The following is a 53965-nucleotide window of genomic DNA, read 5'->3' as shown; positions in this document are numbered from 1 at the left end:
TGGGCTACGCGCGTGCCACGGTGGAGCGCATCGCCGCTGCGGCCGGCATCGCGAAGACGACGATCTACCGTCGCTGGCCGACGAAGGGGGCGCTGATCGTGGACTGCCTGCTCGACGCGTTCGGCCCGGCGCCGCTGGAGGGCGGCAGCCGGGCCGAGATCATGTCCTCGGCCATCCGCTGGACCGCGGGCAAGATCGGCGAGCCGGGGGTGGGCGACGCGTTCGCGGGCGTGTTCAGTGACGGTGTCAGCGATCCGGAGCTGCGCGAGATCCTCTCCTCGCGGCTGCAGGACCCCTACCGGCTCGCGCTCCAGGCCGCGCTCGGCGAGCCGGAGCACCGGGTCCTGTTCTTCATCGACGTCGTCGTCGGGACCCTGCTCCACCGAATGGGCATGACCGGCGAGCCGATGGTCAACGATGACGTCGACGCGCTGGTGGAGATGGTCCTTCCGTTCTTCCGCTGAGGACGCGAGGCCGGCGGATGAAGACGCTCGCCAGGTACGGGGCGGGCAGCAAGGCGCCGCTACTGGCGCGGCTGCACGAGCCGAGGAAGACGTCGACGATGTTGGCGGTGACCCGGTCGTTGGAGGCCGAGGCGATCGACGACGCCCTTGATGGTCACGCCAGTTTGAGCGTCCACGCGGGGTCGCGACCGGCGAAGCCGAGTGCGCGGTCGAACGCCGGCGCGTCCTCGGGGACCTCGACCACCGGTCCGAAGAGTCCTTCCCGGCTGGCTGCCTGGTCCGGTTGCGCCGACGCGCTGGTGAACGCGAGGACGGCCGCCGTGTCGGCGGGGTTGCACGTGAACGGCTGGCCGGTGGCGCGGGCCAGGTCCCAGCCGTGCAGGACCAGTTCGTCCAGCGCGACCATGCCCATCTCTTCAGCGGGCATCGTCACACCGCCGGCCTCGGTCATCCCCTCCCAGGCGATCGGGTCACGCCAGGCCTCCACCAGCTCATCGAGCCGCTGCGGAAGCAGCGTGCGCCACTGCGGATCGAGACGCTCGGCACTCGCGCTCGGCCCCGGTCCGCCTTCCGGCGGGGTCGTCTTGCGGGCCGCCCAGGTGAATGCCAGCGACAAGCCCATGAGGTGGTCGAGCAGTGCGGCGACCGGGGTGCCGGCGCACGGCGTTGGATCGTCCAGTTGGTCCTCGGTCACGCCATCCAACAGGCGCACCACTTCGCGGGCAGCGGACTCCAGATCGATCATGGGCATCGCGGTTTCCTCTCCGTCGGACCTCATTCGCTGCACCCGTGCTGACTCCCCAGGATCGAAGAAGTCATCGGTTGGCGCCGACGATCTCCCGTCCGCGCGGCGGTATCCGTGGAGCGAGTGCGGTCGCGATCACCCACATGTGAGCTCGCTGCGGGCAGGCTCGCCTGGGCCTCGTGGGCGGGTGGGGGTGGCGAGGCGGATGACCTGGAGCCCGGCCGTCGTCCATGCCTGGAAGCCTCCGATCACATCAGTGGCGTTCGCCAGTCCGATCTGCCTGAGGGACGACGCGGCGAGGCTGGAGGAGTAGCCCTCGTCGCACAGGATGATCCACTGGATGTCCGCGGAGGTGGCCTCGGGGATCCGCGCGTCGCAGAGCGGATCAAGCCGCCACTCCAGATGGTTACGTTCGATCACGATGGCGCCGGGCACTTCGCCGCCGCGTCGACGCTGAAACTCCGGCCGCGTGTCCACGATGTAGGCATCGGCGCTGCGCACCGCGGCCCAGGCCTCGACAGGCAGCAGGCGACGTAGTCCGGCACGTGTCTGAGCCAGCAACTCATCGATGCTCACGGCGCTCCAGGGGGTGTGATCTGGCGGAGACGGACGGGAATCGAACCCGCCGCGCCGAGATACTCGGCGCCACCGGTTTTGAAGACCGGGAGAGGCCACCAGGCATCTGGACGCCTCCGGCCGTGATCTTAATCCTCCGGAACGCGAAGGTGGAGGGGTTTCGCCCATCTCAAGATCGTCAGACCGGGTGCCACCTGGCAGGCGGGCACAATGTGAACGCGCGGAGCGCCTGGTCCTTGGCGAAGAGCCGGTCAACCCCATGCCGGCTCATCCGGAAGGCCGCAGTTCGCTGTCCGTGTGGCGTTTCACCTGCCCGGACCGCCGCCGAAGCGCCCGGCCGGAGCTTCGCCGGCGGTCACGGTCGCGGTAAGTGCCGCCGATCCCAGCGTGCCGGAGGCCGCCAGCCCTCCGGTGCTGCTGCCCGAGCTCGTTCCCCCGGCATAGATTTTGTACTCCGCACCCTTCTCGAGACCGGACGAGGAGAAGACGAGGTTCTGGATCGACTTCGAGGTGACGAAGGTGGCCAGCACCTTGCCGCCGGAATCGACGACCTGCAGGGTGGTGCCCGCGGCCACGGCCGAGTCGAGCGTGGCCGACAGCCAGCCCTGAGCCGAGTCGGCGCCCGGCGCCACGGCCATGCCGGCGCTACCGGCGGCCACCAGCGTCCCGCCACTGATCGTGAAGTTCCCGTTGACGTCGAGTGCGCCGTTGCCGTTCTCCGTCGGTCCGTTGACCACGACCGTCCCGCCGGAGATCGTCGCGGTGCCGTTGGAGTCGAACCCGTCACCGCCGGCATCGATCACCAGGGTGCCCCCGGTGATGACAGCTGAGTAGTCGCCCACCTGCTGGCCGCCCCCGCGGCCCGAAGCTGCCCCGTCGGTGGTGCCGCCGGCCGCGTTGACCCCGTCGTCGCTGGACACGAGACTCACCTGGCCGCCGTTGACCGCGATGTCGGCGCCTTCGAGCCCTTCCACCGACGAAGTGATCTTCGTGGTGCCCTCGTCGATCACCAGAGCGCCTTCGGCGTGCACGGCGTCATCTCCGCTGGCCAGGGTCGAGGAGGCGCCGTTGAGGTGGACGGCGGCGTCGCTGTGGACAGCGTCGTCGGAGGAGTCCACCGAGATGGCGCCGCCCTCCAGCACGGTGATCATCCCTGACTTCAGGCCCTTGGCCGAGGTTTCCTCGTCCGGGGTGACGCCGCTCCCGCCGCCGGAGGCGACGGTGAGCTCGCCGCCGGTGACCAGCAGGTCGGTGGCCGCGTCGAGGCCGTCGCCCGCGGCGGTGACCGCGACCGTGCCACCGATGATCGAGATGTATCCGGCGTCGGCATCCTCGGTGTTGTCGGATTTGAGCCCGTCGCCGCCGGCTTGGGTGACGGTGATCGCGCCTCCGTCGACCACCAGGTAGTTCTTGCCACGGATGCCGTCGTCGGCGGCGTCCACGGTGACGGCGCCGGAGGCGATCACCAGACCGTCCGTACTGGCGATCGCGTCGTTGCCCCTGCCGTGTACGGTGAGCGCTCCCTCGCCCGTGATCGTCAGATCGGCGGCGCTGTAGAGGGCCGCGTTGACGTCGGCGTCGTCGGCATAGGAGCCGGCGTCGCGGAGCGTGTTCCGGCTGCCGTCGGCCAGGATGACGATGACCTTGTCCGCTTCGGTGGCGGCGATCGCCGCGCTGGACGAGCTGGAGACGTCGGCGCCGGCGAGGATCAACCGCACGGTGCCGTCCGGGGCATTGACGACAATCTGGCCGTCGGTCAGAGCGCCGGTGAGTCGGTACGTGCCACTGGCCGTGATCGTCACGGTGCCGCCGTCGATCGTGACCGCGTCGCCGGTCGCGGTGGCCGAATCGCCGGTGAGCTTGATGTCCACGACCTCGGACTCCTCCCAGGTCGCGTCGCCGTCCGCGGCGTGATCGGCCTGGTTTCCGGCCAGCACGGCCGCGGCGTCCTGCACGGCGCTCACGTCGGCCACCGCCGCCGCGGTGGCGGGGGTGGTGGTGTTCGGAGTGCTTTCGGTTGAGCATCCGGTCAGCGCCGCACCGGCGAACACCAGCGAGGCGAGCACGGTCGCCACCTTCTTGCGGATCTTCATGGTCATGTCCCGTCGGTCGTGGGGTGGAAGTGGCGCCGCAGCAGGAGGTGCCAGCGGTTCGCGGGCAGGTCAGGGCGTAGGGCGGCCAGCCCGGTGGCGTACTTCGACATCGGGCAGGGCCGGTGCCTCAGCGACCAGAGGAGCCGGTCGACCTCCGAGGCGGCCCGGTCCGACTTGGTTTCGACGATGGCGTGGCCGGCGATCTGGACGGCGGGCCCGCCCGACAGGGCCCAGGTAAGCCCGGTGTCGATGGTCACCCGGCTGCCGGTGGCGGGGACGAACAGCGTCGTACGCCGGTAACACGTGGTCAGCACGGGGATGAACCGGACCGGGCCAGGGTGGATCCGGGCGTCGGCCAGCACCGCGTGGACATAGGCACGGGCGGCGGGTCCGAGCCGTCCGCGGTCGCCGTCGTACGGCATGCGGTGTTTGATCGTGGCGCCACGCCGGCCACGCGTCTTGACCTCAAGGAAGTGCTGGTCGGAGTCGACGTATGTGCGGATCCTGAGCTTGAACCGACGGCGCCGGCGGCGGGCCGCGGCCAGGTAGCCGTCCAGATCCGGGGTGTCGAAGTAGACGGACCGGTAGCCGAACTCGCGGCGGTTGTCGATCTCGAGCACCTTGACGTCGTCCGGCAGACCGCCCAGCAGGATCGGCAGGTCAGCCATCGGCAGGACGTACTTGCGATCCAGCCGGGTCAGCAGCGCGGCCCGGTCCACCAGCTCGTCCAGCCCGATCGGGCTCAGCGTGTCGATCGCCGCGTCCATGACGATCACGCCCGCGTCTCCTGCCCAAGCCTGGGGACGAGCTCCTGCGGCGCCTGCGCCCGGCCGGCCACGTAGCGGACCTCGACCAGGGTGGTGTCGTTGACCAGATCGAGCTGCTTGATCGACAAGTTGGTGACCCGGCCGTTGAGCAGCACTTCGAGGTGTGAGCGCAGGGCCTCCTCGTCGGTGTGCGCGACGTCGAGCCGTACGGTCTGCTGCCGGTGACGGCGGAACATCCGGGGGTGGTCGCCGATGTAGAGCGCGGCAATGATCAGCAGCATCAGCCCAGCTGTGAGCATGCTCACCGATTCCGGCAGCCCGGCCAGCAGGCCGATGGCCAGGGCCGAGAAGTAGTAGGCGATCTCGTGCTGGGCGATCTCGTCCGAGCGCAGCCTGATGATGGACAGGACCCCGAAGAGGCCGAGCCCCAGGCCCAGTCCCACCGTCGAGGAGCTGAGCACCATCGACACCGCGAGCACGCCCACGTTCACACCCAGGAAGGCGACCACCAGATCGCGTCGATGGTGGCGAGGAAAGTAGACGCAGAAGGTCAACACGGCGATGGCGGCCAGGTCAGCGGCGATGATCATCAGCTGTTGCACGGGAGATCCTTTGGTCTGGGCATGGCCTCAACCATCGGCGGCGGGCATTGAAGAGCTCTTGAACTTTCGTAAGACGCGGCTGAGAAATGCGCTCAAGCGTCGCCGATGTCCGCCCGGCCACCCCGCCGTACGATCGAGCCGCCCTCGTGCCGGACCTCAATATTCAGTCGATGTCGCTGTCGGGAATCCGTTTGCGCAGGTCGGTGCACGCGCGCTCCCGGGGGTGGAACTCGGTTCGCCACCCTGCCGGTGATCATTGACATGGTGGTCGCGCCGGCCCTGACCAAGGTGCCGATCCTTTGGGGTCAGTCCGCGCTGTTCGCCGGGGAGCAGCGCTGGTGGGACTTCGCGCACGAGTCGCGTCCGGGCGAGCAGTCGAGATCGGGAAGATCACCGGCATCGTAGATGCGGATATTGTCCCGCGGGTGCCCCACAAGCAGCTCAGGCGTATGCGCCGACCTGCAGCCGCTGAAGGACGGCCTGCGGGAACTCGGCCGTACGTCTCCCAGGCGCAGCAGGCAGATGCCCGCGACGGCATGTCCGCGCACGAGCTGCGGGCGGAGCCCGTCGGGCAGCAGGCGGGTCACCTGCCGCAGTTACCCCACTCGTCGCGACCGCCCTTTCCCACCCAGGTTGAGGGCGGGCTCTGGATGGTGCCCGCGTACTTGACGCACAGGCCACGCGCGAACAGCTTCGCCGGCTTGGTGTGCCTGCTGTAGACACCCGAGGTCGTCTTGGAGGAGGTCAGCGGAGGAGTGGTGGTCTGGACGGTCAGCGTGGCGTCCATCCGGATCTTGGCGTAAGCAACGTCGAACAGGGTCCGGAACGTCACTACGCAGTTGTAGCCGGTCCTCCTGTTGTAGAGCAGAAAGACCTTGCCGAGCTGGCGGCCCTGCCTGTCCTTGATCGTCCGGACGCCGTCCTTCACCACACGGAAACCGTTGCCGCAAACGCTCTGCGGCGTCTCGGTGGCCGCCTGCGCGGGTGCGGCGGTGGCAAGCACTCCAGCGGTAAGGAGGGATGCGGCGACGATCGTCTTCGCGGACATGAACACGGGGGTTCCCTTCATAGATCGAACACCGGATTAGAGACCGTGTCCGATCAAGAAGTTCACTGGTTCCCGTTCAGGCTCTCCACGGCTCGCGCCGAGCGTGCTGGTGTGGGACAGGGTGCCCTCCGCATTCTCCCTGGAGGCCACCCGGTCTGGTCACAAGAGGTTCAGCCGCAGTGCACGTTGTTGAGCTTGACGCTCGTCCACGACGGTGAGATTCCTTCTACGTCAATACACTGGCCGGGCGCGGAGACGTACACCGGGCCGGCGTAGTACTTGTAGTTGTCCGCGTCGGCGTCTTTCCCGCTGCCGTCGCCTCTGGATATCACCACGCCCTTCCAGCTCGTGGTGTTGGCGTAGGGGCCGTCGCCGTAGGTCAGAGCGCAGTTCTTGCGGGTGCTGGAGCTGTAGTACACCTCCAGAATGCCCGTACGGTACCCGTACTTTTCGATGCCGATGCTGTAGACACCGACCCGGGAGTAACTGCTGCCGCAGGGTCCAGCCGCGCCGGCCGGGGCGGCGCCCGCCACCAGCGTGGTAGAGGCAGCCAGGGCCGCGCCGGCCAGGAGGGTCGCCAGCTTTCGTGTGCGCACGAAAATCCTTTCGATCTTGCCATTGGTGTGATCATGACTACCACTGGCCCACGACCCCCACCCACGAGTCGTACACGATGTGAGGATTCGCACATAGTTCCGCCCCGCACCGCCCCCGGCTCCGGACTCGTCGACGGCACCCTGACCCGTATTGTCAACGAACGTGTTGGTCTTGCCGGCCTTGCCACCTGAAATTCTTGTGCAGGCATCCAGTAGCCCTGAGCGCATACCTGGGCACGCATCGCCACTCTTATCTGTCCCGTCGTCGGCCGGTTCGTCATCGCGTGGATGGCGCAGCCAAGCCCAGCCTCGGCATGGCATGGTGCTGACGGTTAGGCGGCCGAAGAATGTGAGCTCCGCGCTCATCTCCGGAAGACGTAGGCATGGACCTGCGCACCGGAGAGGAACTCCCCACGACTGCCCCGGATGCGGCCGGGCGCTCTGGCCACAGCCCGGCAAAGGAAAGGCGGCGTTCCACAAACGCCGCACCCCCCGTACTTCCCTGTGCGACCCGTGGCCACGCGTCAGATGCTGCGGCTGCGGCCGCGCTTGTGGCAGCTGAGGCGCACCCCACGGGGGAGATCGAACGTGAAATCGAGGTCGACGTGGATGCGGTCCCTCCGGTTGACGGCGAAGCCGATGCTGCGGCCTCCGGAGCCCTTGCGGGTTTTGATGGACCAGCTCTTGAGGGTTTGGTCCCGGTTCCCGCCCCGGTGCTTGCGGATCCTGATACGAACCGTGTTGTCGGCCTGCAAGCCCGGGCCAGAGCTGTACCAGTTGAGCCGGTTGAAAATATCGTGCGTAGAGGTGCTGTTGTAGTACGCCCGCAGGCTCGCGACGTAATTGCCGGTGGAGGCGAAATGGTTGCAGCGTGCCTCCAGGTAAGCGGCGGCTGCCTGCGCTGGCGCGGGAATGGCCAGCGACCCCAACGGTACGAACGTAGCGGCGGCGAGCGCCGCACCGATCTTTTGAATGCGTTTCATGCCGAGACCCCGTCCTATCTTCCCGTTCCCCGGCAGCAAAGCGGTCCCCTTGACCGCTTGTCCCGAGGCCTGTGCCACCAGGATCGTGGCGCCCAAATTGTTCGGCACCCCTGATCAGGCAGGCAAACAATTGCGCTCCTGGGAGAACGGAGGAAATCAGAGACCGCCGGACTGGGTGTACGACGTCGCCACCATCACTATCTGAGCGCGGAGATCTCCAACACGGCGCATTGCTTCGCCGGGTACATCGACGGCCAGCCGGTCGCGTTCCTCGCGTACCGGCACTTCCAGCACCCACGCGTGCGGAACATGAAGATGGAGCACAGGCTCGTCGTCTTGCCGGACCTTCAGGGGCTGTCGATCGGGGCTCGCATGTCGGAGGTAAGCATTCAACAGGGCTCAAGATCGAGTAGGTCGTGAGGATTGCCTTCGTCCCGTCCCGGGCGGTGCTGCAGTCCGGCTGGGTGCGCCCGTCCACGGTGCGTGTGCTGTGCACGGATCCAGCGCGGGCTCAGGGGTCCGCGGGTTCGGCCCTGAGCCGATGGATGCCGAGCAGGGCGTAGCCGAGCACCACGAAGGCGGCCAGCGCTGCGAGCGACGCCGACGCGACGACCGGCCAGCCCAGTCGTTCCACGTTCAGGAACGGGTAGACGTAGCGGCGGGGCAGATTGGGGCTGGCAAGAAGCACGAAGGCGCCGTACAGAAGCGGGTAGCCCAGCCAGGCGAACGGCGCCGCCCATCGGACTCGGCGCGGCCGGTCGAAAGCGGCCCAGTCGACCAGCGCCATGACGGGCGTCACGTAATGCAGCAGGAAGTTGCCCAGCCCGCGTATCCCGCCGCCGGCCAGCAGTGCCAGCGGGTTGGCCAGGTCCCGCGAGACGTAGTTGACCAGGCATGTGACCAGCAGGTACAGGGTCACCGCGCCTTTGACGTCGGCGGAGGCTGGTTTCCTGCGGTCGTTGACCAGCCGCCAACCGTAGTAGAGCGCGAGCATGACGTTGCTCTGCACCGTGAAGTATGCCCACGGGCGGCCGATCGACGTCGCCAGGCACACCAGGCCTGCGACGGCCGCCGTGACCAGCAGGATCCGCCACGCCGTCATCCGACTCTCCGTAACCAGCGCGGGTGCTCGGCCCGGGCCGCCGCGTACCAGAAGGGGTGAGGCGGGTTGAACGTGCGGCCCGGCAACGACCGCAGCGCGGCCGGGATCTCCCCGAGCTGGGCGAACCCGATCACCCAGCTCGGCTCGGCCGCTGGCACGCCGCCACACAGGAGCTCACCCTGGCGAGGACCCGTGCCGTGAGCGTGCAGATCAGCCGGGTGCGGAGGATGTCGCTCGCATACTTCGACACGGGGCCGTCGAACAACGTGTGCACGCTCAACATCGACGCGGCCCGCAACAGTCAGGACGGCTGCGCAGGGGGCGGGCAGGCGGAACATCGTGATCACGTTAGCGCCAGGGTAAAACATTCATCAACTCGGTGATGTTGTGTGATGCTCGCTGGTCAGTCGGTCAGGACGATTGGGGGCATCCAGAGGTGGCCGGTGAAGGCGCGGCGGATCGCGTCCAGGGCGTTCAGGCCGTGCTTGCGGGCCGAGTCGAGGTAGGAGCGGACCGTCAGCCAGGCGGCGGCACCGGTCTCGGATTGATGGCAGCCGGAGATCTTCACCTGGGTCTTGACCGGCCGCAGCGCGCGCTCGCCGGTGTTATGGGTGAAGGGCACCAGGCCCGGAAGGTCGGCGAAGCGCAGCACGTCAGCGCTGCGGTGGCGCAGGCGCTCCAGCAGGTTGCGGGTCGGGCTCTGTTTACGGCCCGGGGCACGCGGATGCAGCGACAACCCGACCGCCACCCCGTGGTGGAAGGACTCCAGGTAGACCAGCGCCCGTTCCGGCGCAATGTCAGCCAGCCCCTGCTCGGTGGCCTTCTTGGCCTGCTCAACTCCGCCAGCGCCCAGCGCACCTGGAGCGGCCAGCGCTCATCGGGATGGTCCTCGGCCGCGGCGGTCAACTCCCTGATCAAGTGCGCCCCGCACAACTGGTGCCGAGCATCGGGGTAGCCGTCGTACAAGGCGAGGGAGTCGTGGACCACCACACCGCGAAACTCCGGCAGCACGCCCAGCGCGTTGGCGCCCTCACGCGAACGCGGCCCCAGCCCGAGCAGGGTCAGCCGCTCGGTGCAGGCCACATGCAGCCACCGCCGCCCGCTGCCGATCCGGGTGGTGGTTTCATCGGCGTGCAGCACATGCCCGAGAGTTAACAGGGCACGGATCAGTTTCAGGCTGTCGGCCACCGCCTCGGCGGCCTGGCCGAGCACTCCTGACACCCAGCCGGTTGAGACATTCGCGCCGGTCAAGTCCGTGATCAGTTGGGCGGTCCGCTCGACCGGGATGTGTTGGAAGACCAGAAGGTAGGCCGCCAGCGCGCGCAGATTCGGCCCATAGGAGGTCGGCGAGCCGGCCACGGTGGCGGGCATCGCCGCCCGAGTCGTCGTCCCGCACGCGCAGCGGCACCGGTGTGCCCGATGCTCGGTCACCGTCACGGTGACCAGGGGAATGTCCCACACCTGGCGGCGCTCGTATCCGGTGCTGTCGGCCAGCCCCGGTCCGGCCCCGCATCCCGTACACGACTCGGGCAAGTGATCGTCGACCGTGTCGGGCCGATCGACCATGGCCAGCCCGCCGCCCGCCGAACCCGGCTGGCCACCCCGACGCCGACGGCTCTGTCCCCCCGGCTTCTTCTCTGGCCGGGTGAAGGTGTCGGCCGACGGCGGCAGCGAGGAGTTCCCCGAGTTGCGGCCCAGTCGCCGCTCCAGTTCGGCCACCCGTCCCGAAAGCCGCTCATTCTCCACACGCAGCCGGTCGTTCTCGGCCCGCAACTCACCGATAACCCGCGCCTGCTCCACAACGAGGGCGGCAAGCTCGTCATACGACGGACGCCCATCCCCGGCCTGCACACGAAGATCATCCCATGGGGGACCAACCACCTACGCCTTACGTGATCTTGAACCCTGATGAATGTTTACTGTCGGAGTGGGTAGCGCAGCACCTGCACGAGCAGGGATACCGCTACCGCTCCGTGAGCAGTCACCTTACGCTGATTTCGTACCGTGACTGGTCGCCGCGGTGGCAGCGGCAGGCGCGCGCCACCAGGCTGCACACCAGCTCGACGCGGCGGAACCAGCACAAGGACACGCTCGACCCGCGCCGGCTCGGGCTGGTCAGCTTCGAGTACATCCAGCCAGCGCGCGGCGGGCAGTGAGCTCGGCTCAGCTCCGGAACGGATTGGGGATGTCGCCGCATAGCACGCCGCGCACCAACTCGGCCACGTCGCGAGCGCCCTCCATGGTGACCGGGACGTAGATCGAGACCACCTGGGAGCCCACTTAGGTGACCGTCGGGTCCCGGGGGCGTTCTCCCTAACGCGGCCCCAGCCCCAAAGTACAGCGCTGCCGCAGCTCACAACAGGTGGCCGGGCCTCCAGCCGACAGGGTTGCGGATGCGGCCCGGGGCTTTCGTGTCCGCGCGGAGTGCCTCCTCGGCCCGCTGGCTGTGCGGGGGGCGCGATGACACCGGTGCCTCAGAGGGACCGGGTGCGGCTATTGCAGGTTCGGTAGCTGTTTCCGGGCAAGTCGAACGTGAATGCCAGGTCGAAGTGATACGGGTACTTGGACCATGTTTTGATCGGAACGTTGATGCTGCGTCCCCCGGACCCCTTGCGGGTCTTGAGTTTCCACTCCTTGATGGTCCAGTCCGGCCCCCAGGGCTTGTCCTCGCGGGCCCTGATGCGGACGGTGTTGTTGGTGCCCATGCTGGGCCCGGAGCTGTACCAGTTGAGCCGGTTGAATACCTCACGGTCGCCGGCGGCGTAGTAGTACGCCCGCAGGCTCGCCCGGTACTTGCCGGAGAAGCATTCGGTCTCTACATAGGCGGCGGCTGCCTGAGCGGGCGCCACAAACGTCCCTGACGTGACGAACGCGGCGGAGGCGATCGCCGCGCCGATCCTCTGCATGCGTTTCATGGTCGTTGACGCTAGGCGGGGCAGAATTGTTTGGCACCCCTGATCAGGCCGACAAACAATCCTCTCGGCGTCCCACCAACCCGGCGACAGCGGCTGGTCGCTGCCGTCGCTGGCGGTGTTCGCGGAGCAGATCGGCGCCCGCGGCGTGTGGGTGACCCCGGCGACGGTGAAGATCACGCGGTTATTGGGTCGGGCGGCGCGGTGCCGACCTTGCGCTCAGTCCGTTTCCCCTGGTCCACGCCTCAGCCGCCGAAGTCATGGGTGAGGTAGGTCCAGCCGGTTGTGGCGTTGTAGTAGACACCTACGCCGTGGTTGGCGAGGGCACAGTTGTTCAGGTTGGCGAGGTGGGTGGGGCTGGTGCTCCAGAACTGCCAGGCGGGGCCGATGGCATCGGCGGGTTTGCCCTGATACCAGTAAGCGTTCTCAGCCTGGGTGTTGAAGCCGAGCGCCTTCTTGATTCTGCCGTCCTGGCCCCATGGCAAGGTATCGTCCGAGCCGATGTGGCCTCGGCGGTTGTCGTTCTCGCCGTACTTGTCGATCAGCGCGGCGTGGTGCTCCGCCAGGTCCCTACTGTGCGCCCGTGCCAGGTCGCGAAGGCCGGTGTTCGCTTGCTGCGTCGAACAGTGCCGCCCCAAGCGGTGATTCAGGTAGTGAATCCCCACCGCCGTCTCCTGCGTTTCGTAGTACCCCGATGACGGCCCGGATGGTCCCGGCGCCGGATCGCAGCTCTCCGCCGAGCTACCGACAACTGCCAGCACCACCAGCGCCGCGGCCATTCGCCTGCCCATATCCGGTCCCCTCTGCCGATGCCTCCCACAGCCAGGGTTCATCGCCCGACGACAGACCGCATGAGTAGCCCCTACTCATACGCAGCGTTCGTGGGTTGTGACAGGCGTCGCTGACGTGGCTGGCCGGCTTCCTGCGGGGTCCATGCGTCCGCCAGAAGATCACTGAAGATCTTGTGTTCTGGCCTCGTTCTTCGCGCCCCGCCAGGCGGCTACGGATGCCCCGGCCATGCCTGACGGGACGTGCCGCCTATCTCAGGCAGCTTGACGGAAGATCGTGAGAGGTCTGGTGGCAATAGCATGAGCGCCATGCATCCGCCCGCGCCGCACACCCCATGGAGCCGACCGCCGCAACCCGTTCCCGCCGGGGGGCAGGCGCATCTCGTCCTCGAGGTGAAGCGGCATTGGCTCGGCTTCATGCTGGGTATGATCACTCCCAAGATCATCCTTAATGGCCACCAGATGCTGGGCCGATGGGGCCTCAACACGATCCCGCTTCCTCCCGGCCAGTACCATCTTCACGTCCACCTGCCTTATTTCCTCCCCGCACGGATTGGTCCCGCGGACCTGACGGTCTGGCTCCAGCCCGGGATGGCACTCGAACTCGAATACCGCGCCCCCATGTGGGCTTACTCCCGAGGCGCTCTCGGCCCCGCCCCCCAGCCATGGAACGGCAAGGGCTGCATGATCGCGCTACTGGCGATCGCCTGCGGCTGGCTGGCGCTCCTGCTGATTTTGATCGTCGTTTTGGTGCTCTCCGGCCTGTAGGGCTGAAGCGCTCGTCCGCGGCCACGGCCGCGGGAGAGTGCTGTGCTGGTCATCCGCCTCCGCCTTCCAGCGCAGCGATTCGCCGGAGCTGCTCGACGGCAGCGCCCGCGTCGCGGCCTCATCGAAGTACGGCGACCCGCCGGCGCACACCTTCGTCCACTCGGTGACCTGATCGACGGGGTCGGAGGAACTGTGGGCGAACGCGGCGAACTCGGGTGACGGCGGCGGCAGGCCAGGCTAGGTAGCTTCGCCACACAAGTAGATCACCTACGGCCACATCAATATCTAATTTTCAGATACTCGCTTGGTCTGCCGGTGGTCACGCTGCCTTCTCCCCGGAGCAGGCGCCGGACGGCTTGAACGGCTCGGTCAGCTGGGCCAGGTAGGCGCTCGGATAGTCGGGCTTGGCCGCCATCCCGAGCACCTCGGAGGTGAAGAGGCGCTCCGGGTCGTAGGAGTAGGTGCCGAGCAGGTGGTCCCAGATCAGGGTGAACAGCCCGAAATTGACGTCGCCGATGCCCGCCCACTTCAGGTGGTGGAAGCGATGCCCCTCGTTGAGCGCGAGCACGCGCTTGAGCGGTCCGACCCGGTAGTCGGCGTTGGAGTGCTGCAGCAGGAGTTGTACGGCCACGGCCAGCGCGAGCGCGGAGGCGACCTGGACGGGCATGCCGATCAGCAGCAGCGGAGCGACACCGGCGGCCATCTCCAGCGTCTGGTGCAGCGGGTGCTTCATCAGCCCGTTGAGGCCGTAGAAGCGTTTGACGGAGTGATGGACGGCATGAAACCGCCACAGCATGCCGATCTTGTGGCTAGCGTAGTGGGTCAGCGTGATCCCGATGTCAGCCACCAGGACGGCCAGCACGACCTGGATGGCGAATGGCCAGCTGTGGGGCCATATCGAGGCCGCCGGGACGAACGCGGCCAGCAGCGGGATGATCGCCACGCTGACCAGGATCAAGCTCTCGTTGACGAAGCTGTGGATGGCGTCACGGCCGGCGTCCGCCTGGGATTCGTTCCAGGAGTCCTCGTACGGCAGGGCGCGCTCGGCGGCGAACGAGCACGCTATCGCCAGCAGCAGCAGGCCCAGCAGCCAGAGTTTGGACGCGCCCGCGGCGGCCAGCCAGATGGCGGTCCCGTTGACGCCGGCAAGCATGAACGGCGCATAGCCGTACCGGATCACAGTGCGATGCATGCCTCAAGCGTCGCGGGAGGCCTCCCCCGGCGACTTGGACAGATCCGCTGACCTCACGGCCTGGATCAGCCGGGAGGGCGCCAGCCCGAACATCTCGTGGCAGGCCCGGGTCAGGTGGGAGCTGTCGGAGAACCCGGCGCCGTGCGCGGCCTCGGTGAGGTTGGCGCCGTCGCGTGCGAGCTCCATGACCCGGCGCAGGCGCGCCCAGCGCAGGTACGTGGGGAAGGACAGGCCGAGTTCGGTGGTGAACAGATGTCCCAGCCTGCTGGGCGACAGCCCGACGGCCGCGGCCAGGTCGGTGAGCCGGACCGCGGCGTGGAGCATCCGCGGGAGCGCTTCCACCGCGGCCATCAAACCCGGGTTACGTCGGGCGGCGACTGGCTCCCAGCCCTCGACGAGGGCTGATGGTGCCCGCGTGTGCGCATCCGGGGGCAGCAGGTCTCGGGCTGCGGCGACCCAGGTGCCGAGCTCTTCACGCGCGAGGCCGGAGAGCCTGGCCGTCACGTGGCGGCCGGGCGCGCTGTCCGGGTCGAGGTAGAGCATGGTGGCGGTGGCGTCGGCGTCGCCGTACAGGGAGTGGACGGTGCGGGTGGGGATGATCGCGGCGTGGACCGGTCGGCGGGTGCCGTGGACGTCGGACAGCTCGATCCGTCCGGCAGTGACGAGAAGGACCTGCACCGCGGCGTGTGCGTGGGCCTCCGTCGCGCCCGCCGAGCCGGTGAAGGCGAGCCAGCCGGGTCGCAGCACGGTGCTGCCTCGCCAGGCGTCCGTGGGCAGGGTCACGGCTGCGGCTGCCCTTGCTGGTTGAGCAGCCGCCAGCGTACGAAACCCGGGGCCTCCATGGCAGCAGGATAGCCGTGCCGATCGATGCACGATCTTGACAGGATCTCCAGCCCACGTCGGCTCACAACTCCAGACGCATCGGTGCGGTCCGCTGGACCGCCATGTGGTTGGTGCCCTCGACCGGTCCGAGATCATGCTGGTCGAACCGCACGTCGAGAGCCCCACCGGCGTGAAGATCACCGACCGTGACATGCGCGCGTTCGAGAAGCCCCGGCTCCGTCGCCACGACTTCCACGGCGACTGGAACTACACGATTCGCCCGCATACCACCCTCAATGATCAACCCGAGCAAGATCGAGACGTTGATTCAAGATGAGCCCTAACGGGGCTTCGCACCAGCCCGACGAGCGAGCGGCAGGCCTGGATGCATGGTTGGTAGCGGACGCCAGTTGACGGGGACGTCGCGCATGACGAGCGCGCAGTCCAGCGTCGCACTCCCCTGCGGCAAGCTCTCGAAGAACGACGACTGCGCCGAGACGATTCGGCAGGCGTCCAGCCGCCAGGCGCGCGTGTGCAACTCCATGCCCTCGAGCGCCCCCGCGGCCGTGGGAGAGTAGCCCTTGGCTCCACGTTCGAAGAAGAGCGACGCCTGTCGCAGGTTGTCGAACAGCTCGCTACCCCGCAGTTCGGGGGTCATCTCCACGGTGACGTCCACTCGGGTGTCGCCACTGCGGGTGGCGTAAGCGATGCGCAGCTCGCCGGACGTCTCGCGGACCTCGAAGTCGGCCCGGCCGTGCTCGCCGGGGAAGAGCCGCCCGCCGGCCCAGGTGTTAAGCAGCGAGGCGGTGTCGCGGCGCGGGATGTAGACGCCGGTCTCGACACCGCGGGGACCGTCCCATTCGACGGCGATGCGGTGGGCGGCGTTCTCGCTGCGCAATCCCACGGCCTTCGGCGCCCAGCTCGGCCGTACGTCTCCCAGGCGCAGCAGACAGATGCCCGCGACGGCATGTCCGCGCACGAGCTGCGGGCGGAGCCCGTCGGGCAACAGGCGGGCGGCGACCTCCGGAGCGAGTCGGTAATTCACCAGGAGGCGGCGCTCAATGACACTGGACAGACGAGGTTGCCTCATGCCTCTTCACCTTCTGCAGTCCGACGCCACTTGGTGTGGCGGAGGATGATCTGCTCAGGACAGACGGCACTGAGGAAGCGGCCCACACAGGTGGCCAGCCGCTCCTCGGCGAGCGTGTAAAGAATGCGGTTGCCGTCGCGGCGCTCGGTGACTAGGCCCGCGCCCTTGAGGACGCCGAGGTGGCGGGAGATGGACGGCGCGCTGATGGGGAACCGGCTTGCGATCTCTCCTGCCGCGAGCTCGGACCAGGCTGTCGTACTCACCTCATGCACACGATCAGTACGCCGACATCAAGTAATCAACGCCGGTCAACACGCCTACCTGGTTGGTCATTGTGGCGCGGCATAGGCAGGTCGCACAGTCACGAACCGAGTAGGAGCGGATCATGAAACCCATCCCTGGCACTGTCCGCCGCAAGCGTCTGCTCGCGATCGCCGCTGCCGTCACCGTGATCGGCGGGGGCGGCTATCTGGCCGCTCAGCCCGCTCTGGCCGATCTCTGCGATCAGGAGGTGGAGGCTTTCTGCATCGGCGGCGACTTCGACAGCAGCCTCGCCGAGGACACCTTCGCCGGCACGACCGAGGCCGACGAGTCCGACATGGCGATGGAGGACGACACCGCCATCGAGGACAGTGCCGACCTCGACGATGAGGAGGAATCGGGCGACGAGGCTGACCCCGGCAATCTGAAAGACGAGCCCGGCGACGACGTGGACACGGACTCGGACGGGGTGGACCTTGGCACCGCTATCGGCAACGTCCTCGAGGACTACACCCCCGACCAGAACCCAACCGCTAAGGTCACGGCCAAGCCCGCACCCTGGGGACAGATGATCAAAACCATGATCACCCGTACGGAGACGGCGCTCAAGAGGAAGCCGCCCAAGGGCATGGAGAGTTGCGACGATCTCGCGAGCGGTCGCAAGGGCCGCGCCTCCGTGATCTTCGCGCAATTGGTCAAAGATCGCCTCATTCTCAACCTGACAACCACGGAAGATCCTAGAGCGCCGGAGAATCCGGCAGCCAACGCCGAGGTGGAGCTACAGAACGTGAAGACCGGCAAGGTGGAGAAAAGGGACGCGATCGCTCTCCTCAAGCCATGGATCAGCGCGAAGATGGCCAAGGAGCGGCATAGAGACAGTGGTGTCAAGCTCGACGACCACGGCTGGCGCTCGCTCATCGTGCTCCACGAACTGGGACACCTGACCGGCAAGATCCCCGACGACCACAAGGGGTTGTCTCTCTGGGAGCCCTACGTCCTGTCCAGGTGTCTAGCAAATCCCCCCTCGTAGACCGGCGCGGGCTGAGTCTGTCGCGAAGTGTTGATCAACGGCGTGTCGTAGCCGGACAAGCAGAGAGTGCCGGCCCTGGCGAGCAGGGCCCTGCAGATGGTTGTGAACGGACATAGGTTTCTCCAGGGAGATGGCCACGTCGTTCGTGCTGAGCGGCCAACTAACGTCCAGGTGGGCGGCCACCGCGTGTCCGGATGTGCGGCCATCCCGCGAGCACCCAGCGATCTTCGACGATCGCGGGGTTTGAACGACAATCGACGTCAGTGGCGCTAGCGCGCCGGGAGTTATCACCAGTGAGCGTTCCGATGGGGCGGGGCGCCGTTTGCCTGCAGAGGCTGTCGGATTGTTCCGGCGCGGTGGTGCGGTCATGCTTCGGGGATGAAGCGACTGACCATCTTGGTGACTTTGATCGTGGCCGTGGTTGGTGCTCTGGTGGTCGCGTGCGTGGTGTTCGCGCCCGCCTGGATCATTGGCCATGATCTTGGAGTCGGCGGCCGGTGGGCGTTATCGGCGGGCGATCGGCTCAAGGCGGTCAATGATGTCCGTTCGACGCTCATGCAGGGGCTGGCCGCCGTGGTCGCCCTGGGCGGGATCGCGCTAGGCGCCGTGATGACCCTGCGGCAGATCAGGGTGCATCGGGAAGGACAGTTCATCGATCGATTCACCAAAGCCATCGAGCAAGTGTCGAGTGATCATGTGGGAACGCGTATGGGGGGCGTCTATGCGTTGGAGCAGATCGCCGAGGTGGCCCCGCATTACCGCGGTCATATCGCAGCTCTGCTGGCCTCGTTCGTCAGGCAGCAGGCGCCGTGGCCGCCGTCTCGGCCGATGCAGGAGGTGGACGCCGAGCGGCAGCGTTACCACGGTGGGCTCCGTGATGACATCGGCGGTGCGATGGCGGCCCTCGGCCGACGTGCGATGATCCCGTCCGGCGTCGGCATCGAGCTGGAGAAGGTCGACCTGCGCGGTGCCGATCTGGCCGGTCTTGACCTGAGCAGGTTCTGCTTCGCCGACTCCAACCTTGACGACGTCATCCTGGCCGGATGCGATCTGTCGGAGACGACCTTCGCAGGGGCGAGCCTGCGAAACGCCGACCTGACCGGCGCGGTGCTCACCGGAGCCGACTTCGCCGACGCCGATCTGGAGGGCGTCGCGGGCATCGGCGTGACCCCCGCGGAGTCGGCCCGGGCTGGTGGTCACGACACAATCCGGACCGATGGCCAGACCGAGGCCCGTCCATAGCCAGGACTTCAAGATGACTAGCACCTGAGCACCCGCATGTCGGCAGACACGGGCCGGGTCCTGCGGGCTGCGAGCGGTGGGTACGGCGTCGACGTCGTGCTCGACTTCCGGGCACCGACTCGACGCCTGACCTGTCCGCCAGGAGCCTTCGCGCCGACGGGGAGCTCGTGGTGGTCGGCAGCGGAGGCGGGCGGTTGAGTGTCCGGAAACCGGGCCCGCTTCCCCAGGGCGGGCTGATCTCACTGCCGTTCTGGGGCACCCGCCGCGAGCTCACCGAGGTGATCTCGCTCGGCCGGTCCGGCGCGCTCCGCGTCGAGGCGGAGCGGTTCCCGCTCTCCGCCGCCCACGAGGCGTTGGCCCGGCTGCGCGCCGGGCAGCTGAAGGGGCGAGCCGTGCTGGTCCCCGATTGACGTCGGCGGCGGAGGTGTCGTCGGCGGAGGTTCGCAACAAGTCCTGCCGGCGACGGACGCGCGACACAGCCCGGTGAGGAGCGCGGAGATCCTTCACCCCGCCCAGGCCTCCTCGCCGGTGGTGACCGGGCCGCCGGTCTTCACCGACGTCTCGATGGCGACGCTGATCAGGTGGTCCTGGCAGGCCTGGGCGAGCGGGTACGGTGGCGGGCCCTCCTGGCGTGCCCAGGCCCCCGCGCGCTCGAGGATGTCCGCGACCGCGATGTCGTCGTCGGACCGGGCCGCGCCGGTGAACGGGTTGCGATAGATCACTCGCCCGTCGAAGCTGATGTGCTTGAGGTCACGCAACTCCAGGTTGAGGTCGATGCCGGTCTCCCGCCGGATCAGCCGGGACTCCACCGGCGTCACGGGGTCGATCAGCCGGACCACCCGGTCGTCGACCAACTCGCCGATCGAGCCGCGCACCACGATGCGCCGCATGCGCAAGGGATTCCACCACTGGTTGTCGGTGAAGTCGTACAGGCCCATCCTGCCGCCGAAGTCGAGGGTGGCGATGGTCGTGGTCAGCCATTGCGGCCTGTCGTCACCGGTCCACCCGTCGGACCCGAGCGGGTCGGCGAGCGGTGCTTCGAACGCGCCGGCACGTACCTCGGCGGCCTCGAAGCCGATGCCGAGCAGGCCGCGGATGAGCGACACAGCGTGGTACAGGTGGGTCGAGGAGACTTGGACCGAGGTGGGCTTGCCGATGACGCCCTCCCGGACGAGTGCCAGCCGGGCCGCGTGTCCGGGCATCAGGAGGTATTGCTCGGCCACCTGGACCAGGCCGGTGCCGCCCACGTCCCGCCACAACGAGCGCAGCCCGGCGAGGTCCGGCGCGGGTGGCGTCTCGGCGAGAACCGGCATCCCGTGCCCGGCCACCTCGCGGATCGCGTCCGGCATCGCGGCCCAGGGCACCGCCGCGGCGATGTAGTCGGGCCGCTCATGCCGGAGCAGCTCGTCCACCGTGCGGAAGGCCGGTACGCCCCACTCGGCGGTGATCTCGCTGCCTCGATCCGCGCTGCGAGTCACGACGCCGCTGACCCTGAACCGGTCCGGCATGGCCGCGGCCAACCGCAGGAAGAACCGGGTTCGCCGCCCGCTGCCGATCGCCCCGAACGTCGTTGTCATGAAAGCCAGACCTCCTTGGGAGCCGAGCGATCTCCTGCCGGAGCGACTCCGGAATCGCGTACTCGGCACGCTCTATTGTCCCGAGTCCATCAGCGGAGGACCGCCTACCGGTGGCCGCGCAGGCCGGCCGGCCCGCGGGAGGGGCGCCGCCGAGCGGCATGGCCTCGGTGATCAGGTTGCCGACGCCAGGCGGGCCGTCTGCCGTGATGATGCGCACCCGCTTGTACGGGGGGCGAACGGCTCTTATCCTGGCTTCCGCACCATGACATCGAGAAGATCGAAGGTGGGCCGTGAGCCCGCGTCCCCTGGATCCGGAAGGGCCTGAGCGGATAGGCGACTATCGGCTGAGCGGCGTGCTGGGCGAGGGCGGGCAGGGCGTGGTGTACCTCGGGGAAGCGCCGTCGGGCGCCCATGTCGCGATCAAGATGTTGCACCACAGGGCGGCGATCGACGCCGCAAGCCGTCGCCGGTTCCTGCGCGAGGCTGACACCGCCCGCCGGCTCGCCCCCTTCTGCACCGCCCGCGTGCTGGACGTGGGCGTGCTCCATGGCCGCCCCTACGTGGTCAGCGAGTACATCCCCGGCGGGTCCCTGGCCGAGGCGGTCGCCACCGATGGCCCGCGTACCGGCAGCGGACTGCACCGGCTGGCGGTCGCCACGCTGACGGCCCTGGCCGCCATCCACCGGGCCGGGGTCGTGCACCGCGACTTCAAGCCCGGCAACGTGATCCTCGGCCCCGAGGGTCCGGTGGTCATCGACTTCGGCATCGCCAGCACCATGGAGCACACAACGACCGCGGCCGGAGTGATGGGCACCCCCGCCTACCTCGCCCCCGAGCAGTTCACCGGGCAGCCGCCCAGCGGGGCGTCGGACATGTTCAGCTGGGCCTGCACGATGGCGTTCGCCGCCACGGGGCGTCGCGCCTTCGGCGGCGCGACGATTCCCGAGCTCATGTTCGCCATCACGGCCGGCGACCCCGACCTGTCCGGCGTGCCGGGCGAGCTCCGCCCGCTGCTGGCCGCCTGCCTGGACAAGGACCCCGGCGTCCGGCCCACCGCCGCCGACCTGCTGCGCAGCCTCACGGGGAACGATCCAGACGTTGCCGACCGCGCATCCTCGGCGGACACGCGAACCGTAACGGACGCCTCGCCGCCGGGGCGAGAGCCGTCCACCTCGATCCCCGCGAAGTCGCGGCGGTGGATCGTGGGAGTCGCGGCCGGTCTTACGGCGCTGCTTGTCGCGGGGGTGATCCTCATGGTGCAGCGTGAGGCGCCGGCGAGCGGCACGCTTCTCTACAGCGACGACTTCGGCGATCGGGGTAACTGGGACGGCTACACCTTCAGCCCCGACGCCGAAGGCGACAACCGCACCATGCGCGGCTACGAGATCGACCGGGGCGTCTTCTCGCTCATGGCCGACAAGAGCTACCCCAGCAATGCGGCCCTCTCCCCCGTGCCCGCCAAGAATGCGTCCACTATCGAACGCCAGGTGATGATCGGCGTGACGGCCCAGGTGCAGGAGGGCTCGACGGGCCGGGCAAGCTTCGGGCTCCTGTGCCGCTGGGACGAAGACGTGCCCAATGGGTACGCGTTCCTGCTCGGGCTCGACGGCGTCGCACGCGTTATCAGAAACGCCCAAGGGACCAATCTCGATGTAACGCCTCCCGTACAGGCCGAGGTGCCACGAGCCGAGCAGAAGGTCCGCATCCAGGCCGCCTGCAGGCAGGCCGACGCGGGAACCCGCCTGACGCTGTGGATCGACGGAACCCAGACGATCGACGTCGTCGACTCGGAGACGCTTCCCGACAGCGCGACCACTCAGGTCGGCCTGGCCGCGCGGGTGCCGGAGGCCGGAGGCGGGGTCATCACCGTGTCGTTCGACGACTTCACCCTCCACCGGCCTCAGTGAAGGGTGCCAACACCAGGCCCAAGGCGCCTGGCGTGGCGGGGTTGAAGCCTCTCGTGAGCAGCCAGAGTGCGAGGACCACTTCGACCAGGTCGGCCGGAAGGTCCGCCCACGCTCCGGCACTGGGCACTGCAAACCCTCGGATACTCCGCCTCCTTTCAGGGACGGCCCCACGACGCCGAGCGGTACTTCGACGAGGCGGCCACCGTCGACGTCCCTGAAGGCTCGCTCTCGGCCAACAAGGCCGTCCAGGCGCAGACGGCGTTCCGCCGCGGCCACCGACGGCGCGCATTCCGGATTCTCCGTACCTACATCGACGAGCTCATCGCCACCGAGGACGTGATCGCCGCCAGCGTCGTCTGCATCGAGTTCATCACCATGATGGTGGTGTTGGACCATCACGACGAGGCCGCGCGCATGCTCGCGTACCTGGAGAAGAAACGACTTCGGTGCCATGGCCGCCCGGACCCTCGTCGCCCCCGGCAAAGTCTCCGGCAGCCGGTACGGCTCCCACACGCCCGCATCAGAGAGCCAGATCAGCGACCGCCAGGCCATCGCGTACATGGGCGACGTCCTCGACCGGCTGGCGGTGGACGGCGTGGCCGGCGTGGCCGGCCCGCGCGGATAGTTCCGGCCCTACATACGCAGGTCAAGCCGGTGGCGGCATGCGGCATGACATGGGCCGGCTCGGGCAGGAGGAGACGCATCAGCAGGGAAAGGGGGCGATGGCGTTGCTGGGGTTGCGGGCGCCTGCCCACTGGGCATCTCCTCACCCCACTGGCCTGTCCGGTTGCTGCTGAAGCCCCGGTTCCAGGCGGCGACCGGCACGATCGCGGGCTTCGGCGTCCGCCGTACAGGCTGGAGCACCCCTTCCTGCAAGCCGAGCGTTGGCCCACGATCCCGCTCTCTGAGACCTGCCCCTGATGGCCGTCCATCTGGACTTCGGTTGGCCGCTCAGCAGGAACGACGTGGCCATCTACCTGGAACGGCCTGTCCGCAGACCAGAGCCGTTTTCACATGACCGCTAACAATGGTCTTGCCTCGGGTCCGAGCGGACTCGTGGAAACCCCTCTACTTGTTGTCGACCTTAATGTTGAATTTGACATTGCTGCCCTCGACCGACGTGACCGTGACGGTGAGGCCGAGCTTCGTCCCGTCGTTGGCCTCCAGCTGGCAACGCATCGTGGTGCCCTGCTCCCCCTTGAGGTCACCCGGGCACTCGACCGCCTTCGGTCGCTGCCCGACCTTCGCCGCCAACTGGTCGGCGACCTGCTGTTCGACCGTGGGTCTCTCGACGGAAGTGCTACCTATGCTGAAGCTGCAGCCCGCAACAACCAGCACCACACCGCAGGCCAAAGAAACCGGGAAGCCAATACGCATGTTCCCCATCCTCATCTCTTGAAAGATTGCTGTTTCGACGTGCACGGGCTGACAGTAGTTTCTGCGGCCGCGCAGCGCGATCGCCGTCATCCGTGATAGTTAGCAAGGTCCAGTAGTAAATCATGCCCGGCCGTACTCGGCCACATGGCCGGCGCTTTCGCCTACACACCGCCGGTGGCATCGACGGCAGCCAAGCCGAGGCCCCTCCGCTGCATCCAGGGCAGAGCCTTTTCGGGGTCGCCTTAGTCTTCGGGAAATTTCGGCCGGATATCTTATACGATGGCTTCGATCAAGCATGCGGCGATCGTAGGATCATAGCTCTCCCACCCATTCGGCACGCTAAGTGGTCACCGCACTAGCCACCCCCCTCAACAACCGAGATCGTTACATTCATGGGGAAGACTTTTGGCGGTGAAACCGCAGGTCGTACCCCAAAAGTCTTCCCCATAATTATCTGACCTCGGGTGTTCCGCGAGGACCCTAGAGGGTCAGCAACTGATGTGGACTTTGGAGCTCGCCCGCCGGATCTCCGTGCCGTCGCCGCTGCTGTTCGAAACGTAGAGAACATGCAGATGTTGCTGGTAGTCGCCGGTCTTGCAGCCTCCGACGACATAGCTGTAGGTGGCCCGGCCCAAGCGGTAGTACCCGTCCCCGGCTTTGTACTGCTTACCGTCCACCCACCAGCCGATGGACGCCTGACCGAGGCAGCTCAGGCTGACGGTCCATTGGGCGCGGATCTGGACGCTGCCGCTGGTGGTTCTGTGCTTATACGGATTCCCCACGGTCGCGCTCACCGAACACGCGGCAGCGGCATTGGCGGGCGTGGCCGCGATGAGTGTGGTCGCCCACCGTGACAAGCGAGACCATCCCCGCCGCCAGCACGCCGAGTGCTTTCCGCGACTCGCGGATTCCCTTGCGATTGAACACAGGAGAAGCTCCTCTCCATCTGATCATGCGACGCGCTTCGCTGAAGCGCGAGGCCAGGCCTGTGAGCAATCAATCATTACCCGGTCGCGGTACATGTCTGGAATACGCCTACGTATTCCAGACATGTACGGAACCTGTACTGGGAGGGTGCAGAATGCAGCTCAACCAGCCGTGCACACGGCTCCGAGGAGGATGAACCCCTGCGAGTTCTCGCAATGACGCCCCGCACGAGACGCTTGCGGTCATTGTCGTTGTCCCTGAGCGCACTCACGGTCATCACACTCGGGCTGGGCGGGGCCAGCCCGGCATTCGCCAATGCCGACGCGGGCGATCACGCCGTCGATGCCCAATTGGGCACGGTGTTGCAGACCAGGTGGCAGCAGGTCTCCGGTGGAAATCTCAAGGTGACCGAATTCCAAAATGGCACCACGTTCGCCGGCACCCTGGCCGGATGCGCCGTCGAGGGTACCGCCCTGAGGCCGACCAAGTCCTCGACGCGAATCCGCGGCAAGTCGCGGATCTCGATCTCCGGCTGCGGGAGCTCACCCTGGACAGTCGACACCAGCATCGCGCAGCCGAGTACGGACGAGCCCGACATACTTGACACATTCACCGTCACCCAACCCGAGGGACGGGCGCTTCGCGGCGGCGCCGTACGCCTGCTCCCTGCTGCCGGAGGGCGTCCCCGAGTCGGCGACCCAATGCGGCGGGCTCAAGGTACGGCACGCGCGCGCGTGGCAGGGCAAGAGCGGGATCGCCGTGGCCAAGGAGATCTTCGCCTACTACAGGAGACAGGCTGAAGAGCGGGCCAAACCCGTCAAAGGCCTGGGGGACGAGGCCTTTGCCGCGCTGTACAGGAGCCGGGTGACGGTGTGGGTGCGAGTGAGCAACCTCGTCCTGGAGATACCGTTCGACCAGGCAGACGGCAAGGTGACCCCGGAGATGCACGAAACTGTCGCCGAGATATTGAGCCGCCTGCCCGCCCATTAGAAGGATCACTGATCCACACAGGTGAAGCCTTCGTTGTGCGTATTCGAACCCGGCTGAGCTTCGGGAACGCCTTCAAGCCCTCTCGGCCGTGCTGACGACGTACGGTTGGGCATAAGAAACCCGGCCCACAAGGACCGAATCTCGTTCTGTCGTTCTAGTTCACGCGGCCGCGCCTGCGTGTGCGTCCTTTCGAGCTGAGCCATGCGTGCTGCGCAGCCGCACCGCGAGCACCGAGGCCCATCCCCAGCCCAGGAAAGCCATGGCCCGCAGCAGCAGGCTCAAGGGTTGTGGATCCTCGCCGCGGTCCGACAGTGCCGCCACCACTGCGTAGAGCGTGGGGAGGGCCGCGCCCGTGGCGGCGCAGTAGGCAGCCCACCCACGCGCTCCCTGTGCGGCGAACCGGCGGGCGAACACGAAGCATGCCGCGATCAGCCCGCCCATCACCACGATGAAGGCGGTGCCGTGCAGGACGTAGTGCCAACTTGGGTCCTCAGGGAGGCCCTGCGGCGCCCCGGGCGGGTAGCCCCACGCCGGGTCGGAGACGAAGACCCCGGCGCCGATTAGGCCGATCCCGTAGGTGCCGATCAGCAACGGCCCCCAGGTCCCGCCCGGGCCAGGGTGCAAAGCCCGTCGTAGCCCGACCGCGAACGCGACGTTCAGCAGTCCGGTGGCCACGAAGTTGGTGATTTGGATCCACCCCAGCTCGCCCAGGCTCAGCATGCTGAGCGGGTGCACGCGGGGGTCGAAGCCAGGGCGGGTGTAGTCCTGGATGATGACGGCGAGGAGGAACAGCGGCCCGGCTAACATGCCGCACGCCAGCAGAGCCCTGGTCAGTTGCTGCTGTGGCAGGTTGGACATTTCTCTCCCGTCTGTAACCGAGCCTGATGCCCCAACGATCATGGCGCCGTATGGCACGCGGTGGTGTTCGGGCGCGCTCGTGCTGTCGCCCGCGGTGTCGCGCCGGCTGCCCGCACCGTTTTCCTTATCACTGCTAATGCCTTATCGCTGATAAGGTGCCTCAGCGGCGCTAAAGTGTCAACCGATGGACGAAACGACGCCGGCGCCGCGCCAAGGGCTGACGCGGCACACGGTGGTCAGCGCCGCGCTGAAGCTGCTCGACGAGGTCGGCCTGGACGGGTTGACCACCCGCCGCCTCGCCGCGGAGCTGGGCGTGAAGTCACCCGCCCTTTACTGGCACTTCCGCAACAAGCAGGAGCTGCTCGACCAGATGGCCGAGGCGATCCTGCTGGCCGGCGGGATGGGGCCACCCCGCGCCGGCGAATCCTGGCAGGACTGGCTCACCCGCCGGGCCCGCAACTACCGCAGGGTGCTGCTGGCCTACCGCGACGGGGCCCGCGTGGTCGCCAACGCCCGGTTGGGGCCGGCTGCGATCAGGCTGTTCGATCAGGAGCTGACCGCCATGGTCGGCTGCGGGTTCACCCCGGTGCTGGCGCTCCACACAATCGCGGCGATCTCCCGCTATGTCACCGGGTTCGTCCTCCAGGAGCAGGCTGAGCGTCAGGAGGACACCCGGACCCCGGCGGACCAGTTCCTGGCGCTGGCCGAGCTGCTCGACGGCGGCACCTCGGCCACCTTGATCGCGGCGATCCGCGAGGGCGGAAGTCCGCTCGGCGAACAAGCCTTCGAGCATGGCGTTGGAGTGCTCGTCGACGGCTCCGCCGCAGCTTTGGCCAGACATCAGGCTTGAGCCGCCGGGCGAGATGACTTGTGCGGGTCCGGTCTAGGGGGTGCCCGTCCACCAGGCGTCCAGCCGGATCAGGTTGAGCGCGACGGCGGGGACAGACGCGGGGACCTCGCGATCGGCGGTGCTACGAACGAGACCCCCCAAAGGGATTCACAATTCCGATATTCATGACAAAAATCACATAGCTCGATATTTGAATCTATACGGGACATTTAGGGCGTAATACCGGGCGCAATACACGCAACGAAGCACGCTGATCGTCTGGAGCCACCGGCGCGGCGTGCGGATCTAAGGAGGCACACCACGATGTCCAAGATCACTAGGCGTGTGGCGACTGTGACCGCCACTGTGGCAGTAACGGGCGGCGTCACCCTCGGCGCGAGCGGAGCCGCCTCAGCGGCCACGTACGAACACTGGGACCACAGCCACTCCGTCGCCACCAGCTACGGCGAGCGGCCGGGTGACCGGCACCACGACCGGGTCTTCTTCGTCAACGGCGAGCGCTTCCGGTTCGACGGCCGCCACTTCTTCGTGTGGGTCGACGGCAAGTGGAAGCTGGTGTCGCGCGCCTTCGCCCGGCATCACCTCTTCGACCGCGACCACGACCGGGGCCACTTCTTCCGTGACCACAAGAAGCACGAAGACAGAGACCGGTACGGTCACGACCGTCACAGCGACTACGACCGGTACTGAGGTCGGAAACCGGGCCGGTCCGGCGGCGCCGGGCCGGCCCGCCCATGTCCGAGAGGGTGTCTGCTCACGGTGAAGGCGAGCCGATGATCCCCGCGATGCCGACGATGATGCTAACGACGGTGTTGATGCCCATTCAAGAAGGCCACGCAGGCAACCTTGGCACACCCGTCGAGGGCTGTGCGGGACCGTGGAGGACAGCAACTTCAACTGCATCGGTGTGCCTAGCCGACCCACCGCGCGGTGTACATGATGCCGTATTTCTTGATATAGCCGTGGACTCTGACCGTGCCGTTGTCGTAGTCCATCGCCGGCCCGGCGTGGGAGGAGTACCTTCCGGAATCGACGGCGTCCCAGCCCACCTTCCACTCCGCGTCGGTCGGGCTGGGGGTACCGCAGCAGGTGTCCTGCTTGTTGTTCAGGCCGTCATTCAGGCGGACGGACATCCACTGGGTGCCCTTGGAGTTGTAGGCCACCGTCCGGGCGCACATCATCCTGCTGCGCGCGTAGACCTCCAAGTAGCCGACTTCCGCCGGGGTCTGGCCTCCCTTGACGGGCACCTTGGCGATCCGTGTCCCTTTGCAGCCGGCCGTCGCCGCGGAAGCGGGGGCCGTCATCGTGGCCATGCCGGCCATGGACATGGTCGTGACGGCCATTGCCGCCATCGTTCTACGCAGGCGCATCTGAGCTTGCTCCCCGAGGTCGTGCCGATACGTGTCACGGGTCTTCGCACAGCGCGATCGCTGTCCGAGACAGGCAGCAACGCTAGAGCCCGCGGTCCTCGTTTCGTCCTCGCAGGATCCTCGCCACTCGCCGTTCCGGATTTCGGTGCGGCCACGTCGGCCGAGCTCCCCAATGGATCCGGTGAAACGGCTCGTCAGCTCACTGGGAGCGATGCCAGCCTGGCTCGGGCCAGACCGGCATCGGGGTGGTCCAGCTCGTCGAACACGGTCAGGGCCTGCCGCCACGCCAGGCGGGCCGCGCCGATCTCGCCGACGGCCTGGTGGGTGTCGCCGAGGTGGAGGAGCGTTTCGGCCCCCAGGAAGCGGTCTCCGACCTCGCGGGCCAATGCCAGGGCTCGCTCGTAACTGGTGATGGCCTGCTCCCACTGGCCGAGATGGTGATGGGCGTAGCCCAGGCTGTCCAAGGTGGTCCCCAGCCCGTGGGGGTCTTCCATTTCGTCGTACAGGGTGAGGGCCTGCCGGCAGTGGAGGAGGGTCTTGTCGTACTCGCCGAGCAGGGCGTGGAACCAGCCGATCGAGTTGAGGGCCCGGGCTTGTCCCGACCGGTTGCCGGTGGCCTGGTAGAGGTCGAGTGCCAGCCAGGCATGGCGGAGGGCGTCCTGGTACCGGGTCCACAGTTCGAACATGGTCGAAATCTGGCCATGGGTGTGGGCCTGGCCGGTGCGGTCGCCGAGCCGCCCGTACAGGTCGAGAGCCCGCTGGTAGTGAGTGTGGGCCTCGTCGTATTGCGCCAGCCGGGTGCAGGCCCGGCCGAGGCCGCGGCTGGCGTGGGCCTGCCCGGATTGGTCGCCTTCGCGCCTCGCGGCCCTCAGTGCGGTGGCGTGGACGGCGGCGTAGTCGCGCCAGTATCCCCGGCGGTCTAGGAAGTCGGTGAGAGTCCAGGCCAGCTGCCAGGCGTGGGTGCCGAACCCGGTTTCGGCCGCCCGCTCCGCGGCCGCGAGCAGAACCGCGTGCTCGGTGGCGAACCAGGCCAGCGCCTCGTGATGATCCCCGAAAGTCTCACGAACCACGCCGGGCGGGATCGGCGCCAGTGTGATGCGCTCCCGGTGTGGGTTGAGCAGCCGGTTGGCGGCCTCTGCGGCATGGAGATAGTGGCCGAGAAGGCGACGGAGCGCGGCCTGGCGCTCGGTGGCCGGTTCGTGGGCGTGAACCAGCTCGCCCGCGTAGGCGCGCATGAGGTCGTGGAAGGCGTAGCGGCCGGGAGCGTGCTCGGTGAGGAGATGGGCGCGGGTCAGCTCGGCCAGCAGCGAACGCGCCCGGGACGCCGGGACGCCTGCCAGGCTCGCCGCCGCGGGCACCCCGAGATCCGGGCCGCGATGCAGCCCGAGCAGCCGGAACAGCCGCGCCACGTCCTCGCCGAGGGTCCGGTAGGACCAGGAGAACACCGCCCGGACCTGCGTGGCCGGGTCTCCGACGTCGAACGCGTCCAGCCGGCCGGCGGGCGCGCCCAGCTTGCCGGCGACAGACGCGAGGGAGAAGCCCGGCTGGACAGCGGCCTGGGCAGCCACGACGGTCAGCGCCAGAGGCAGCCGCGCGCACCGGGCGATGATCTCCGCCACCGCCTTCGGCTCGGCGGCGACCCGATCCGCGCCCAGGCGGCGGGCCAGCAGCTCCCGGGCCTCGTCGGCGGGCAGCAGGTCCAGTGGCAGCGGGTGTGCGCCCTCGGCGGCGACCAGGCCGGGCAGCTGGTTGCGGCTGGTCACCACCGCCACACAGCCGGAGGAGCCGGGAATCAGGGGTCGGACCTGCTTGGCGTCGCGCGCGTTGTCCAGCACGATCAACACCCGACGCCCGGCCAGCAGGCTGCGATAGAGGCCTGCCTGCGCCTCGACGGTCGCCGGGACCCGCTCCGCCGCCACGCCGAGTGCGGACAGGAACCCCCGCACCGCCTCTGCCGGGGTCATCGCCGCCCTGTCCGGATCGAAGCCCCGCAGGTTCACGTACAGCTGCCCGTCGGGAAAGAGGTCGCGGACCCGGTGCGCCCAGTGCACCGCCAGAGCGGTCTTGCCCACGCCCGCGGTGCCCGACACGGCGGAGACGACCACCGCGGTCGGCTGCCGTCCTGCCCCGGCCAGCACGCCGTCCAGCCAGGCGAGTTCGGCCTCGCGCCCGGTGAATCCGTACGCGTCCAGCGGCAGCATCGCCGGGACCCGGCCGGTCACCGGCTCCCAGCGCGGGGACTCGTCACTGGGACCAGGCTCCCACAGCGGGGACCCGTCACCGGGGTCGGGCTCGCACCGCAGCAGCGCGTCATGCAGTCGCCGCAGCTCCGGGCCGGGGTCGAGGCCGAGCTCGCCGGTCAGCCGCGCCCGTAGGCCACGATAGATCTCCAGCACGTCGGCCAACCGGCCCGCGTCGGCCGTCGCCCGCATCAGCAATCCGACCAGGGACTCCCGGAAGGGGTGCCGGTCCACCAGCGCCAGCAGCTCCGCGATCACCTCTTGATGGCGGCCCAGCGACAACTCCAGCGTCAGGCACTCTTCCCAGACGACCATCTGGCGTTCTTGCAGAGCCCTGGCGGCGTTCTCGAAGCGCGGACCGTCCACGCCGGTCAGCGGCTCGCCCCGCCACAGCAGCAGCGCCTGCCGGAACGTGGCGGCGGCCGCGGCGGCATCGGCAGGGGCGGTTTGCCGCGCCTTCGTGACCAGCTCATCGAAGGTCTGGGAGTCCAGGCAGCCGGGGGCCGGTCGCAGCAGGTAGCCCCCTCGCACCGTCATGATGAGGTTGTCGGCCGCTCCGGCACCCACGAGCGTCCGCCGTAGCCGCGTCACCAGATCCTGAACCTGCCGCCGCGCCGTGGCCGGGGGGTTCTCCCACATGCTGTCGAGCAGCCGGTCGACTGTGACGACCTGGCCGGCCTCCAGCAGCAGCGCCGCGAGCGCCCTTTCCTGACGGGGGCCGTGCAACCCGACCGGGCGCCCGTCCGCCCTCACCTCAAGCGGCCCCAGGACACCGAACCAGATCGCAGCCAACGGGTACCGTCCAAAAGATCGAATCCACGCTCGAAGATCCCGGATCTCCGGTGGAGACTATCGTTTCGTCCAATATGGATGCGCATAAAGCCATCAAAATGGACGCCGTATCGGCTCCCTTCTGCCCGCATTCGTCGCTCCCGGCCGGGGATCGCACAGGTCACATGAGGGTGGCCCGCCGCGGACGGTCGCGGCGGGCCTGTTCTGGGCTCAGTAGCGTTCGCTGAGGTTGAGGTTGATCTCGGTCAGTACGGTCGTCGCCTTGCCGTACCGGAGCAGGTTTGCGAGGTTGTCCGGCAGCCGCAGGGTGGCCTGTGCGTGGCGGGCGGCCTGGCCCACGGACCTGAGTTCCAGCGCGGCGGCGACCAGCGAGACGATCTTCGTCGCGGCGTTGATCCGCCGGTCGGCCAGGTTGAGGTAGGTGGTCAGCAGCTGGGCTCGGAGGAGGTCGGACTGGCTGATGGACAGGGCGAAGACCGCCTTCACCTCGGCCCGGGTGAGGGCGCCGTCCGGGGCCGAGCCGTCGGCTCCGTCGAAGCGGGAGTCGGTCGCCTGGATACGGGCCAGCAGTTCGGTGGTCTGCCGGTCGGCGTGCAGCTGCCAGGACAGCTGTGGCCATGGGTTTCGGGTGGGTGCGACCTCGGTGATGCTGGTGGAGGCCGTCGCGGTCACCGGCTCGTAGACGCAGCCGTTCCCGTTCCCGTACGAGGCCGTGGCGGAGTCAGGGATCTCGTTCCCGGCGACGAACAGCAGGCTGGGCCGGGCGGTGAACTGGACACCGGAGCTCGCGCCGCCGGCGAGCGATCCGAGCGACCAGGTGAGCGTGGTCGTGCCGTCCGGGTTGGCGGTCACGGACGAGGGCTTGGGCCCCGTGCCCTGGTCGAGGGCCTGACTGTAGTGGACCTCGGACGGGAGCGTGTCGGTGAGGGTCACGTTGGTGGCCGTGCCGCTGCCGACGTTGGTGATCTTCAGATCGATCGTCATCGCCTCGCCGGCGTTGACGGTCGGCGGTGTGCTCTTGTCCAGGGTGAGCTTCGGAGCGTGCACAGTGGTTGTGGCCGTCGCAGTGTTGTTGGCCGTGTTCGCCTCGGCTCCGCCCTTGGTGTCACGCGCGGTCGCCGTGGCCGTGTTGGGCAGGACGGTCCCGTTGGCGATGTCGCAGGGGATCGCATAGCTGAACGTCTCGGTCCTGGACAGTCCCGCGCCCAGGTAGGGCACCTGGCGCGACTGGGTGCCGCCGCCGGGCGGGGTGTCGGTCAGGTCGATCGCCGTCGCGGCGCCGGTGCCCACATTGTCCAGCTTCACCTGGTAGTTCAGGGTGTCGCCGGGCTCGGCGTCGGACCGGTCGACGGTCTTCGTCGTGGCGATGTCGGGGTCGTACTGGTTGAAGAAGGACAGCTCCTGCCGTACCGCCGTGTCGAAGTCGAGCTCCTTTTCCGGCTCGCCGCCCGCGCCGGCGCAGAGCGACGGGCTCGTGCTCGTGATGTAGCCGCTGCAAGCGGGCCCATCGGCGTCGGGGGACTGTGCCGCCCGGAACTTGACGGCCGACCAGTCGTCGTGATCCTTGAGGGGCGGGCTGCCCTTGTTGTCGTTGATGTCCACGTCCACCGTGCCCGCGTCGATGATCGGCCTGCCGGCGGCGTCGCGGTTGTCGTTCCAGTTGAGCGGCCCGTTGCCGATATCCGACCGCAACAGCCTGGGCCCGCCCGCGGTGGGGTTGTCATGCCACCAGAAGGTGTAGTCGGCGCCGTCCTTGATCCCGTCCGCCTCGTTCAGCTGGGGCTCCCTCAGCTCGGGAAGTTTTCCGCTCGAGTAGCCGAGGCGGACCGCCCCCTTCTTCCAGTCCCGCAGCTCGTCGACCAGCAGCGGCGGCGGGCTGTTGGGAATCCCCGTCTGGAAGAAGTAGTTCATGACGCTGATGTAGTTGGGCTTCCAGTTCTCGTCAATGTCGCCGCCGTGACGCAGGCTCAGCGCGTGCCCGAGCTCGTGCATGATGGTGCCGGCCTGGTCCTGTTCGGTGCCGACCCAGGCGTCGTCGGCGCCCGTATTGGGGGTGAGCACCTGCCGGTCGGTCGGGTGCGCGCTGGTCGTGTTGCAGATGCGGTCGGGGCCCACGTGGATCTGGGTTCCGATCACCGTGTCGTCGCCGGCCCGCGTCGTCTGCAGCATGCCGTCGCCGGCGTAGTCGCGGCCGAAGTCCGCCACGCACATGGTTCGCCATGAGCCGAGGGTGACGATGAAGTCCTTGTTGTTGTCTCTGGTGGGTTCGCAGCATTGCCCCGACGTTCCCGGGTCGGGCGTGCTTGAGGCTCCGCTGCCGAGCATGATGTCATGCGCGAAGATCGCATAGTGTGCGTACGGGGCCAGCTCCGCGGGGAAGCTGGCGGTGCGCGCATTGCGGAAGTCGTTGTTGTTGTTCAGGCCCATGGTCGCTTGTTCGGGAAGCTGCCTTCCCAGAATGTGGATGAAGTCGACGCCGTCCCGGTGTGTCCCCGGGTAGGGGCACGGATTCTCCGCTTTGACCGGCGCCGCGTCGAAGGCGTTCCTGACCAGGGTGATCGCGGCATCCTTGGGCCGGTGGGAGTGCCTGGCGTCGGCCATGAAGTCGGTCTGCAGGATGATCGTCTTACGGCATGGGTCGGCGCCGCGCGCTGGCAGGTCGGCAATGACCGCGCCGTTGCGGTCGCGTATCCCGGAAAGCTCAATGATGTCCGGGATGCCGTCGTGGTCGGTGTCGGGCAGCACGGTGGAGACGGTGATGCCGAGCCTGGTCTTCCTGCCGTCGTTGTCCTTGGGGAAGCCGTGGTCGCCGTCGCCCTCGACGCAGCTCTGGCCCTTCGGCTGGCCGCTGGAACTGACGCAGGGCGTGCCGAAGACGATGTCGTCACCCGACAGGGTGCCGGAGCGCAGGTCGTAGACGAGGTTCAGTTCGAGATCGTCGTTCCTGGGGCTGATGTCCATCCTGTCGTCGTTGGTGTTGAGGCCGTCGTCCCAGTCCCACAGGGTGACGGTGATGTCCACGGTCGGCTTGCCACCGGGCAGGTCCGTCTTGGTGAAGCGCCAGCCGTTGGGCGCCTCGGGCAGGCCAAAAGGCTCGAATTCGTCGTCCTCGATCCGCGGGCCCACCTCGAGGGGCCCGTCGGCGATCTTGACTCTCGGGAAGTAGTCTCCATCTCCCAGGCCCCCGCCGTCCGGGTCCTCGACCTGCAGGAGATAGTCGATGGAAAAGGTCAGCGACAGGGTCGGGGCCGCCGCTGCGGCCGGTGTGGCTAATACCGGAATCAAGGCGACGAGCAGCCCGCCGATCGCCCCGAGCGTGAGCAGCCGGCGCCACGACGCAAGCCGCCCCTGCCACGTTCTCGCTCCACGTTTGACGCCCATGGTCGTTCCTCCTGAGGGTTTGCCCTGCAGAGGAGCGTCCGGCTTATAGCGCGCGCACGCATGAGTAACCCCTACTCAAGCCCGGCCGGAACAGAGAGCCTCATCACGGTGGTGCCGCCCGACAACTGCACGCGGGGCACGTCGAGGAGTTCCACCACGTGAGGGACGCCGAACCGATCGACATGATCGCATATGACGGCTACTGACCAACGCCCAGGGATAAATCAGGATGTTCTGCGAAGCCTGTCTCGTGGCGCGCTCCCGCTCGTTACGGTCTGTCACGGAGCCAGGAGGGAGAGGCAATGCGAGAGCTGTATGGCTTCGAACTTGAGCCCGAGGTCCGGGAGTGGCTCGACGACCTCAGTGACAGCGATTTCAAGCGAGTTGATGAAGTCGCAGGCCTGCAGATCGATCGAGCGGTTCGAGCGCAGAAGATCTGCAAGCGTGATCATTGGGGTCCGGTGACCGAGACCTTCGAAAGGCAGGTGTGATGGCCGGCTACCACACCCGCTGGGAGCGTCCTCCCGCGCGAGATGACGATCCCGAACGGATCGCCATCCGCGAGGCGCTGGCCTTCGGCAAGGCCCTGTACGACCGGCGCGTGGCCCTCGGCCTGAGCGTGACCGAGGTCGCCGATCGAGCAGGCATGACCGAGGATGAGATCGAGTGCATCGAGGAAGGCGGCACCACTCCGACCATCGCGCTGCTGCGCCGCCTGGCAGCGGCCCTGGACGCGGATGTCCGCCTCACGCCCGGCCATGACCTCGGATCAGTGTGGTTCGAAGCGCACGCCGCATAAGGCTGTACGCCCCGCACATTCGCCTGAACGAACGTAGCTCCCGACCGCGATTTAACGGGGGACATGGTCGAGGCCGACGAGTGCTTGGCGAAGATGCTGCTCACCAGATTGCGGACGGTCTTCTCTGACAGGGCAGCCGCTGAGCGATGACCTGCTTGCCCAGCCCCGTGCCCGAGCACTGGCAACAAGATCGCGTACGTCAAGAGCTCCAGGCGTGGCGACGGTAACGCCACACACTTGCCCGCTCAGACTGGAATGACCCAGGTTCGGCTTGAGCGTGAGCGGCTGGGTTGCGGCTACGCCGCCGCGGCAAGATAGCCAAGGGGGTGAGGCTATGCGTGATCGCATCAAGGGCAAGACGCTGATCGCCAGGGACGAGGGCGACGACGCCAGCGGGGTCGTCATCAAGCTGTACGGCGAAGAGACGAACGGGGCCGTCTCGATCATCGAGCAGCCGTTCGAGCCGGGGTTTCTCCTACCGCCACACGTGCACCAGAACGATGTCTGGCTCTACGTGCTCGAGGGGGAAATGCACGCCCGGGTTGGCGACGAGATCGTCAAGGCGACTCCCGGTTGCTGGGTGCTGAAGCCGCGCCGGATCCCCCACACCATGTGGAACGCGGGACCCGAGCCGGCACGCATCATCGAGGTGTACACGCCGGGTGGATTCGAGCTCTTCTTCAAGGACTTCGGAGACCGGTTGAGCCAAGGGTCGATTGGGCTCGACGAGCTGAATCGGCTTGGCGAGCCGCATGGCATCCGCTTCTTCGACGACTGGATTCCCGACCTCAAAGCGGCCTACAACCTGCGCGTCATCGGCGAGTAGCTCCTCGCCGCCCCGTCAACCCTCGCCCCAAACAGGGGCCATGGGCGCCCGTCACAGGAACGGGCGACCGGTCGAAGTCGTCCGGATGCGCGTGGGCTTGGTCGATGCCGGTGACGCGCGGCACGGTGGCGGCGATGCGGCCGGTCTGCTGGTCGGGTGAGGGCGCGCTGTGGCGGGGTTCTTCGTGCCGTCGATGTTCGCGGGTGTGGGATGCGGCCCTGCAGGCCAGCAGGGCAGGCACATGCCAGTGGCGACGTTCTTGAGCTCGACGACGGATCCGCTGGATCCGGTAGCCGCCTGGGCAGGAACCGCCAGCAGGCCACCGGCGGGTGAGTCGCGGGCGTGCCGGACCTGCTCAGGGGCCATCGCCGGCAGTCGGCCGAGGCGCCGGCCCTGATCGGCGTGCTTCCTCGTCGCGGGCGAGCGCCGAGATGACGACGTCGAGGCCGGCCAGGGCATGGGCGAGGCCTGCGCGGTGCTGCTCAGGGGAGGCTGCGGCCAGCCCCCGATGAATGGTGACCGCCTCTTTTGCCAAGGGCAGCGCTTCGGCCGGCAGGCCGCGTTCGGTCAGGGTCACGCCGAGGTCGACGAGCACGTCTGCGAGGTCGGCCAGGTAACAGTCAGGGGAGGCCGCAGCCAGTCGTCGGTAGACGGCGATGGCCTCTCGCTCGGCGCGCAGGGCGTCGGCCGGCCGGTCCAGCTCCGCCAGAGTCGTCCCAAGGTTGATGAGGGCATCGGCGAGATCGGCCAGGTAGCGGCCAGGGGAGACCGCGGCCAGCTGTCGGTAGACAGAGACTGCTTCCTCCTCGGCGTTCAACGCCTCGCCATGCCGGTCGAGCTCGGAGAGGGTCACTCCGAGACTGGTCAGGCAGGTGGCGAGCTCAGACAGGTAGAGCTCGGGGGAGGCCGCGGCCAGCCGCCGGTAGATGGCGATGGCCTCTCGCTCGACGCTCAGGGCGTCGGTCGCGCGGTCCAACTCCCCGAGATGCACCTTTTCCATGAGCAACCGAGCCCGCCTGCTCCCGTTGCCCTCGTCCGGGACTTCCGCCACAACTCATCCCTTCGACATCGGGCGGCAACCGCTGTGGTGCCGTTCTTTCCTGAAAGGCCGTCACGGGCTTGGAGGCGTGACGGTCTTTCAGGCGCGGTGGGTGCGGCTTGGACGCCGGCCTTGGCACAGGCGCGCTCTTGGCCAGCAACTCGAATGCGGTCCACCAGCCGGCCTGGCAGGATGAACAACCCATCAGGTGGTGCCGTAGGCGACAGCGCCACACGAATCGTGGAGGATGTAGCCGGTGCTCTGCTTCCCCAGGCACGCGTAGAAGACGACTATCAGACCCTCACCGACATCTCCGTAAGAACGCTCAGTGCACTTTCCGGCACCGCTCGTGTGCCACTTGTCCGGCTGGTCCGTGTAATTGATGTGGGCTCTGATGCGGATCGAATATCCATCGGCGTACCCATCGCAGATCACCATCTTGTCGCCGTCAGCGATCCATCGGCCAGAACCGGTGCCCCAGATGTCGTAGCAGCCATTGAGCGTGCACGCGCGGGGCTGGGCGGCCACGGCGGGCGCGGCGGTCACCGTGGCGAAGGCCACGGTCGCGGCGGTTACTCGCGCCAGAAGTGAGATGCCGCGCCTCATGGCATTGAGCCTGGTTGCCCCACGCCATGCGTGACGCGTTGCTCTGCCGTTCATCTGTCCTCGAAATTCGGCGGTCCTTGAGCTCGTGCGCATGGATGTCCTTTCGTAGGTGGCCGATCAACCCGTCCCGGCGGTTCCGATGGCAAGCGGTCCCCGTGGCGCTTGCCCGCCGAGGCCTGTTGGCACCAGGATCGTGGCGGCAAGATTGTTCGGCACCCCTCATCGGGCAGGCAAACAATGCTTTCCCCGGCGCATGAATCCGCTCCGCGCTTCCCCGACCAGGGTGAACAGTTAGTGTGATCAGCGAGCACACCTGAATGTCGTCTGGTGAATGGAGTCCCGCAGCGGTGGTGGGCCGTCGTGAAAGTCCGGTGGACCCGGCAGCGGGACCGGTTCAACGCTTTGCCTCCGAGTTACGCAAGCTGCGCCAGGAAGCGGGCGGCCTCACCTATCGGGCCATGGCCAAGCGTGCCGGTTATTCAGTCACCACGCTGTCACAGGCGGCGGCAGGTGAGCGTCTGGCTTCACTGCCCGTCGTCCTCGCCTTCGTGGAAACATGCGGCGGAGACGTCTCCGAATGGGAGCGCCGCTGGCAGCAGGTCACTCATGAAGTGGCCCGCGAGAGGGCGGACGATGACGGTGCCGCCGGGCCGTACCTTGGCCTGGCCCCCTACGACACCCACGATTCCGGACGTTTCTTCGGACGGGATCGGCTCGTCGAGGAATTGCACGAGCTGCTTCGACGGCATCGTTTCGCGGCGGTGTTCGGCCCTTCGGGCAGTGGCAAGTCGTCCCTGCTGCGGGCAGGGCTCGTGCCTGCCGCACACGGAGAGACGGCGCCCACGGGCGAATCCCTCGGGCAGAGCCGGATACTCACACCGGGCGAGCACCCGATGCTGCACGCCGACCGGCTCCTCCGGGGCGGGGGCGAGTCCGACACGCTGATCGTGGTCGACCAGTTCGAGGAGGTGTTCACGCTCTGCCAGGACCTGCGCGAGCGGGGGCAGTTCATCGACCTGCTGCTCAGCGCGCGGCAACCGCAGAGCCGGATGAGAGTGGTCATAGCGGTGCGCGCCGACTTCTACGGGCGATGTGCCGAGCACCGCGAGCTCACCGGAGCCCTGCGCGAGGCCAACCTGCTGGTGGGCCCGATGAACCAGGAAGAGCTCAGAGAAGCGATCGTCCGGCCGGCCATGGCCGAGGGCTTGACCGTGGAGCGAGCGCTGGCGACCGAGATCGTCGCCGACGTCGCCGACGAGCCCGGGGCGCTTCCGCTGATGTCACACGCGCTGCGGGAGGTCTGGCGCCGCCGTACAGGGAAGATGCTGACCTTGGACGCCTATGAGAGCGTGGGCAGAGTCCACGGGGCGATCAGCCATACCGCGGAGGAGCTCTATGCCGGGCTGTCGCCGGCTCAGGCGAGGATCGCCCGGCGGATCCTGCTCAGGCTGATCAATCCGGGCGAGCAGGCCCAGGACACCCGCCGTCCCGCCGCCCGGGCGGAGCTGGATCCGTACGGGGAGGCGGACACGGCGCTGGTCATCGAGCAGCTGGCCGGGGCCAGGCTCCTCACCCTGCACCAGGACACCGTGGAGCTCGCGCACGAGGCCCTGATCGAGTCGTGGCCGCGACTGCGTGGATGGGTGGACGAAGGACGCGATCGCCTGCGCACACACCGGCAGTTGACCGAGGCGGCCAAAGCGTGGGAGGCGCATGGCCGGGATGCCGGGCTCCTCTACCGGGGCACCCGCCTGGCCGTCGTCGACAAGCTGTTCATCGAGCCGGGTGACCGCGACGACCTCACGCCCCTGGAACGGAACTTCGTTGACGCAAGCGCGGCGCTGGCCCGGCGCACCTCCCTGGTGCGGGTCACCGTCTCGGCCGTCCTGGTGGTCTTGCTGGTCGCCTCCATGGTCGCGGCGGGAGTCGCCATCCGGCAGGCCGGCCTGGCCGACGATCGGCTGGAGGAAGCGACGGCCCGGCTGGCCGCCAGGCGCGCGGCCGCCCTGCGGTTGAGCGACCCGAAGCTGGCCCGCCGATTGAGCGCCGCGGCCTGGCGGATGGCCCAGGTCCCCGAGGCCAAGAGCGAGCTGATCGACTCGATGGCGCTCCCCTTGGTCGACGTCTTCACCGCCCCGTACAGCCCGACGGACTTGGTGCAGGGGCTCAGCGTGGACGGCACCAGGCTGGCCGTCTACACACCCGGTACGGCGGCCGAGCCGGGCGCACTGCGCGTGCTTGACCTGGCCACGAAGAAGGAGGTCGCCAGCGCCAGATGGCCGTGGCAACAGGTCTCGGAAGTGGTGTGGAGTCCTGACGGCCGTACGCTGGCGGTGAACGACCGGAGCAACGCACAGCTGTGGACCGTCGGCGCCGGAGGCCTGACGGACCTCGGCGTGGCATTCCCCCAGCTCGACCCAACGGAGTTCAGCCCGGACGGGCGCTTTCTCATCGGGGCCCGCGATGGGATGAAGGAAGCCTGGAGCATCGCGGACCGGAAGCGCGTGCTCGATGAGCCGGTCAGTGCGATCAGCCCGGACGGCCGGCTGGCCCTGGTCATCCCGGCGGAAGCCAATGAATTGACGACCACCCCGATGTCCCCCGGCAGCAGGGCGAGTTCGGGGCGGAGGGTGGAGCTCTGGGACATCGAGAAGCGCAAGCCGCTCCGTGCCCCCTGGTTGCCGGAAACCGCCACGGAAGGCGTGTTCAGTCCAGACGGGAAGCGCCTGGCCGTCTCGACCGCCGACGGTATCCGGCTGTTCGACATCTCCTCGGGCAAGGAGGTCCTACGCCCGCTGTTTCCGCCTACGGAACGTATGGAGTTCAGCCTCGACGGTCGATTCCTGGCCGGGACGCGGGGTTGGGGGGTGGTGACCCTGTGGCGGGTGGACGACGGCACAGAGCTGATGAGCAACTCGCTTCTGTCCAACGTTGTGGGAGCCGAGCCCCGTATCTCGCCGGATGCCCGGGTTCTCCGGTTGATCGGCCAGTTCGGCACGGTGAACGTCCTGGACATCTCCCCCTACACCCACCCTGTATCGCTCGCTCCGAGAGGCGGCAAGCGGCTGTTCAGCCCTGACGGCCGCTTCCTGGTGACGGCGCATCGCCGAAAAGGCAGGCCGGAGGTGCGCATTTGGGATGTCGCCGCCCGGCAACCCGTGAGCGGCCCGCTACCCGTCGACGATCTCCCCGACAACGACCCTACGGAGACGGCGTACTCCCCGGTATTCAGCCCCGATGGCCGCACGCTTGCGCTCACCCACCCCGCGTCCCCCGTGGTGACCTTGTGGGACGCCACGACCGGCCGCAGCACCGGCGCATTGCGCGTCCGGAGACAAAGAGCCGTCGGAGTCTTGTCCGTGGCCTTCTCCCCCGACGGCAGAACCGTCGCGGTCGCGCCCCTCAGCGCGAACACAGATAACGAAGAGGCGCTCGACGGCCTGGCTTTCGACGATCTGGAGCTGTGGGACGTGAGAGCCAGAAGATGGATCCGCACCGTCTCCGATGCGGGAGCAGGGGTTCTGATCTTCGAGCCGGACGGGCGCCGGTTGTTCGTGGACAAATCCCGCAAGGGGCGAATCCTGGTCAATACGGCCACCGGAGAAATACTCCAGCACTCATCCGACGCCCGCGCCCAGGGAGAGATTCTCTTCATCGAGAACATTGCCGCGACCGGAGACCTCGACGGGCGTTTGACGTTCTGGGACAGGGGATTGCGCAGGCCCCTGGCCCCGCCGCAGACCGCGTACACGGCATCGATCAACGCACTTGTCCCTTACCCGCAGGGCGAACTACTCGCCACCGTCTCCGGCCAAGGCGAGTACGGCATCCAGCTATGGGACTGGCGGGGATATCAGCGGATCGCCTCACCGATCAGCTTCAACACCCAGTCCGTACCGGCCGTGGCATTCAACCGGGCCGCTCTCCTCGTCTCATCCGCCGACGGGACCTTACGTGAGATCACCGTCGATCCCGGCACTGCCGCCGCCCTGATCTGCCACCGCGACGGTGGCCTGTCCCCTGCCGAGTGGCAACAACACATCCCAGAACTCGCCTATCAAAAGACCTGCCACTGACGATAGCCCGCGAGAAACTGCGGCCGTTTCTCCCAAGGGTTGCGGTCTGCGCGCTGTGTTTGATCTCGTTGATTGTTTGGTCCCGCACCTGCTTCTGGCTGGAATCCGTCGTCCAAGGCCGGGTGTCGGGTTGGGTCGGGCCGGGCGCTCACCTGACGTGAGCCACGATCACACTCATGACAAGCAGCAAGAACGCGCAGCCATGGGGTTATGCGCGAAAGGTGTCGCCGCAAGCCGCATGAACCCGGCCATGCTGGGCCTGGCGCACAACCGGCCCAGGTGTTGAGCAGCGAGGCGGTGTCGCGGCGCGGGATGTGGACGCCGGTCTCGACTCCGCCGGGGCCGCGCCCGCGACGGCATGGTCGCGCACGAGCTGCGGGCGGAGCCGGTCGGGCAGGACAGACGGCGCTGAGCCAAGGGTCGATCGGGCTCGGCCTACGACCGGCGCGTCGTCGGCGAGTAGCTCCTTCCCTGATCCCGGCAGCGACACTGGCTAGCTGCCAGCCGAGCCTACGACGGTACCTCGACGACGAAGCACAGGAAGGCGAGCTTGTCCGCGAAGTCCTGGAAGTCGTCGGGAAACAGCTCACGGGCGGCCGGGTCGACCTGCGGCTCGCTGATGACCGCAAGGCGGAAGCCCGCGGTGGTGAAGGCGTCGGTCATCGCATGCAACGGCCTGGTCCAGAAGGTCATCGGGTAGGACTGTCCGTTGAACGTCCATGCGTCGGTATAGCTGGTGGTGGCGAAATAGCTGGGCCGAGGATTCTGTGCCAGGTGCTCCACGAAAGGGTGGTTGACCGACGCGATCAGCCGGCCGCCGGGCCTGAGCACTCGCCGCATCTCGGCTAGTGTCGGCCCCCAGTCCTCCAGGTAGTGCAGCACCAGCGACGCGACCACGTCGTCGAACGCACCGTCGGCGAACGGCAGCGGATCACGCACGTCGACCACGTGCAGGGCCGCGTCGTCACCGAGCCGCCGCCGGGCCCGCGCCAGCATCCCGGCGCTGGAGTCGATGCCGGTGACGACCGCACCGCGGTCGCGTAGTGCAGCGGACAGGGGGCCTGAGCCGCAACCGGCGTCCAGGACCCGACGGCCGGCCACGTCTCCTACGAGGGCCAGGATCGAGGACCGCGCCCAGTACTCGTTCATGATGCTGTTCTCGGTTTCCGCCGAGTACGCCTCGGCGAAACCGTCGTAGTCGTTCACCTGGTCGGGATCTGCAGGCAGGGTTGCGGTCGAATCCCAGGCAGGATGCCCTACGGCGATGTTCTCGGGCCCGTCGGTTACGCGTTCCATCGTCGCAGCTTAACGATCTTTGGTCGCGTTTCTGGACGTTTGTGTCAAGTTGCCGATGCCCGAGGGAGTCAGCTCGTCTGGGGCCACCAGGCGGCCGGCCGTGGGTCAGCCCGGCTGACGCCATGGCGGCGGCTCGGCGAGGGCGCGCAGCGCTTCACGGGCGTTGCGCCCGGCCCCGGCCGAGACCTCGGCGCCGTCCTTATCGCGGGCGACGGCCAGGACGAGCCCCTCCACGGGATCGCGGGAGAGCGCAATGGTGTGGCCGCCGACCAGCAGTGCGTCGGCGGCCGGATGGTCCGAGGGAGCGGCCTTGTCCAGCAGGACATGGGCCGCGACCAGGCCGGCGACCGGGTTGCGGTGGCGGCCCAGAAGCACGGGCTCCCCGTAGGGGTCGGCGACCTGGCGAATGAGATCGCCGAGCTTGGACCGCGCCGTCGACACCGGCACGAGGGGCAGGCCGCTCCACACCCCACCCACCTTCGACAATGGCACCAGCCCGGCCCACTGCCAGCGCTCGCGGGTGATCATGATGGTTCTGCCGTTCCTGGCCTCCTCCACGAGCGAGCCCCAGCGGGCGCGGGCGTCTTCGACGGAGAAGGGGACGCCGAGCAGCGCTACGAGCTGGTCGTACGACGGCCGTTCTGCGTTGATCATCCGAAGATCGTAAGGTGCCTTACGGAATTATCGCAAGCCGCCTTACGAATATGGCGGGGAGCGTCCGGCGTCTCGGGAGCCGGCGCCGTGAAGCGACGGGACGGGACGACGCCGTAAGCCGAGAGCCGCCCGGATGTCAGTAGCTGAACGTCGTCGCTCCGTCGCCGATCCAACGCCACATGGGCACCGTGCCGCCGATCTCGGCGGACTTGATCAGCTGGGTCTCGTCGAGGCCCTTGGCGTTGAAGCAGATCGGGCAGACCAGGAACGTTCCACCCGCGTTCTGGTACCGCTGGACCAGATCGGGCAGCGGCGGGCAGCCGTTGCAGGCCACTCCGGTGGCGACGCCGTGCAACGCCAGCCGGACCGCCTCCTTGGTCAGGAACATCAGCGTCGGCCGGCCTTCCTCGGCCGCGCCGACCGCGACCAGGAACGCCACGGTGACCCGCTCGGGGTCCTCCAGGCCGGTGGTCAGGCTGATAACTGCTTTTCCGGACATATCACTCCTCGTCGCATGTGCTTTCCCCTTCGCTGATGAGATTGCGTGACGCGCGACCATCGGCCCAGTACTTTTTTTGTAGTGGCGAGGGCTGGTCCCCGCCGGGAGGCGGAGCCATGAAACGCTACGGCCAGTACTGCCCGGTCGCCCGGGCCGCCGAGATCCTTGCCGAACGCTGGACGCTGCTCGTCATCCGCGAGCTGATTTGGGGTGAGGACCGGTTCAACGGCATCGCCCGCGGCCTCCCCCGGATGTCGCCGTCGCTGCTCGCGGCGCGGCTACGCGAGCTGCAGCGGGCCGGTCTCGTGCAGCGCCATCTCATCGACGGCGAGCCCCGCTACCGGCTCACCCCGGCCGGGCTGGAGCTGCAGCCACTGCTGGAGCAGATAGGCGCGTGGGGCGTGCGCTGGATGCACGAGCTGCGCCCGGACGAGTTCGACCCCGTACTGCTGATGCTCGACATCAAACGGCAGTCGCAGCCGGCCTGCATGCCCGAGCGAGCGGCCACGGTGCAACTCCACTTCCGGGACGCGCCTACCGGGCAGCAGCGATGGTGGCTGGTGCTCTCCCGGTCCGGTGGCGCCGACGTGTGCGACACCGACCCGGGCTTCCCCGTCAGCGTGTGGCTGGAGACCGAGGTAGCGACCCTCACCCGCATCTGGATGGGCGACATGAGCTGGTCGGCGGCGCTCCGCGGTGCGGCACTGCGCCTGAGCGGTGACCCCACCGCCTGCCGGGCGCTGCCGCAGTGGCTCGACGTCAGCCCGTTCGCTGCCGTCGAGCGTGCGGCGGTGTCATTACCCCGGTGAAATCCCTAAGAGGCCGCGCGGATAGGGGCGTCTGCCGGGTGAGGATGAAACACAGGCATGGAGCCTCAAGATCACGTAGTTGTGTACGCTCCGTGATCGACAACGAGGATCGTCCGTGCCTGTTCTGCCATCATGGCTTGCCGAACCGCTGTGGGTCCAGTTCGAAGCTTTGCCCCAGTAGCCGGTCCAGTTGCCTCTGGCGGCGCCGAAGCCGTCAAGGCTGGAAAAGACGTCGAATGTGTAGGTAGCGGTCATGACGCTCTCCTCGAGTGCGGTTGATCGCGTGTTGGGGATACAGACTGGCAACCAGGGGCATGAGCATCAGTTTGGAAATGGCGCATCGCGCAGCAGCAGGGCCGCTTGCACCCGGTTCGTGCAGTTCAGTTTGGCGAGGATGCGGCTGACGTAGGTCTTGACGCTGGCCTCGGTCATGTGGACGCGCCGAGCGACCTGGGCGTTGGACAGGCCCTGCGCCACCAGGGCGAGGATGTCGGCTTCGCGCGCGGTGAGGGCGGCAAGGCGGCGGGCGGCGTCGCGTGCGCGCTCGTCGTCGCCCGGCGCCGCCATGTCCAGCACCTGGCGCGCCACGGCCGGCGACAAGTACGCCTGCCCGGCGTGAGCGGCACGGACCGCCCGGATCAGCTCGTCGGGGGTGCACGTCTTCAGGACGAACCCGGACACGCCTCGCCGCACCGCTCGCCGTACGTTGTCCTCATCGCCGAACGCGGTGAGCAGCACCACGCGCGTCCCGGTCAGTTCGGCGGCGGCGGCCAGACCGTCCATCACCGGCATCGAGATGTCCAGGAGCGCGACGTCGATCCGGTGCCGGCGCGCGGCCCGCACCGCCTCGCGTCCGTCGCGCGCGACGGCCATCACCTCGATGTCCCCGGCCGACTCCAGGACGGTGCGGATGCCGGTGGTGATGAGAGGCTCGTCGTCAGCGATCAAGGTCTTGATCACGTGGCGGCCCCGGCCAGAACCGGCACTAGCGGGAGCATCGCGACGAGCCGGAACTCGCGCGGTCCCGGGTGGATGCGCAGCAAGCCCCCAGCCGCGGCGACGCGTTCGGTGAGCCCGTGCAGGCCGCCACCGCCGGAGGAGGAGGAGGAGGAGGAGGGACGGCGGGGCATCGCGTTCGCCACCGAGACCAGGAGAGCGTCCGGTTGCCAGTCGAGCGACACGGTGATCGGCGTGCCGGACGCGTGCTTGACCGCGTTGGTCAGCCCTTCCTGGACAACCCGGTAGGCGGCGTGGGACGCCCTCGGGTCGGTGAGCGGGAGCGCCTCCCCGGACGACTCGATCGTCACTGTGGCCCCCGCAGCCCGGGACCGTGCGACGAGGTCATCGATGTCGTCCAGGCCGGGGGCGTCATGGCTGCGTAGCGCGTTGACCACCTCGTGCAGTTCGACCGCGGCGGCGCGGGCGGCGTCCGCCAGGCCGCCCACCGCCAACTGCTGGCCGGGAGACAAAGGGCCCACCTCCAGCGCGGCGGCCTGCACGGACACCAGGCTGAGCAGGTGGCCGAGCGAGTCATGCATGTCATGGGCGATGCGCACCCGCTCGCGTAGCCGTTCCTGTTCGGCGATGAGGGCCCTCTCCCGGCGCAGGTGCTCGCGCTCCTGGGCCACGTACCGGCCGGCGAGCAGCGGCAGCGCGGTCAGCACGACGACGCGGGCCAAGGAGATCCACGGCTCCTGAGCGCCGGGTGAGCGCTCCACGGCCAGCAGGAGAACGCACACGTACGCGCTCAGGGCACAGGCCGTCACAATCACGTCTCTGCGTGCGGAGATGCGGTGCCCGGCCTGAAAGCCGGTGCAGACCAGGAGGGCCAGCGACCCGCCGGTGAGCACCGCCAGCGCCAGCGCCGCGAGGAAGGCGGCGAACGGCAGGCGGTTCATCGCCGCCATGGTGAGCGCCACGGCCACGGCGTACGCGGCAAGCAGCCAACCCGCCGTCCCGTCCAACCACAACAGCGCCGTATCCGCGACCACGACCGCGGCGACAAGCGCATACTTGGACACAACCTCACCTTACTCATGGCACCTTGTGGCGCTCCTAGTCAACTTTGGTGAACAGCCGTCGATGACTTTCGCGGGCAGACCCCGGCTGTCCGCGACTCTTAGCGTTCTGCGCATGCTCAAGACACTCATGGCGCTGGCCATCCTCACGACACCGGTCAGCGCCCAGGCGCCGCAGCCGTCTCTGCAGTGGAGCGCGTGTCCCATCGCGGACGCGCCCGAGCTCCAGTGCGCGGACCTGTCCGTCGCCCTGTCGCCGAAGAGCGGCCGCAAGATCACCTTGAAGGTGGCCCGTCTGCCCGCCACCGGCGCCAAAATGGGATCCGCGCTGGTCAACTTCGGCGGCCCTCAGGGGCACCAGATCGCCTCTCTGGGCTCACGTGCGCAGATCTTCGACAAGATCCGAGCGTCCATGGACGTCGTGACGTGGGATCCCCGGGGCTATCCCGGTCTCAGCGGTGCGGTGCTGCAGTGCGACTGGGGCTTCGTACGCACGCCGGCGTTCCCCGCCGACCAGGCCGAGTTCGACCGGCTCACCGCAGCGAACAAGACCAGGGGCGACAAGTGCCGCAGCACCGATCCCGAGCTCTTCGACCACATGGACTCGGCCGCCGACGCCCGAGACGCCGACGCCATCCGCACTGCGCTTGGCGAGGACAAGATGAACCTCCTGGGCCTGTCGTACGGCGCAACGATCGCGCAGTCCTATGCCCGGCTGTTCCCCCACCGCGTGCGCACGATGTACATCGACGGCACCCGAAACCACAGCCTCCGCAACTGGGAACGAGAACTCGACACCGTGGCCCGCGAAACCGAGCGCTTCATGGACCGATTCTTCACCTGGGCCCCCGCCGGGACGGAAAAACGCTGGCGGGCGCTGATCGCCAAAGCGAACCGCGAGCTGATCCCCGCCCCGAAAGCAGGCGCCCGCTTCGACGGCACGCAGTTGCAGGCGATCGCGTTCCTCAAGCTCCGGCCCGGCCCCGCAAGCTGGGGCGACTTCGTGGCGGCTATCACGGCGGCCGAGGCTGGCGACGCTTCGGACTTCGCGCTGTCGAGCCGCCAGCCCTACCCCGGCGCCCCGGGCGGCGGATACAAGGAGTGCCTCGACCTCCCGCGCCCCGCCGGCCAGCGGGACGTCGCGCGCACGGTCACGCGGCTGCGCGCCATCGCCCCCAACACCGGCGCCTCCTTCGCCCTCGCCTGGCACCTGCCGCTCACCTGCGCCGGCTGGCCGGCCCCGGTGACCAACCCACCTACGCCGATGCCCCATACGCTGCCGCCGCTCCTGGGCGCAGGAACCTGGCAGGACCATGACTCCACCCGCCGGGTGGTCGAGCAGATCCCCGGCAGCCGCACGATCGAACACGACGGCCCGGGCCACAACCTCTTCGGCGCGATGGCCAACCCCTGTGTCATCGACCACGTCAGCAGGTACGTCACCGAGCGCCGACTGCCGCACCGGGGAACCACATGCCCGTGATCCGACGGCAGGGAAACCGCCGCGGGAAGCGCTGGTGGATCGCGGGCGCCGTCACCGCGATCCTCCTCACCGCCGCCGCGGCGGTGACCGCGATCGCATTCCCGTCCGTCGCGGCCGCCACCTGCCCCGGCTGCTACGGCCTGGAGCGGCTCCAGCCCGGCCTGTACGCCGAGCCAGGCCTGCCGCAAGGCCGACGCCGGCACGTGATCGAGGTCATCGAGCAGGCGAACAAGCGGGTACACGCCTTCTTCGGAGGACGGAAAAGCTCTCCGGACATCCTCGTGTGCCTGTCCGAGGACTGCTACCGCAGGATCGGCGGCGGCCGTGAACGCGGCATCGCCGTACTGAACCAGTCGGTGATGCTGTCCCCGCGCGGCGTCGATCCCGTGATCGCCTCGCACGAACTGACCCACGTGGAACTCCACGCCCGCCTCGATGGCGCCGAAGTCCCGCAGTGGTTCGACGAGGGACTGGCCGTCCTGGTCAGCGACGACCCCCGATACCTCGCCCCCACCGGCGACCGCTGCCTGCTCGACTCCCGCCGGCCCCTCCCGGCCACGCTCGAGGACTGGCTGCGCGCGGCATCAGCGGATCCCCAACTGTATGCCGAAGCCGCCTGCCAGGTGAGTCGTTGGGCAGGGACGAACGGCGGGAAAGAGACCGTACGAACCCTCATCGAACGGCTGTCAACAGGACAGGCCTTCCCCCCACATCCAGATACCGGCCGCAGACCTCACGGGAGCAAGATCGCCATCCCTCCACTTGGGTGAAGAGGTGCCGGCCGAATCCGGCAGATCACCGCGAAGGGGCGCCTCCGTGGCCGAGCAGGAACCGAATTGGCAGCCCATCAGCATGCTCGCGACCACATCGCCGGCGGCACCGCCATGGTGGCCGAGCAGAAGGCCACTCTGGAGCGCGACCTGGCCAAGCCGTACGCGCTGGACGACGCCACGGTGGCACGCGTGAAGAAGGTGTTCTCCCAGACCGCCGCCGACAAGGGAGTTTGAGCATCCGAACGAAAGTCGCGTCTAGCGGGCGCGGCTTACCGTGGCGGGGGTCTTCTCCCGAACGTGTCCCAGTCGTCACGTGGCTCCGCGTAACCACGTTCGAATGGCGTGGTCCGCCGACTGGCGTTGCGTTGATGGCAGGGGCGTTGGCCCTACTTCCGGAAGATGTGGCAGGCGTGTCGATCCGCCTTACGGCAAGAGCTTGGTGAGAAGGGTGCGAAGTTCTTGAGCGCCGTCCGGGCCGAGGACGTCGTCGAGGTCGCGCTCCATGCCGTCCAGGGCTTCACGCACTGCGGGGATGCGGGCGCGGCCGAGGTCGGTGAGCTGCAGGGCATAGCGGCGTCGGTCGTGGGGTCCTGACCGCGGGACACGATGCCGGCGTTCACCAGTTCCTCGATGAGTGATGCGGTGGCCGGTTCGGTCAGGTGAAGGTATCGGGCCAGTTGCTCTTGCGGGCAGGGGCCGAGCTGGTCCAGGGCGGGCAGCAAGGCGAAGTGGCGGGTGCGCAGGCCGTACGCGGCGAGCCGATGATCCCCAAGACGGCGCAGCCGGTAGTGAGCCTGAGCGATCAAGTGCTCGATGCTGTGGATGGCGGGTGGCCCGTCGTCGGCGACGAGCGAGCCCCCACAGGCCGGTCACCGACACCGACTGCATCAGCGGCAGGTTTCCCACCTGGGTGCCCGCCTGATGCCCCATCGTGCCTAAATCGCCGGTGCTGAACAGAAATCCCGCCGCGACGTCGGCCGCCGGGAAGACGAGGGTGCGGGGCAGCCCGCTCAGCCGACGGCCGAGCAGCCCGTCCAGCGCGTACGGTACGACGCCGACCACGCCGGCGCCGGCCGCGAGTATCGCAATTCGGTCACCCGGAAAGGCGCCCCGGAAGCTGATGGCGGCACCGACGGCCACCGCGACGGCCAGGGCCGGCAGTGCCCATCGGGCCCGGGTGGTCCGGGCGAAACGCAGCAGCAGCACCGGCGCCACCCACGCGGCCAGCGGAATGGTGGTCTGCAGAAAGGTGAACGGCAGCAGGGCCGTACCGGCCAGCAGCCAGAGCCACGACCTCATCGGTTCCTCCGCTCCGCGTCTGACGGGATGGCCTTGACGAGCAGCAGCTCGCCGTCCACGTCCCACAGCAGATCGAGTACGGCCCGCAGCGCGGCCTGGTCGACGGCCAGGCTCGGGATCACCGTGCGGTCGCCGTCCGACTGGACGACCACCGCGCTGAACCGGCGGCGTAGTTCATCGTTGAGGCCGCTCGGGAGAACCCCGCGAACCTCCACCCTGTAGTTCGTCGTCATGTCGCGCCCCTTTCGTCGGATGGGGCGAAGCATCGCGGGCAACGGGGGGAGAGCACACCACCCAGGGGCCGGACCACCCAGGGTGGAGCGCGGAGCCGCGTCGGATCAGCCCGAGCTCGCGCCCGCGTTGGACGGCTTCGGCGTGGGAGGTGACGTCGAGTTTGCGGTACAGGGTTTGCACTGCTCGTCGTATTCGCTACGGAAACCTAGGTGTCTGCACTGATCTCGTGGTGGCGCTCGTTCGGGTTCGCGGTGACGACCAGGCCTCGGGGCAGGATCACTTTGCCGGGCCAGTGCGCGTCAGTGAGGCGCCCGTCGATCTGGTCGCCCCGTGAGAACACCGAGCCTTCACGCCCGCGACGTAACGGGCGGGGGCCGGTTCTGGCCGGGCAGGTGAAGGCGAGGCGGCCATCAAATCGTTCACATGTTCTACTCGGGCGGACCAAATGGTGGTAGTCTTTTGGTCACTGACAGTGAAAGCGGGGGCGGGGTGGACGCGTGAGTAAGCTCACCGCGACGGCGACTTGCACCGCCCATCGCGCGATCGTGGAGCAGACCGGTCAGGTCGTCTCGCAGCCGCTGCCGGCCGAGCGGGTGGCCTGGTTGACCGGCCTGGCGCGGGAGCTGACCGCCGAGATCGTGGCCGGCCGGTGGAGTGCGGCGGATCTGGACGCCCTGGCCTCTGGGGTGGGGCTGGACGGGCGGGCGTTGCCGGCCAAGGGCTGGATGGCGGTGCGCAGGCTGGGCTGGAGCGTAACCGCGGCTTCGGGCGTGCATGTGTGTGATCGGGTGCTGCGATGCGCCCAGGAGCAGGCGGCCCGGCTGCTGCGGCTGGCTCTGCACCGCCGCGAGCTGGTGGCGGCGATCGTGGCGACCTGGCCGCGCGACCCGGGCAGGCGCACCGACGCCGAATGGGACGCGTTGCGGGCGGTGTTGCCGGATGGGGCAGGCGCGGCGGAGATCCGCAACCGGACACGTCAGATCCGCGCCTACCGCGACGCGCACGACGGCGTGCTGCCGGTGGACCTGACCGAGCTGGAGGGTCCTCCGGCGTGCGCGGCGCAGATCGTGCTGGCCGCGGCCGACCGGCAACTGGCCACCCTGGAGCGCACCGGCGAGCACGCCGCCCGGCTGCGGGTGAAGCTGCCCCTGACCGCGTCCCCGGCCTCCGCCAAGGACTGGGCCTGGCACCTGCTGCCCATCGCTCTGCCGCCGACCGTCCCGGCGGAGGCGAAACTGTGCTCCCCGACCCTGCGCGTGGCCAAGGGCCGGGTGCGCGTCGATCTGCCGTTCCAGACCCCGATCGGCTTCGCGCCCGCCACCGGTCATGTGATCGGGTGCGGCTTCGACTGGGGCCTGAACACCCTGCTCACCGGCACGGTCGGACGTCTGACGGCCGACGGCCGAGTCGTCTCGGATGGGCGGCCGCTGGCCTACGACGCGAGCGGCGTGTCGGCCAAGCTGCACCGGCTGCGGGCCGAGCGCGAGCACCTGGCCACCAAACGCACACACCAGGAGCGGCTGCTGGCCGGCCTCACGCCCGCCGACACCCGCTTCGCCGCGTTGGCCGCGGCGTATGAGGTCATCAGCGTCGAGCACGAGCGGGTGTGCGCGCGCATCCGAAACCTGAACAAGGCGCTGGCCTGGTCAGCGGCCCGCTGGGCACTCGACCAAGCGATCGCCGCCGGGGCGACGGTCATCTACCTGGAGAACCTGGCCAGCCTGGAGGCGCGCGGGCGCCGGGGGCGCGCGAACGCGCGGCTGTCGGGGCAGGTGCGCGGGCAAGTGATGGAGGCGATCCGGCACCTGGCGGCCCAGCACGCGATCGCCGTGGTCACCGTCCCCGCACGCGGCACCTCCAAATACTGCCCCCGCTGCGGCGACGGCACGTCGCTCCTCCGGCATTGCCCGGCCCCGGACCGGCTCGCCGAGAAGGGCTGGGCGTGGGCCTGGTGCCCGGCGTGCGGGCTGTCGTGTGATCGCGACTGGGCGGCGGCCGAACGCATCCTCGCCCGCGGCCTGCTCGGCCAGCAGGCCACCCGCACCGACCGCACCACCGGGACCCGCAGCATCGCTGCGGTGGTGGAGGGCAACGTGGCCCGCGCCCGCCGCCCCCGCAAGGCGACCCGGGCCGCCCGCCGCGCCCGCCGCACCCGAACCGACCTGCACCCCCGACCAGCCGCCCGGGACAGATCAAAGAACCGG

At 68.3% G+C, this 53965-nt stretch carries 58 protein-coding genes and 1 tRNA gene (1 of these 59 cut by a window edge); 24 read left to right on the top strand and 35 right to left on the bottom strand.

Annotated features, from left to right (window positions below):
• On the top strand, window positions 1-464 hold the 3' portion of the coding sequence (locus ACTWQA_RS44910; protein ID WP_443164978.1) for a TetR/AcrR family transcriptional regulator. It extends 94 nt beyond the left edge of the window; the window shows 464 of its 558 coding nt (coding positions 95-558); its start codon lies beyond the left edge, outside the window; the stop codon is at window positions 462-464.
• 154 nt (window positions 465-618) lie between these two features.
• Here the strand turns inward: ACTWQA_RS44910 and ACTWQA_RS44905 are convergent, their stop codons facing one another.
• The 6 genes from ACTWQA_RS44905 to ACTWQA_RS44880 all read right to left on the bottom strand — a co-directional run bounded on the left by ACTWQA_RS44905 (window position 619) and on the right by ACTWQA_RS44880 (window position 5247).
• On the bottom strand, window positions 619-1209 hold the full coding sequence (locus tag ACTWQA_RS44905) for a TIGR03086 family metal-binding protein (RefSeq protein ID WP_443164977.1): 591 nt from the start codon (window positions 1207-1209) through the stop codon (window positions 619-621).
• A 135-nt stretch (window positions 1210-1344) separates the two neighbouring features.
• On the bottom strand, window positions 1345-1785 hold the full coding sequence (locus ACTWQA_RS44900) for a rhodanese-like domain-containing protein (RefSeq protein WP_443164976.1): 441 nt from the start codon (window positions 1783-1785) through the stop codon (window positions 1345-1347).
• Window positions 1786-1806: 21 nt separating this feature from the next.
• Window positions 1807-1903: transfer RNA gene (locus ACTWQA_RS44895), tRNA-Sec, on the bottom strand.
• Window positions 1904-2090: 187 nt separating this feature from the next.
• Window positions 2091-3884 carry a carbohydrate-binding domain-containing protein gene (locus ACTWQA_RS44890; RefSeq protein WP_443164975.1) on the bottom strand — a complete coding sequence of 598 codons (1794 nt, stop codon included), beginning with the start codon at window positions 3882-3884 and terminating at the stop codon, window positions 2091-2093.
• On the bottom strand, window positions 3881-4645 hold the full coding sequence (locus tag ACTWQA_RS44885) for a polyphosphate polymerase domain-containing protein (RefSeq protein WP_443165001.1): 765 nt from the start codon (window positions 4643-4645) through the stop codon (window positions 3881-3883). Before ACTWQA_RS44885 ends, ACTWQA_RS44890 begins: the two co-directional genes overlap by 4 nt.
• A 5-nt stretch (window positions 4646-4650) precedes the next feature.
• A complete protein-coding gene (locus ACTWQA_RS44880; RefSeq protein WP_443164974.1) occupies window positions 4651-5247 on the bottom strand; it encodes a DUF4956 domain-containing protein in 597 nt (198 codons plus the stop codon).
• Between the two features lie 249 nt (window positions 5248-5496).
• On the opposite strand from ACTWQA_RS44880, the gene ACTWQA_RS44875 reads away from it, so the two are divergent.
• Window positions 5497-5652: a hypothetical protein gene (locus tag ACTWQA_RS44875; RefSeq protein WP_443164973.1), complete on the top strand. Its 156-nt coding sequence runs from the start codon at window positions 5497-5499 to the stop codon at window positions 5650-5652.
• Window positions 5653-5830: 178 nt separating this feature from the next.
• Here the strand turns inward: ACTWQA_RS44875 and ACTWQA_RS44870 are convergent, their stop codons facing one another.
• The 3 genes from ACTWQA_RS44870 to ACTWQA_RS44860 form a co-directional block, all read right to left on the bottom strand.
• Window positions 5831-6316 (bottom strand): hypothetical protein, encoded by a 486-nt coding sequence (locus tag ACTWQA_RS44870; RefSeq protein ID WP_443164972.1) that lies wholly within the window; start codon window positions 6314-6316, stop codon window positions 5831-5833.
• A gap of 149 nt (window positions 6317-6465) precedes the next feature.
• Window positions 6466-6891 (bottom strand): spore-associated protein A, encoded by a 426-nt coding sequence (locus ACTWQA_RS44865; RefSeq protein ID WP_443164971.1) that lies wholly within the window; start codon window positions 6889-6891, stop codon window positions 6466-6468.
• Window positions 6892-7415: 524 nt separating this feature from the next.
• Window positions 7416-7874, bottom strand: coding sequence for a hypothetical protein (locus ACTWQA_RS44860; RefSeq protein ID WP_443164970.1), 459 nt, complete (start codon window positions 7872-7874; stop codon window positions 7416-7418).
• 129 nt (window positions 7875-8003) lie between these two features.
• On the opposite strand from ACTWQA_RS44860, the gene ACTWQA_RS44855 reads away from it, so the two are divergent.
• A complete protein-coding gene (locus ACTWQA_RS44855; RefSeq protein WP_443165000.1) occupies window positions 8004-8294 on the top strand; it encodes a GNAT family N-acetyltransferase in 291 nt (96 codons plus the stop codon).
• Between the two features lie 91 nt (window positions 8295-8385).
• Here the strand turns inward: ACTWQA_RS44855 and ACTWQA_RS44850 are convergent, their stop codons facing one another.
• The 4 genes from ACTWQA_RS44850 to ACTWQA_RS44835 all read right to left on the bottom strand — a co-directional run bounded on the left by ACTWQA_RS44850 (window position 8386) and on the right by ACTWQA_RS44835 (window position 10827).
• Complete coding sequence (locus ACTWQA_RS44850) at window positions 8386-8976, bottom strand: Pr6Pr family membrane protein (RefSeq protein WP_443164969.1); 591 nt, start codon at window positions 8974-8976, stop codon at window positions 8386-8388.
• Window positions 8973-9134 carry a hypothetical protein gene (locus tag ACTWQA_RS44845; RefSeq protein WP_443164968.1) on the bottom strand — a complete coding sequence of 54 codons (162 nt, stop codon included), beginning with the start codon at window positions 9132-9134 and terminating at the stop codon, window positions 8973-8975. Before ACTWQA_RS44845 ends, ACTWQA_RS44850 begins: the two co-directional genes overlap by 4 nt.
• A gap of 245 nt (window positions 9135-9379) precedes the next feature.
• Window positions 9380-9628 (bottom strand): hypothetical protein, encoded by a 249-nt coding sequence (locus ACTWQA_RS44840; protein ID WP_443164967.1) that lies wholly within the window; start codon window positions 9626-9628, stop codon window positions 9380-9382.
• Window positions 9541-10827 (bottom strand): IS66 family transposase, encoded by a 1287-nt coding sequence (locus ACTWQA_RS44835; protein ID WP_443164966.1) that lies wholly within the window; start codon window positions 10825-10827, stop codon window positions 9541-9543. The genes ACTWQA_RS44840 and ACTWQA_RS44835 overlap by 88 nt, the downstream gene beginning before the upstream one ends.
• A gap of 122 nt (window positions 10828-10949) precedes the next feature.
• Here ACTWQA_RS44835 and ACTWQA_RS44830 point away from each other — a divergent pair, with 122 nt between their 5' ends.
• Window positions 10950-11132: a hypothetical protein gene (locus ACTWQA_RS44830; protein ID WP_443164965.1), complete on the top strand. Its 183-nt coding sequence runs from the start codon at window positions 10950-10952 to the stop codon at window positions 11130-11132.
• A 318-nt stretch (window positions 11133-11450) separates the two neighbouring features.
• On the opposite strand, the gene ACTWQA_RS44825 is transcribed toward ACTWQA_RS44830, so the two are convergent.
• Window positions 11451-12068 (bottom strand): hypothetical protein, encoded by a 618-nt coding sequence (locus tag ACTWQA_RS44825; RefSeq protein WP_443164964.1) that lies wholly within the window; start codon window positions 12066-12068, stop codon window positions 11451-11453.
• 65 nt (window positions 12069-12133) lie between these two features.
• Complete coding sequence (locus ACTWQA_RS44820) at window positions 12134-12667, bottom strand: CAP domain-containing protein (protein WP_443164963.1); 534 nt, start codon at window positions 12665-12667, stop codon at window positions 12134-12136.
• A gap of 318 nt (window positions 12668-12985) precedes the next feature.
• Between ACTWQA_RS44820 and ACTWQA_RS44815 the strand changes: the two genes are divergently transcribed.
• Window positions 12986-13444 carry a hypothetical protein gene (locus ACTWQA_RS44815; protein ID WP_443164962.1) on the top strand — a complete coding sequence of 153 codons (459 nt, stop codon included), beginning with the start codon at window positions 12986-12988 and terminating at the stop codon, window positions 13442-13444.
• A gap of 37 nt (window positions 13445-13481) precedes the next feature.
• Window positions 13482-13616 carry a hypothetical protein gene (locus tag ACTWQA_RS44810; protein ID WP_443164961.1) on the top strand — a complete coding sequence of 45 codons (135 nt, stop codon included), beginning with the start codon at window positions 13482-13484 and terminating at the stop codon, window positions 13614-13616.
• Between the two features lie 147 nt (window positions 13617-13763).
• On the opposite strand, the gene ACTWQA_RS44805 is transcribed toward ACTWQA_RS44810, so the two are convergent.
• Window positions 13764-14636 (bottom strand): sterol desaturase family protein, encoded by an 873-nt coding sequence (locus ACTWQA_RS44805; RefSeq protein WP_443164960.1) that lies wholly within the window; start codon window positions 14634-14636, stop codon window positions 13764-13766.
• Between the two features lie 3 nt (window positions 14637-14639).
• Window positions 14640-15419, bottom strand: a complete 780-nt coding sequence (locus ACTWQA_RS44800; protein ID WP_443164959.1) for a helix-turn-helix domain-containing protein — start codon at window positions 15417-15419, stop codon at window positions 14640-14642.
• 163 nt (window positions 15420-15582) lie between these two features.
• On the opposite strand from ACTWQA_RS44800, the gene ACTWQA_RS44795 reads away from it, so the two are divergent.
• Window positions 15583-15795, top strand: coding sequence for a hypothetical protein (locus tag ACTWQA_RS44795; RefSeq protein WP_443164958.1), 213 nt, complete (start codon window positions 15583-15585; stop codon window positions 15793-15795).
• 3 nt (window positions 15796-15798) lie between these two features.
• On the opposite strand, the gene ACTWQA_RS44790 is transcribed toward ACTWQA_RS44795, so the two are convergent.
• Both ACTWQA_RS44790 and ACTWQA_RS44785 read right to left on the bottom strand, forming a co-directional pair.
• Window positions 15799-16548: a DUF2071 domain-containing protein gene (locus ACTWQA_RS44790; RefSeq protein ID WP_443164957.1), complete on the bottom strand. Its 750-nt coding sequence runs from the start codon at window positions 16546-16548 to the stop codon at window positions 15799-15801.
• Window positions 16545-16811: a metalloregulator ArsR/SmtB family transcription factor gene (locus ACTWQA_RS44785; RefSeq protein ID WP_443164956.1), complete on the bottom strand. Its 267-nt coding sequence runs from the start codon at window positions 16809-16811 to the stop codon at window positions 16545-16547. The genes ACTWQA_RS44790 and ACTWQA_RS44785 overlap by 4 nt, the downstream gene beginning before the upstream one ends.
• 122 nt (window positions 16812-16933) lie before the next feature.
• On the opposite strand from ACTWQA_RS44785, the gene ACTWQA_RS44780 reads away from it, so the two are divergent.
• The 3 genes from ACTWQA_RS44780 (at window position 16934) to ACTWQA_RS44770 (ending at window position 19491) form a co-directional block, all read left to right on the top strand.
• Entirely contained in the window at window positions 16934-17839 is a 906-nt protein-coding gene (locus tag ACTWQA_RS44780) for a hypothetical protein (protein WP_443164955.1), read from the top strand.
• Between the two features lie 378 nt (window positions 17840-18217).
• Window positions 18218-19081: a pentapeptide repeat-containing protein gene (locus ACTWQA_RS44775; RefSeq protein WP_443164954.1), complete on the top strand. Its 864-nt coding sequence runs from the start codon at window positions 18218-18220 to the stop codon at window positions 19079-19081.
• A 131-nt stretch (window positions 19082-19212) separates the two neighbouring features.
• Window positions 19213-19491: a zinc-binding dehydrogenase gene (locus ACTWQA_RS44770; RefSeq protein ID WP_443164999.1), complete on the top strand. Its 279-nt coding sequence runs from the start codon at window positions 19213-19215 to the stop codon at window positions 19489-19491.
• A 93-nt stretch (window positions 19492-19584) separates the two neighbouring features.
• On the opposite strand, the gene ACTWQA_RS44765 is transcribed toward ACTWQA_RS44770, so the two are convergent.
• The gene (locus tag ACTWQA_RS44765; protein ID WP_443164953.1) at window positions 19585-20658 is read right to left on the bottom strand and encodes a Gfo/Idh/MocA family protein; all 1074 of its coding nucleotides are present in this window, start codon (window positions 20656-20658) and stop codon (window positions 19585-19587) included.
• A 290-nt stretch (window positions 20659-20948) separates the two neighbouring features.
• On the opposite strand from ACTWQA_RS44765, the gene ACTWQA_RS44760 reads away from it, so the two are divergent.
• Complete coding sequence (locus ACTWQA_RS44760) at window positions 20949-22565, top strand: serine/threonine-protein kinase (protein WP_443164952.1); 1617 nt, start codon at window positions 20949-20951, stop codon at window positions 22563-22565.
• A 451-nt stretch (window positions 22566-23016) separates the two neighbouring features.
• Window positions 23017-23190 carry a hypothetical protein gene (locus tag ACTWQA_RS44755; RefSeq protein ID WP_443164951.1) on the top strand — a complete coding sequence of 58 codons (174 nt, stop codon included), beginning with the start codon at window positions 23017-23019 and terminating at the stop codon, window positions 23188-23190.
• A 443-nt stretch (window positions 23191-23633) separates the two neighbouring features.
• On the opposite strand, the gene ACTWQA_RS44750 is transcribed toward ACTWQA_RS44755, so the two are convergent.
• Window positions 23634-24032 (bottom strand): DUF4333 domain-containing protein, encoded by a 399-nt coding sequence (locus tag ACTWQA_RS44750; protein ID WP_443164950.1) that lies wholly within the window; start codon window positions 24030-24032, stop codon window positions 23634-23636.
• A 398-nt stretch (window positions 24033-24430) separates the two neighbouring features.
• The gene (locus ACTWQA_RS44745) at window positions 24431-24736 is read right to left on the bottom strand and encodes a hypothetical protein (RefSeq protein WP_443164949.1); all 306 of its coding nucleotides are present in this window, start codon (window positions 24734-24736) and stop codon (window positions 24431-24433) included.
• A gap of 733 nt (window positions 24737-25469) precedes the next feature.
• On the opposite strand from ACTWQA_RS44745, the gene ACTWQA_RS44740 reads away from it, so the two are divergent.
• Window positions 25470-25859: a hypothetical protein gene (locus ACTWQA_RS44740; protein ID WP_443164948.1), complete on the top strand. Its 390-nt coding sequence runs from the start codon at window positions 25470-25472 to the stop codon at window positions 25857-25859.
• A gap of 159 nt (window positions 25860-26018) precedes the next feature.
• On the opposite strand, the gene ACTWQA_RS44735 is transcribed toward ACTWQA_RS44740, so the two are convergent.
• On the bottom strand, window positions 26019-26717 hold the full coding sequence (locus ACTWQA_RS44735) for a DUF998 domain-containing protein (protein ID WP_443164947.1): 699 nt from the start codon (window positions 26715-26717) through the stop codon (window positions 26019-26021).
• Window positions 26718-26901: 184 nt separating this feature from the next.
• Between ACTWQA_RS44735 and ACTWQA_RS44730 the strand changes: the two genes are divergently transcribed.
• Together ACTWQA_RS44730 and ACTWQA_RS44725 are read left to right on the top strand one after the other, a co-directional pair.
• Entirely contained in the window at window positions 26902-27567 is a 666-nt protein-coding gene (locus ACTWQA_RS44730) for a TetR/AcrR family transcriptional regulator C-terminal domain-containing protein (protein ID WP_443164946.1), read from the top strand.
• Between the two features lie 303 nt (window positions 27568-27870).
• Window positions 27871-28257 (top strand): hypothetical protein, encoded by a 387-nt coding sequence (locus tag ACTWQA_RS44725; protein WP_443164945.1) that lies wholly within the window; start codon window positions 27871-27873, stop codon window positions 28255-28257.
• A gap of 221 nt (window positions 28258-28478) precedes the next feature.
• Here the strand turns inward: ACTWQA_RS44725 and ACTWQA_RS44720 are convergent, their stop codons facing one another.
• From ACTWQA_RS44720 to ACTWQA_RS44710, 3 genes are all read right to left on the bottom strand, one after another.
• A complete protein-coding gene (locus ACTWQA_RS44720) occupies window positions 28479-28910 on the bottom strand; it encodes a hypothetical protein (RefSeq protein ID WP_443164944.1) in 432 nt (143 codons plus the stop codon).
• A 221-nt stretch (window positions 28911-29131) separates the two neighbouring features.
• Window positions 29132-31969, bottom strand: coding sequence for an AfsR/SARP family transcriptional regulator (locus ACTWQA_RS44715; protein ID WP_443164943.1), 2838 nt, complete (start codon window positions 31967-31969; stop codon window positions 29132-29134).
• A gap of 210 nt (window positions 31970-32179) precedes the next feature.
• Window positions 32180-35350 (bottom strand): CARDB domain-containing protein, encoded by a 3171-nt coding sequence (locus ACTWQA_RS44710; RefSeq protein ID WP_443164942.1) that lies wholly within the window; start codon window positions 35348-35350, stop codon window positions 32180-32182.
• Between the two features lie 302 nt (window positions 35351-35652).
• Between ACTWQA_RS44710 and ACTWQA_RS44705 the strand changes: the two genes are divergently transcribed.
• The 3 genes from ACTWQA_RS44705 (at window position 35653) to ACTWQA_RS44695 (ending at window position 36975) form a co-directional block, all read left to right on the top strand.
• Window positions 35653-35841, top strand: a complete 189-nt coding sequence (locus ACTWQA_RS44705) for a hypothetical protein (RefSeq protein WP_443164941.1) — start codon at window positions 35653-35655, stop codon at window positions 35839-35841.
• Window positions 35841-36149 (top strand): helix-turn-helix domain-containing protein, encoded by a 309-nt coding sequence (locus ACTWQA_RS44700; protein WP_443164940.1) that lies wholly within the window; start codon window positions 35841-35843, stop codon window positions 36147-36149. The genes ACTWQA_RS44705 and ACTWQA_RS44700 overlap by 1 nt, the downstream gene beginning before the upstream one ends.
• 334 nt (window positions 36150-36483) lie before the next feature.
• Window positions 36484-36975 carry a cupin domain-containing protein gene (locus tag ACTWQA_RS44695; protein WP_443164939.1) on the top strand — a complete coding sequence of 164 codons (492 nt, stop codon included), beginning with the start codon at window positions 36484-36486 and terminating at the stop codon, window positions 36973-36975.
• Between the two features lie 355 nt (window positions 36976-37330).
• Here ACTWQA_RS44695 and ACTWQA_RS44690 read toward each other — a convergent pair whose 3' ends face one another.
• The gene (locus ACTWQA_RS44690) at window positions 37331-38026 is read right to left on the bottom strand and encodes a tetratricopeptide repeat protein (RefSeq protein WP_443164938.1); all 696 of its coding nucleotides are present in this window, start codon (window positions 38024-38026) and stop codon (window positions 37331-37333) included.
• Window positions 38027-38218: 192 nt separating this feature from the next.
• Window positions 38219-38620: a hypothetical protein gene (locus tag ACTWQA_RS44685; protein ID WP_443164937.1), complete on the bottom strand. Its 402-nt coding sequence runs from the start codon at window positions 38618-38620 to the stop codon at window positions 38219-38221.
• A gap of 317 nt (window positions 38621-38937) precedes the next feature.
• On the opposite strand from ACTWQA_RS44685, the gene ACTWQA_RS44680 reads away from it, so the two are divergent.
• Complete coding sequence (locus ACTWQA_RS44680) at window positions 38938-42696, top strand: nSTAND1 domain-containing NTPase (RefSeq protein ID WP_443164936.1); 3759 nt, start codon at window positions 38938-38940, stop codon at window positions 42694-42696.
• Window positions 42697-43206: 510 nt separating this feature from the next.
• Here the strand turns inward: ACTWQA_RS44680 and ACTWQA_RS44675 are convergent.
• The 3 genes from ACTWQA_RS44675 to ACTWQA_RS44665 form a co-directional block, all read right to left on the bottom strand.
• Entirely contained in the window at window positions 43207-43992 is a 786-nt protein-coding gene (locus ACTWQA_RS44675; RefSeq protein ID WP_443164935.1) for a methyltransferase domain-containing protein, read from the bottom strand.
• A 105-nt stretch (window positions 43993-44097) separates the two neighbouring features.
• The gene (locus ACTWQA_RS44670; protein WP_443164934.1) at window positions 44098-44646 is read right to left on the bottom strand and encodes a hypothetical protein; all 549 of its coding nucleotides are present in this window, start codon (window positions 44644-44646) and stop codon (window positions 44098-44100) included.
• Between the two features lie 136 nt (window positions 44647-44782).
• Window positions 44783-45145 (bottom strand): DsrE family protein, encoded by a 363-nt coding sequence (locus tag ACTWQA_RS44665; RefSeq protein ID WP_305919553.1) that lies wholly within the window; start codon window positions 45143-45145, stop codon window positions 44783-44785.
• Between the two features lie 116 nt (window positions 45146-45261).
• Between ACTWQA_RS44665 and ACTWQA_RS44660 the strand changes: the two genes are divergently transcribed.
• Window positions 45262-45954 carry a winged helix-turn-helix transcriptional regulator gene (locus ACTWQA_RS44660; RefSeq protein ID WP_443164933.1) on the top strand — a complete coding sequence of 231 codons (693 nt, stop codon included), beginning with the start codon at window positions 45262-45264 and terminating at the stop codon, window positions 45952-45954.
• 321 nt (window positions 45955-46275) lie between these two features.
• On the opposite strand, the gene ACTWQA_RS44655 is transcribed toward ACTWQA_RS44660, so the two are convergent.
• Together ACTWQA_RS44655 and ACTWQA_RS44650 are read right to left on the bottom strand one after the other, a co-directional pair.
• Window positions 46276-46914 (bottom strand): response regulator transcription factor, encoded by a 639-nt coding sequence (locus ACTWQA_RS44655; protein ID WP_443164932.1) that lies wholly within the window; start codon window positions 46912-46914, stop codon window positions 46276-46278.
• Window positions 46911-47975, bottom strand: a complete 1065-nt coding sequence (locus ACTWQA_RS44650; protein WP_443164931.1) for a sensor histidine kinase — start codon at window positions 47973-47975, stop codon at window positions 46911-46913. The genes ACTWQA_RS44655 and ACTWQA_RS44650 overlap by 4 nt, the downstream gene beginning before the upstream one ends.
• Before the next feature lie 112 nt (window positions 47976-48087).
• Between ACTWQA_RS44650 and ACTWQA_RS44645 the strand changes: the two genes are divergently transcribed.
• The 3 genes from ACTWQA_RS44645 (at window position 48088) to ACTWQA_RS44635 (ending at window position 50462) form a co-directional block, all read left to right on the top strand.
• Entirely contained in the window at window positions 48088-49455 is a 1368-nt protein-coding gene (locus ACTWQA_RS44645) for an alpha/beta fold hydrolase (protein ID WP_443164930.1), read from the top strand.
• Window positions 49446-50225, top strand: coding sequence for a hypothetical protein (locus ACTWQA_RS44640; RefSeq protein WP_443164929.1), 780 nt, complete (start codon window positions 49446-49448; stop codon window positions 50223-50225). Before ACTWQA_RS44645 ends, ACTWQA_RS44640 begins: the two co-directional genes overlap by 10 nt.
• Window positions 50226-50291: 66 nt before the next feature.
• Window positions 50292-50462 (top strand): hypothetical protein, encoded by a 171-nt coding sequence (locus ACTWQA_RS44635; protein ID WP_443164928.1) that lies wholly within the window; start codon window positions 50292-50294, stop codon window positions 50460-50462.
• Window positions 50463-50614: 152 nt separating this feature from the next.
• On the opposite strand, the gene ACTWQA_RS44630 is transcribed toward ACTWQA_RS44635, so the two are convergent.
• Window positions 50615-50950, bottom strand: coding sequence for a MarR family transcriptional regulator (locus ACTWQA_RS44630; RefSeq protein ID WP_443164998.1), 336 nt, complete (start codon window positions 50948-50950; stop codon window positions 50615-50617).
• Between the two features lie 573 nt (window positions 50951-51523).
• The gene (locus ACTWQA_RS44625; protein ID WP_443164927.1) at window positions 51524-51760 is read right to left on the bottom strand and encodes a hypothetical protein; all 237 of its coding nucleotides are present in this window, start codon (window positions 51758-51760) and stop codon (window positions 51524-51526) included.
• A 498-nt stretch (window positions 51761-52258) separates the two neighbouring features.
• On the opposite strand from ACTWQA_RS44625, the gene ACTWQA_RS44620 reads away from it, so the two are divergent.
• A partial coding sequence (locus tag ACTWQA_RS44620) for a zinc ribbon domain-containing protein (RefSeq protein WP_443164926.1) occupies window positions 52259-53965 on the top strand: 1707 nt, incomplete at its 3' end.

Source organism: Nonomuraea sp. 10N515B (assembly GCF_052245915.1).
Lineage (GTDB): Bacteria > Actinomycetota > Actinomycetes > Streptosporangiales > Streptosporangiaceae > Nonomuraea.
This window is presented reverse-complemented; position numbering and strand designations above follow the sequence as displayed.

Excerpts from the sequence above, each read along its gene's own strand:
- ACTWQA_RS44780 (WP_443164955.1), top strand. The coding sequence starts at position 16,934 with ATGAAACCCATCCCTGGCACTGTCCGCCGCAAGCGTCTGCTCGCGATC.
- ACTWQA_RS44735 (WP_443164947.1), bottom strand. The coding sequence starts at position 26,717 with ATGTCCAACCTGCCACAGCAGCAACTGACCAGGGCTCTGCTGGCGTGC.
- ACTWQA_RS44660 (WP_443164933.1), top strand. The coding sequence starts at position 45,262 with ATGAAACGCTACGGCCAGTACTGCCCGGTCGCCCGGGCCGCCGAGATC.
- ACTWQA_RS44870 (WP_443164972.1), bottom strand. The coding sequence starts at position 6,316 with ATGAAGGGAACCCCCGTGTTCATGTCCGCGAAGACGATCGTCGCCGCA.
- ACTWQA_RS44720 (WP_443164944.1), bottom strand. The coding sequence starts at position 28,910 with ATGGCCGTCACGACCATGTCCATGGCCGGCATGGCCACGATGACGGCC.
- ACTWQA_RS44680 (WP_443164936.1), top strand. The coding sequence starts at position 38,938 with ATGTCGTCTGGTGAATGGAGTCCCGCAGCGGTGGTGGGCCGTCGTGAA.
- ACTWQA_RS44850 (WP_443164969.1), bottom strand. The coding sequence starts at position 8,976 with ATGACGGCGTGGCGGATCCTGCTGGTCACGGCGGCCGTCGCAGGCCTG.
- ACTWQA_RS44685 (WP_443164937.1), bottom strand. The coding sequence starts at position 38,620 with ATGAGGCGCGGCATCTCACTTCTGGCGCGAGTAACCGCCGCGACCGTG.
- ACTWQA_RS44675 (WP_443164935.1), bottom strand. The coding sequence starts at position 43,992 with ATGGAACGCGTAACCGACGGGCCCGAGAACATCGCCGTAGGGCATCCT.
- ACTWQA_RS44695 (WP_443164939.1), top strand. The coding sequence starts at position 36,484 with ATGCGTGATCGCATCAAGGGCAAGACGCTGATCGCCAGGGACGAGGGC.
- ACTWQA_RS44815 (WP_443164962.1), top strand. The coding sequence starts at position 12,986 with ATGCATCCGCCCGCGCCGCACACCCCATGGAGCCGACCGCCGCAACCC.
- ACTWQA_RS44670 (WP_443164934.1), bottom strand. The coding sequence starts at position 44,646 with ATGATCAACGCAGAACGGCCGTCGTACGACCAGCTCGTAGCGCTGCTC.
- ACTWQA_RS44725 (WP_443164945.1), top strand. The coding sequence starts at position 27,871 with ATGTCCAAGATCACTAGGCGTGTGGCGACTGTGACCGCCACTGTGGCA.
- ACTWQA_RS44640 (WP_443164929.1), top strand. The coding sequence starts at position 49,446 with ATGCCCGTGATCCGACGGCAGGGAAACCGCCGCGGGAAGCGCTGGTGG.
- ACTWQA_RS44665 (WP_305919553.1), bottom strand. The coding sequence starts at position 45,145 with ATGTCCGGAAAAGCAGTTATCAGCCTGACCACCGGCCTGGAGGACCCC.
- ACTWQA_RS44805 (WP_443164960.1), bottom strand. The coding sequence starts at position 14,636 with ATGCATCGCACTGTGATCCGGTACGGCTATGCGCCGTTCATGCTTGCC.
- ACTWQA_RS44705 (WP_443164941.1), top strand. The coding sequence starts at position 35,653 with ATGCGAGAGCTGTATGGCTTCGAACTTGAGCCCGAGGTCCGGGAGTGG.
- ACTWQA_RS44905 (WP_443164977.1), bottom strand. The coding sequence starts at position 1,209 with ATGATCGATCTGGAGTCCGCTGCCCGCGAAGTGGTGCGCCTGTTGGAT.
- ACTWQA_RS44765 (WP_443164953.1), bottom strand. The coding sequence starts at position 20,658 with ATGACAACGACGTTCGGGGCGATCGGCAGCGGGCGGCGAACCCGGTTC.
- ACTWQA_RS44820 (WP_443164963.1), bottom strand. The coding sequence starts at position 12,667 with ATGGCCGCGGCGCTGGTGGTGCTGGCAGTTGTCGGTAGCTCGGCGGAG.
- ACTWQA_RS44885 (WP_443165001.1), bottom strand. The coding sequence starts at position 4,645 with ATGGACGCGGCGATCGACACGCTGAGCCCGATCGGGCTGGACGAGCTG.
- ACTWQA_RS44790 (WP_443164957.1), bottom strand. The coding sequence starts at position 16,548 with ATGAGGCAACCTCGTCTGTCCAGTGTCATTGAGCGCCGCCTCCTGGTG.
- ACTWQA_RS44755 (WP_443164951.1), top strand. The coding sequence starts at position 23,017 with ATGGCCGCCCGGACCCTCGTCGCCCCCGGCAAAGTCTCCGGCAGCCGG.
- ACTWQA_RS44890 (WP_443164975.1), bottom strand. The coding sequence starts at position 3,884 with ATGACCATGAAGATCCGCAAGAAGGTGGCGACCGTGCTCGCCTCGCTG.
- ACTWQA_RS44645 (WP_443164930.1), top strand. The coding sequence starts at position 48,088 with ATGCTCAAGACACTCATGGCGCTGGCCATCCTCACGACACCGGTCAGC.
- ACTWQA_RS44700 (WP_443164940.1), top strand. The coding sequence starts at position 35,841 with ATGGCCGGCTACCACACCCGCTGGGAGCGTCCTCCCGCGCGAGATGAC.
- ACTWQA_RS44860 (WP_443164970.1), bottom strand. The coding sequence starts at position 7,874 with ATGAAACGCATTCAAAAGATCGGTGCGGCGCTCGCCGCCGCTACGTTC.
- ACTWQA_RS44710 (WP_443164942.1), bottom strand. The coding sequence starts at position 35,350 with ATGGGCGTCAAACGTGGAGCGAGAACGTGGCAGGGGCGGCTTGCGTCG.
- ACTWQA_RS44730 (WP_443164946.1), top strand. The coding sequence starts at position 26,902 with ATGGACGAAACGACGCCGGCGCCGCGCCAAGGGCTGACGCGGCACACG.
- ACTWQA_RS44625 (WP_443164927.1), bottom strand. The coding sequence starts at position 51,760 with ATGACGACGAACTACAGGGTGGAGGTTCGCGGGGTTCTCCCGAGCGGC.
- ACTWQA_RS44750 (WP_443164950.1), bottom strand. The coding sequence starts at position 24,032 with ATGACGGCGATCGCGCTGCGCGGCCGCAGAAACTACTGTCAGCCCGTG.
- ACTWQA_RS44775 (WP_443164954.1), top strand. The coding sequence starts at position 18,218 with ATGAAGCGACTGACCATCTTGGTGACTTTGATCGTGGCCGTGGTTGGT.